Consider the following 40,600-nt stretch of genomic DNA (forward strand, 5'->3'; position numbering starts at 1 on the left):
GAAGTGTAGCTGTTGATGTTTCAGTAATCGGATATCCAAAATTCTTTACTCCAAACAATGATGGTTTTAATGATTATTGGAATGTAATTGGGGTAAACTCAAATTTTTATCCAAATTCATTAATTTACATTTACGATAGATTTGGAAAACTGATTATAAAAGTAGATCCAACAACCCAAGGTTGGGATGGTTATTTTAATGGAACACATCTTCCTTCCTCAGATTATTGGTTTACCGTTGAATTGATAGATAGCAAAGGAAGCAGGAAAATTAGAAAAGGACATTTTAGTTTAATTAGAAAATAAAATTATAAACAGAAAACTAATTCACAAAAAAAAACGAGCTAAATAGCTCGTTTTTTCGTGGTGAGAGAAGGATTCGAACCTTCGAAGCTTGCGCAGCAGATTTACAGTCTGCCCTCGTTGGCCACTTGAGTATCTCACCTTTTTAAAATAAATAGCTTCTCTATTTTTGAGAAGCTATTGTGACCTGGCTGGGGCTCGAACCCAGGACCACCTCCTTAAAAGGGAGGTGCTCTACCAACTGAGCTACCAGGTCATCTTTTCCTTTTTAGCGGGTGCAAATATAAATGTATATTTTATAAAAACAAACTTCTTTTCTATTTACTTTCGTTTAAATAAACCTGTCTAACTTTTTTAAATAAATTAGAAGAATATACAAAATCTACAATCGCTTGATTTTCAGTTTTAAAAATTTCTTTATTACTTCCTTCCCACGCTTTTACACCATCTTTTAAAAAAATAATTTTTTCTCCAATTTCCATTACTGAATTCATATCATGCGAATTTATAACGGTTATCATTTGGTATTCTTTGGTAATTTCCTGTATTAAATTATCAATTACCGTTGCTGTAATTGGGTCAAGCCCTGAGTTTGGTTCATCACAAAATAAGTATTTCGGATTCATTACAATTGCTCTAGCGATGGAAACTCGCTTTTGCATTCCGCCAGAAAGTTCAGCAGGAAATTTAGCATTTACATTTTCTAAATTAACACGTTTTAAAACCGTATTAACCCGATCTAACATTTCATCAAAAGTTTTATCTGCAAACATTTTTAAAGGAAACATTATATTTTCTTCTACAGTTAAAGAATCATATAAAGCACCTCCTTGAAACACCATTCCCATTTCTTGTCGCAATTGGCGATGTTGTTTTGTCTTTAAATCTGCATAATTTCTTCCATCAAAAGAGATTATTCCTTTTTCTGGAGTATGAAGTCCTAATAAACATTTTAAGAATACTGTTTTTCCTGAACCACTTTGACCAATAATCATATTAGTTTTTCCTTTCTCAAAAGTTGCTGAAACACCTTTTAAAACTTGAATGCCATCAAATTCTTTATATAAATTTTTTACTTCAATCATCTATCCTAAAAGCATTTGAGTTAAGAAATAATTTAATAATATAATCACAACGCTAGTCCAAACCACAGCCTGCGTACTTGCCCTACCAACTTCTAAAGAGCCTCCTTTAACATAATATCCATGATAAGCTGGTATGGTGGCTATTACAAAGGCAAAAATTAATGTTTTAATTAAAGCATATCTAATAAAATACGGATTAAAATCTAACTGAATTCCATATATATAGTCTTCACTATAAAATAATCCCGTCAAAATTCCTGCATAATATCCACCAAAAATTCCTAAAAACATGGCTAATAATATTAATAAGGGATAAAAAAATAGAGCTGCAATAATTTTGGGTAATACTAAATAATTAAGTGAATTTATTCCCATTACTTCTAAAGCATCTATTTGTTCTGTAACTCTCATAGTACCAATACTTGATGAAATATACGAACCTACCTTACCTGCTAAAATAATACTCATAAATGTTGGAGCAAACTCTAAAATCATTGATCTTTTTGTAGCAAAACCAATGGTATATTTTGGAATAAATGGATTATCAACATTTAATGCTGTTTGAATAGCTACAACTCCTCCAACAAAAAAGGAAATAAAAACAATTATTCCAAGTGATTTTAATCCTAAATCTTCAATTTCTCTAAAAAGCATTTCTTTAAAAACCGACCATTTCTGTGGTTTTTTAAATACTTGCTTTAGCATAATAAAATACTTTCCAATATGCTCTATATAGTTCATTGAGATTTCTTTTTGGCTAAAATATTAAATTAATATTAGGTAAAATGTTTTTGTAACAAAAAAAACTAAACAGGTTTAAAAAAAGCCATACTTTTGATACTTGAATTTTCAACTAAAATAGTTAAAAAATGAAAAAAATAATTTCATTATTCATTATAAGTGTAATACTTTCAAGTTGTGTTTCTATTAAATCTAATTTGACCACCACTTCTGTTAAACAACAAAATCATCAAACAAAAACAACTCAAAAAAGACCAAAATTAGTAGTCGGAATTGTTATTGACCAAATGAGATATGATTATTTAGTAAAATTTTATAATAAATTTGGAGAAGGTGGTTTTAAACGATTATTGAATAACGGCTATGATTTAAAAAATGCACATTTTAATTATATTCCTACTTATACAGCTGTTGGGCATACTTCTATTTATACTGGTACAACGCCAACAAACCACGGAATTATTTCTAATAATTGGTATGATAAGTATCAAAAAAAATCTATTTATTGTGTAGATGATGCTAATTACAAAACAGTAGGAGCAACTAAAGGAGGAAACAAATCACCTCAACGAATGTTAACTACAACCATAACTGATCAAGTTAAATTAGCACAAAATATGCATGGTAAAACTATAGGAATTGCCCTTAAAGATAGGGCCTCAATATTACCAGCAGGTCACACAGCAAATGCAGCCTACTGGTTTGAAGGTAAAGATGTTGGAAAATTTATTACTAGTACTTTTTATATGAATAAATTACCACAATGGGTAGTTGATTTTAACAATTCGGGAAAAGCCAATAATTATTTAAATGGCACTTGGAATACTTATAATGATATTTCAACATATACTGAATCATTGCCTGATAATAATAAATATGAAGGTTTATTTAGAGGAAAACACTCCCCTACTTTTCCTTATAATTTAAAAGAATTACGAAAAATTAATGGTAATTATGATTTATTAAAAGCAATACCTCAAGGAAACTCTATTACCACTGATTTTGCAGAAGCAGCTATAGTAGGCGAAAATTTAGGTAAAACTAATTATACCGATTTTTTAGCAATAAGTTACTCTAGTACAGATTATGTTGGTCATAAATTTGGTACAAATGCAATAGAATTAGAAGATACCTATATACGATTAGATAAAGAAATTCAAAAGTTATTGACTTTTTTGGACGAACATGTAGGAAAAGGAAATTATACGTTGTTTTTAACTGCTGATCACGCAGCAGTTCCAAATCCTTCTTATTTAGAAGATTTAAAAATACCAAGTGGTTATTTTAAAATAGAAGAATTTAAAAAATATGTCCGTACATTAACTTTAAAATATTTTAATTCTGATAAAATTGTTGAAAATATTTCAAACTACCAGCTTTTTTTAAATAAAGAAAAAATTAAGTCTTTAGGGCTTGATGTTAATAAAGTAGAACAAATTATAGCAGATGAAATAATAAACTTTGATAAAGTATATAAATCCGTTACAGCTCATACGTTACAAACAGCACAATTTTCTTCAGGTTTACTACAAACTATTCAAAAAGGATACAATCAAAAATTTTCTGGTGATATTTTATTTGTTCCAATGCCTGGTGTAATTAGTCATGGAATAACCGGAACCACACACGGATCTGGTTATAATTACGATACCCATGTTCCATTGATTTTCTATGGAAAAGGAATTAAAACAGGAAGTTCAAATGTGTATTACCCAATAACCAATATTGCTCCAACAATATCTTCTTTATTAAATATTGAAGAACCAGATGGCTGCACAGGAAGACCTATAATTGAAGTATTGAAATAGGATAGAATTCAAAAAAAAGACGGTCTAAAAAGTAAAATTTTTGTCAACTTGAATCAAGCCCGCCTGCTGCTGGCAGGTTCAGAATGACGATTTTCAAAACTTTTTAGACCTTCTCTTTAAATATCAACAAAAAATTTGCTTTTTAATATTTATAAACTATTGCATTAATATTCATACCTGCTCCAACTGATGCAAAAAGAACTATATCACCCTTATTTATTTCCTGATCTTTTACCAATCCTTTTTTAACCATATCAATTAATGTAGGAATAGTTGCAACAGAACTGTTTCCTAGTTTATGAATGCTCATTGGCATAATATTTTTAGGCATTGGCATTTTATATAATCTATAAAAACGTTTTACAATAGCTTCATCCATTTTTTCATTAGCTTGGTGAATAAGAATTTTTTTTACATCTTTAATATGCACGCCACTTTTATCCAACGCTTTTTTCATAGCATTTGGCACATTATTTAATGCATACTCATATATTTTTCTACCAAACATTTTTATATATCTAATATCGGATTTTTCATTTTTATCAAATGAATTTCCAAAAAATAAATAATAGCATTCATCAAAAGTATCAGTTTGTGCTGTACTACTTAATATTCCTATAGAATTTTCTTCATCAGTAGCTTCAACTACACAAGCACCAGCTCCATCAGAATAAATCATAGAATCTCTATCATGATCATCTAAAACCCTTGATAAAGTTTCAGAACCAACAACTAAACATTTTTTTGCCATTCCAGCTTTAATATAAGCTTCTGCTTGAATCACACCTTGAATCCATCCTGGACAGCCAAATAAAATGTCATAAGCAACACAATTAGGATTTTTAATTCCTAATTTATGTTTTACTCTAGATGCTAAACTTGGTAAAATATCACTTTGAATTGAAGTACTTTTAACATCTCCAAAATTATGTGCCAAAATTATATAATCTAATTCTTCTTGGTCAATGCCTGCATCTTCAATGGCTTTTTTAGCCGCTAAATATCCTAAATCAGAAGAGTTTAAATCAAGGCTAGCATATCTTCTTTCTTCAATTCCAGTAATAGCTTTAAATTTATCAATAACTTCCTCATTTGGATGCTGTATGGATGTACCATCTTCATTTAAGAATTCATTATTTAAAAAATCTTCATTCTTTTTAACTATGGTAGGAATATAGCTTCCAATTCCAGTTATTTTTGATTGTATTCTCATTTTATAATATTAAGTCGCAAATTTAGAAATTGGTTACTTATTTAAGTTCTTTATTTTAATTTCCATTACGGTGGCTATCGATAAAGCTCTGGTCTTTGCTGCGTGTGCTATTTCGCCTTCAAAAAGCTCATCAACCGTACTGTTAAATATTGATAACCAACGTTTAAAGTGATTTGAATTGAATGGTTTTGTCTGTTGTAATTTTAGGTGTGGTTCCATTGCATTTTTACGATACCCACCAGAATAAAAAAGAATATTATCCCAAAAATTTACTAACGTTTGCAAATGTGTTTCTAAAAGTTCTGGATTAGAAAAATCTTCAAAAAAATGACTTAATAATTCATCTTTCATCAACTTTACATAAAACGCTTTAACCAATAAATAAATATCTTCTCTGCTCTGAATATCAGTTTTCATAAAATTAATTTATAAAAATGATTTATCAAAAGCAATTGGAAGTAAATCTAATACCGATGATGCTTTAATAACCTTACCTTCTTCACCCATAAAAAAGATTGCTATGGGTTCTTTTTGTTTCATCTCATATTCTGATAATGTTTGCCTGCATGCACCACAAGGAGCAACAGGTTCTTTAACAATATGAGAGGAGGAACTCGCAGAAATAGCTAATTTAACTACTTTTTTATCTGGAAATTGAGAAGATGCATTCCATATTGCAACACGTTCTGCACACATACCTGAAGGATATGCTGCATTTTCTTGATTATTCCCTTTTATAATAGTTCCGTCTTCTAATAATAATGCGGCACCAACACTGAATTTAGAATATGGTGCATAAGCATTTTGCTTTGCTTTTATAGCTTCATTCATTAAACTTTTATCTTCTTTTAAAAGTTCATCAAACGAATCAAAAACAGTAATTTCTGTTTTTATTTCAACTTTTTTCATTAATATCTAATTAACGATTAATATACTTCAAATAATTCTCCAAAATCAAAAGATAGTGAAAAACGAAGTGTGTTTTCTAATGGATTATTAATATCAGAGGCATTAAATAGGTAAGAAAGATCTAACCTTGTACTTTTAAATTTAAACCCTGCACCTAGGGTAAAGTATTTTCTTGCTCCCTTTAAATCACTTTCATTAAAATAACCTGCTCTTAAGGCAAAAGAATCTTCGTACATATATTCGGCTCCTAACGCCCAAGTAAATTCTTTTAATTCTTCACTAAAGCCTCCTGGAGCATCGCCAAAAGATTTAAATATTCCACTAAAAAAACTCACATCTTCTTGTTTGTAGGGTGGCTTACCATCACCAGCTATTGAAACGCTTGGCGTTGGCACTAATAACTTATTAAATTCTAAGTTTAAACTCACTTTATTAAAGCTATCTAAAATAAAATCAAAACCTCCACCAATTTTTAGGTTTGTAGGAATATAATTATCTCCTCCTTCATCTGAATAAGATACTTTTGGTCCAATATTTGAAATGTTAAAACCTCCACGCCAAATACCATTAAAATTTCCATAATTAGTTTCATCAGACTGAAAATAACCTGATATGTCAACTGCAAAAGTATTTACAGGATTTATAGTTGAGTTTGCTGATTTAATTCCTAAATCGGAACGAATATAACGCATAGTTACACCCATTGCATAACTTTCACTCAGTTTTAAGGAATAAGAACCATCTAAAGAAAATTCATTTAAATTTTCCGTTCCTTGTGGAGCTCCATTAATATCTGTTAAATCAATTTGACCTAAATTAAAATAGCTTAAACTTGTAGCCCAAGCACTTCTATCATCAATTCTATTAGCAAATGAAAATCCGCCTAAAAATACATCGTTTGTTAACTGTCTTAACCAAGGCGTATAAACTACACCTATTGAAAATTGCGACGGCATAAAAGCAAATTTTGAAGGATTCCAATGTTGAGAATAGGAATCTGGAGATGTGGCTACACCAATATCGCCCATACCACCAGCACGTGCATCAGGTGCTATTAACAAAAAGGGTGCTGCTGTTGTTATTGGATTAGGAGTATCTTGTGCGTTACTTTTAGTATAAGTAACTAAAACTATTAAGGATAATACAATTATTTTTTTCATTTATAGGGTAATTTTGCTTAACAAATATCTTAATTATTATTGAAGTATTACTAATTTTTCTATTTTTTGTGCTGTTGTGTTAGAATTTAATGAACTAACTTTTAATTTATAGACATAAACACCTTTTCCAATTTTAGATCCAAAATCATCTAAACCATTCCAGCTAATGCTTCTAGATAAATTTCCAACGGATAAAATAGTTTTATTTATTGTTTTAACCAATTTACCTGAAATTGTAAAAATTTGAATTTGAACATTTAATTCTTCATTTGGTTTGTTATGATTAAACCAAAACTCAGTATAGTTTACAAACGGATTTGGATAATTAAGTACATTACTTAGAACTAAATCACTATCACTTACTACAAAAAAGGTAAACGAAGTTTCAGTAAGATTATTGTATGTATCCCACACTTTTAGTGTTATGGTATGTAAACCTGGTGCTAAATTTCTAAATGGATAATTAACTTGTCCTTTTTTATAGTTATTTAATTCTGTTTGATAATAATCATTAAGTACTATTGGGTTTGACTCATCGTTATCTAATATTGCTACAATATCATGATCTACTGCTGTTAAGGAAGTGTTTATTCCGTTTTCATCTTGAAGAACGGCTATAAATAAAGGAGATTCATTGGTGTTTCCACCATCTACAAAATTTAAATCGTTCATATATAATTGTACGGTTGGACCAGTATTATCTTCTGGGGCATTGGCATTTATTCCTCCAACAACTATGTCAAAATTAGCACCTGCTTTATCTTGTACTGCATCAAAAGCATACAAACTTAACTTGCCTTTTCCATAAGCTATTTTTAAATCTTTTGGAGCAACAAAATCAAAAGTAAATAATCCGTTTTCTACTTTTGATCTTCCATTAAAAATTTTGCTTTCAATGGCATCAAATTGCATAGTTATATTATGGTTATCATTATCTAAAGTTGTTTTAGAAACTGGCTTATCAAAAACTGTAACTTCAAATTCACCATTAAAATTACTCAATCTTGTTCCTGATGAATTGGTTACTTCTCCTTCAAATTTAACATGTGATAAAGCTTTAATGGTATCTAAACTTTGAGTTACAGAAACATCATTCATTTTAGTGAGTTTAACCAATGGCTTTGGAACGTTTAATTTCATTGCTGGGTCGCCTAAAGTAAATACAAAATAACGCTGATTGGTGGAAAACTTATTTTTTGTAATCATTAAACTTTCAGCTATGGAATAATTTTCATTATTAAATTGTAATAATGGTTCTATTAAAGCTTTGTTTAAAGCTTCGCCAACACTTATAAAAATTTCTCTGGTTGTTGAGATTAGTGATGCTGCTCCTCCATTTTTATTCCATAACACGTATTCACCTGCTGTTTTACGCAACGGATTATCAAACCGTGAAAATTCGCAAGTTGCAGTAACAAACAAGGGTAACCTAAATTCATTTTTCCAATTTTGTATTTCGGGAACTTCTAAAATTCGTTCTGCAGCCCAACCATCTTCGCCACCATGACCAAAATAATCTATAACCAATGTTCCTTTTTCTACTTGATTTGAAATAGCTGTATTTACCGTTGGATACCTACTTCCGCCCGCAGAAGATTGTTGTTCATATGCATCAATATATATCTTTTTTAAATTAAAAATAGGATTTCTTACTGAAATTGTATCTGCCAATCTTTCCATATTTAATTGAAGGGTTTCTTCTCCTGCTGCGTCAATATCGTCTGCTATAAGTGTAACTTGGTTTCGCCAACTACCAAATGCTTTTGTACTGTTATAATTAAGAATTTTATCAACTACTTGTTGTGCCTGTAAAACATCTGAGACTGGAATTCTTCCCGTTGCAACATCTTGCTTTTCAAACTTTTGCATTTGCCCTTCATTAGCATCCATCATCCCATAAAAATCATCAGTAACAAAGGAGGTTGCCAAATTAAAACTATTATATGCTTCAAAAACAGGTACTATATTATTATTCCCGTTTATTCTATCTTTATAATCATAAGAGGCATCACCAAATAAACAAACATATTTTACCCTGTTTGTGGTTGAATTATCATACAAATGTTTTACAAAATCTCTAATAGCAGTTATATCTGGAGATCCTGAAGAAAACTCATTATAAATTTGTTTTAGTGAAATTACTTTTGACTGCAAGTTGCTATTTTGTTGATGATAATCTACTAGCCGCTGTGCCTGATTAAACAAAAAATCTTGTGTAATTACAATATAATCAAGATTAGTTAAACTATGTAAATTTTGATTTTCAACTAAACTATTTGGTATAATTTCAGGCGTATAATAATTGGTGTCATTTAAAACAACATATTCTTTATTACTGCCTCCATTAACTTTAAAAGAAAAATCTGAAGAAGTGGCCTGGTTTTCAATATTTATTGGATTTAAATAATCAGAAACATTCCAAACCATAGCAATATTATTTGTATTTTGAATAGTGTATTCAAAAACCGCTGTTGAATTTGTGATATCAAAATTTCTAAATCTGAATTGTTTTCCATTAGCAATCAACTTTTTTTTGCCCAAAACTTCTATATAATCCAAATATGCTTTTGCCGAAGGATTACCACCATTACTATAAGTTACAGTAACATTTACTGAATTTCCACTTATATTTATATCCTTAAAGTTTTCAATGGCATACGCTTTTGTTAAACCACCATTAGCAGGAATATTTACATTAAATAAGGATTGGTTATTAACTGAAACTTGAAATTGAGAAGCTAAACCAGATTCAGCAACACCTCTAACTCTAACTAAAATATTATTTGAATTATCAATATTTTCAAAAGGAATGGTATAGGTATGCACGTTTTCTATATTAAATGAATCTCCAAACCACTGCTGACCTACAGCAAATAAATTTACTTCATCTTTTTCAAAAAAGGTGAAATCGTCATAATTATTAATTTGTTGGCTTGCAGCAAGTGTAACTTGTGGTTGATTTAAAATTCGCTTTCCATTTGTATCTCCAACCGTAATAAAATAATAGGCTTTATCAGAAAAAATATTTTTTTGATGATGTGTATTTTGTAAACTTACAGTTCCGTTTATTTTCCAAGTATCTGGACCTTTTCCATAAAATAAAATGTAATCTCCATCATCAAAACTATTATCCTCTTCTCCTTTTATATAAATAGCATTTTCTTGTAAACCATCCTGTCTAAAATCGCTATTTTTAAAAGGAAGCATTTGCCCACCGTTTCCAAATATTTGAATATTTTTAGGATTAATATTAGTAGTATTCAAACCTAATTTTTGTAAAAAAGATTTATCTATTTTATAAACTCCAGTAGTGTCAATAGCAAATTTATACCAAGCACCTGTTTCTAAAACCGAATTTTTAACAGATGAACTTTTAGCTACACTCTTTCCTCTATTTACATTTGTAACATATTCAACATCAAAAGAAACGACTTTTTTTAATTGTGAATTTTCATAAACTAAAGGATTTAACGTTAAAACAGCTAAAGTCTTATTTCTTGCATTTACAATATGAAAATTAGCATTTATTTTATTAGGGATCTTAGAAATTGAGAGCGACTTAAATTCCTCATTATTAACTAGTTGATATTTTACATTTTTTATAAAAAAAGAACTCAAAGATTCACCCTTTGAAACTTCCCAAGATGATGTATATGAAGGAATTAAATTTCCATCAATAAAATTACCTTTAACTATACTAGTAGTAATATTTTGCTGATTACTAACTTTAAAACTAACCTTATTTTGCCAGTTAAGTTGAAATGATTTTAGTGATTTTTGTTGCCCAAAAATGGGACTCACAATTAAAAAACTAATTAAAAAATAAAATTTTATTATAGGTTTCATTAATGCAGTAACGTCAAATTTTAAAGGTTATTTTTAATTTATTACAACATTACGTATAATAATAAAGAAAAACAATCGTTAAAATGTTTAGTTAAATAGTTTTACTGAAAATTTTTCTTGATTGTCCGTAATTAATCATAAAATGTTCGTCACCCTGAACCTGCCAGCAGCAGGCGGGCTTGTTTCAAGGTCTCATCAATATAAATTGGTGATTAGTAAAAACTATGAGATGCTGAAACGAGTTCAGCATGACGTATAAATATGAAATATGACACAAAACGGATATACATTAAATTTTTCTTGTGAAAATATATATTTAATGTAAATTGCAAAACATTAAAACCCTAATTACTGAAAATGAATATGAAAAATTTATTTAAAGTTTCAAAACTTATATTACTCAGCATAACCTTAGTTATGTTTGTTAGTTGCCATAACAGAACTTCCCGTAATGAGTCATCATTAACAGGGTGGAATGCAAAAGATAAAGCAGCTGGCGGTTTCACTTCTAGCAATAATTATAAAGGACAAAAAGCACCTCCAGGAATGGTTTTAATAGAAGGCGGGGCTTTTACTATGGGTGAAGTTCAAGACGATGTTATGTTTGATTGGAATACCACTCCAGTAAAAATGCAAATTAGATCCTTTTATTTAGATGAAGCAGAAGTAACTAATGCAGAATATCTATTTTATTTACAATGGATGGAAAAAGTTTTTCCTCCTAGTGATCCAAATTACAAAGATATTTATTTATCAGCTTTGCCAGATACTTTAGTTTGGCGTGATGTATTAGGTAATAATGAATTGTTAACTGAAAATTATTTAAGACATCCTGCTTATGCAGATTATCCAGTTGTTGGAGTTAGTTGGTTACAGGCAAATCAATATTGCAAATGGAGAAGTGATAGAGTTAATGAGAAAATATTAATGGATAAAGGAATTTTAAACCCATTATTTGCCATGGACTCCTTAAAAGTTGAAGGAAAAAATCACTTTACAACGGATACTTATTTAGCAAATCCATACCTTTTATTTGATGGGGATTCTTCAATTTACAAAAGAGGACTTAGAGCTAATAAAAAACGTAAAAAAGGAGATCCAAAACCTTCAAAAGGTTCATTTACTGGCAGACAAGTAAAAGTTTCTGATGGTATTTTAGCTCCTAAATTTAGGCTACCAACAGAAGCCGAATGGGAATATGCTGCAAAAGCAATTGTTGAAAACAGAGAATATAATGACATTAAAGGAAGAAAAAAATACGCTTGGAAAGGAAAATATACCCGTAACAAATCTAGAAGATATAGAGGAGATCAATTAGCAAATTTCAAACAATCCAAAGGAGATTATAGTGGTGTGCCTGGTTGGAGTAGTGATGGAGGAGATATTACCATGCCAATAAAATCATACAAACCAAATGCTTTTGGACTTTATGATATGTCTGGTAATGTTGCCGAATGGGTGGCAGATGTGTACCGACCAATTATTGATAACAATGCCAATGATTTTAATTATTTTAGAGGAAATATATTCACTAAAAAAATGATTGATGCTGAAGGTAAAGTAGTTATTGTAGATGATAATTCTGTTGAGTATGACACGTTAGATAATGGGAAATTAATTGTCAAAGCATTTCCAGGAGATGTAAAATATATTCCTATTAGTAAAAGAGATGCTTACATGAGAAACAACTATGAAAAGGCAAATAATGTAGATGCAAGAGATGGAGATTTAGGCTCTACCAAATTTTACAATAAGGATGAAGAAGAACTAGACAGTAAACCACGTATGTATAACTCACCTACTAATCCAAGAGTTATAGGTGAAAGCGGTCTAATTATACAACAATATGACACCAAGAAAAGAACTACTTTAATTAGCAATAAATCCCGTGTTTATAAAGGTGGTTCATGGAAAGATAGAGCGTATTGGTTAGATCCGTCTCAACGAAGGTATTTACCTGAATATATGGCTACAAACTATATTGGTTTTAGATGTGCAACGGATCGTTTAGGTCCTATGACTTATAAACGTAGAAAACCAACTACAACAAAAATTAGGTATTAAAAATATACCAAAAAAATAAACCTAAACCTCGCTGTAAAATCAGCGAGGTTTTTTTATATTTAAACTATGGAAATAGAGCAATTATATAATTTATATACCCAAAGTTTTAAAGTAGATACAGACACTAGAAAAATAAGAAAAGGAAGTATCTTCTTCGCTTTAAAAGGTGAAAATTTTAATGGTAATTTATTTGCTGAAGAAGCCCTTAAAAAAGGAGCTTCGTACGCCATTGTAGATGAAATAATAAAATCTAAAAACAACCATATTATAAAAGTAAACAACGGTTTACAAACACTTCAAAAATTAGCTAATTATCATAGAAAAAAATTAGCAATTCCAATAATTTCATTAACAGGAAGCAATGGAAAAACAACAACAAAAGAATTAATAAATACTGTATTATCCACAAAATATAAAACAGTTGCTACTCAAGGAAATTTAAATAACCATATTGGCGTACCCTTAACGCTACTGTCAATGACGCCTAAAACTGAAATAGGCGTGGTAGAAATGGGTGCAAATCATATCGGTGAAATTAAATTTTTATGTAGTATTGCTGAACCAAATTACGGTTATATAACTAATTTTGGAAAAGCTCATTTAGAAGGCTTTGGAAGTTTTGAAAATATTATAAAAGAAAAATCGGAGTTATATAAGTTTATAAAAAAAGCTAATGGAACCGTTTTTATTAATTCTGATGATAACATTCAAATAAAACAAGCTATTGGATTAAAAACAGTAGCATTTAACCAAAAAAAGATAACGTTAAAAAGCTTTAATCCTTATGTAAATGTTAACTTTAAAAACATTACTATAAAAAGCAATTTAATTGGAACCTATAATTTTACAAATATTGCTACTGCAATTACCATTGGAGACTATTTTAAAGTTGAACCTTTAACTATTAAAAATGCTATTGAAAACTACATTCCAACGAATAATCGTTCACAAATTATTTTAAAAAATACCAATGAAATTATTTTAGATGCCTATAATGCAAATCCCAGTAGTATGGAAGAAGCATTAACTAATTTTAGCCTCCTGAAATCAAAAAATAAAATTGCCATTTTAGGCGATATGTTTGAATTAGGAAAAACTAGCCTACAAGAACATCAAAAAATTGCAGATTTAACTACTTTATTTAATTTCAACAAAGTGTATTTAATAGGAAAAGCATTTTCTACTGTTACCGTAAAAAATGCTTCCCAATTTGAAAGTTTTGAAGCTTTCAAAAAATCACAAAATTATATAAATGTTAATAATACTTCAATTTTAATAAAAGGTTCTAGAGGAATGGCTCTGGAACGCATTTTAGACCTGCTCTAACTTTAATTTATTTCTATGAAATTTAATTAAACCATCAATAGGTCTTTGAACAAACTTACCTAATTTAATCATATGATATCTTGCAACATCTTTAATTATATCCTGTGAAAAATAAGCGATGGATCCAACAAAATGAACTGGAAGTTCTTTAGATTCATCATAAGGTAAAATTTTATTTTTAAAAAATTCTTTTATTCCTTTATGCAATACTTTATTAAAATACGCATTTCTTTCATTTTTAAGTATAAACTCTGCAAAATGAGCTAAATAGGTATTAGGATTGGCATCTTTATATAAATTATGCTTAATAACATCTGCATCTAAATTAAAAGTAGTTTCAAATTTAGTTGCAATTTCCTTAGGCATTTTATTATAATAATAATCTCGTATTAATTTTTTACCAAAATAGTTGCCACTAGCTTCATCCATTAATATATATCCTAATGATGGAATTCTAACATCTACAAATTTTCCATCAAAATAACAACTATTTGATCCTGTTCCTAAAATACAAATTATTCCAGGTTTAGTGGTTACTGCAAAAGCAGCTGCATAAGTATCTTCTTTTATATCAACTTTTGCATTTTTAAAATATTTTTCAAAAATCGATTTTAATAACAAAGTTGGTTTAACTGTGCCACATCCTGCACCATAAAAATAAACCTCAGTAACCAAATCTTTTACACTAGCCAATTCCTTATTAATCTCTAGTCGTTGATGTAAAATTTTTTCACTAAAAACTGCAGGATTTAGTCCTTTTGTTCTAGTTTTAAGCTTTTGATTACCTGACAAATCTAATAAAATCCAATCGGCTTTTGTTGATCCTCCATCTGCTATTAAAATCATTCTAATCCTTTTTTAGTAATTATTTTACTCCGTGAATATAAGTTGCTAAATCCACTAATTTAGTAGAATATCCAAACTCATTATCATACCAAGAAATTAATTTAAAAAAGTTATCATTTAAAGCAATACTTGCACCAGCATCAAAATTACTGGTATGAGCTTCAGAAACAAAATCTTGTGAAACTACATCTTCTTCTGTATAACTTAACACCCCTTTCATTTCATTTTCTGAAGCATCTTTTAATGCTTTTTTAATTTCATCCATAGAGGCACTTTTTTTAACTCTAACAGTTAAATCAACCACAGAAACATCAGCAGTTGGAACTCTAAATGCCATTCCTGTTAATTTACCAACCAAAGATGGAATTACTTTGGTAACTGCTTTTGCGGCTCCTGTTGAAGCTGGAATAATATTATTTATTGCAGAACGACCTAATCTATATGCTTTTCTTGAAGGTGCATCAACCGTTGATTGCGTTGCTGTAGCAGCATGTATAGTAGTCATTAAACCTTCAACTATTTCAAAATTATCATTAATAACTTTAGCAAGTGGTGCTAAACAGTTTGTAGTACAAGAAGCATTAGAAACAATAGTGTCTTTAGCCGTAATTTCTTTGTTATTTACACCCATTACAAACATTGGTATATCTGCAGATGGTGCAGAAATTGCTACTTTTTTGGCTCCTGCTTTAATGTGTGCTTGTGCTTTTTCAAGTGTTGTAAAAATTCCTGTACAATCTAATACAACATCTGTATTTATTGCATCCCATTTTAAATCTTCAGGATTACGTTCAGCAGTTACTCTAATTTCATTACCGTTTACCACTAGATTTCCATTTTTTACTTCAATGGTACCCTCAAACCTTCCATGAACTGAATCATATTTTAATAAATATGCTAAATGTTCTACCTCTAACAAATCATTAATTCCTACTATTTGAATATTTGGACGGCTAACTGCAACTCTAAATGCAATTCTACCAATTCTACCAAATCCGTTAATTCCTATTTTAATTGTTGACATTTTTATAATTTTTATTTGTGTTATTAAATTGATGTTATTTCTGCTACTTTAAGCAGTTCTTTATTTATTTTGTGATGCATTTTAATGGCTTTATCTAAACCAACCTTTGATATTTCATTATTAGTAGTACCAACCATAACGCCAGATTTTTTATCCAACAAGGTTTCCACAGCTGTTACTCCTAATCTACTCGCTAAAACTCTATCGTAACAACTTGGAGAGCCTCCACGTTGCATATGTCCTAAAACTGAAACTCTTATATCATAAGCAGGATAATTTTCACCAATATAGTCTGCTAATTCAAAAACATTTTTACCTATTTTATCACCTTCCGATACTACAACGATACTTGAAGTTTTTCCTTTATCTCTACCTTTTTTTAAAGAATCTACTAACTTTTCTAATCCTATATTTTCTTCTGGAATTAAAATCTCTTCTGCTCCCGATCCTATTCCTGCATTTAATGCTATAAAACCTGCATCACGCCCCATAACTTCGATAAAAAACAATCGATTATGAGAACTTGCAGTATCTCTAATTTTATCAATTGCTTCAACAACTGTATTTAAAGCAGTATCATATCCAATAGTTTTATCTGTTCCATAGATATCATTATCAATAGTACCAGGAATTCCAACTATTGGAAAATTAAATTCTTCTATAAATTTTAAACCTCCAGTAAAAGTACCATCACCACCAATTATAATTAAAGCTCCAATTTCTTCTTTTTTAAGATTTTCGAATGCTTTAACTCTTCCTTCTTTTGTTTTGAACTCTAAAGATCTAGCAGATTTTAATATAGTTCCTCCTCTATTTATAATATTACTTACATGACGAGCAGACATTTGTTCAAAATCACCTTCAATTAAACCTTGATACCCTCTATAAACACCAACACAATCCATACGATAATAGGTACAAGCTCTAACAACTGCTCTTATTGCAGCATTCATTCCTGGAGCATCTCCTCCTGAAGTTAAAACAGCTATCTTTTTTATTGGTTGATTCATAAGATTAATTAGATATCAAAATTACAATATTGTTAAAATTTATCCTATAAAACTACGAAATAATCACTAAAACGATTTCGCATCTACAAATAAAAAAAGGATGTAATAAAACACCCTTTTAAAATTCAATAAAATATTTATTATCAATACTTTAAAACTTATTTTTACAGTACTAAAATTTTATATTCCCAAGGTTTAAAAATCAGTTTTTGACCTTTAATTAAATGCATTTTTTTCTGATTAATATAATCTAAAAATTCACCTGATAAATCGGTAGTAAAAGATACTTCTTTATCACTTAAATTAGCTAAATAAAATAATTTTTTACCTTTTTTTTCACGTTTAAAAATTAAAATATTATTATTATTAGAACTGTTTATTTTTTGATAACTAGCCGCTTTTTTACCTCCGTTTAAAGCAATATTTGTATTTTTTAATTTGCCCAACTTTTCTAATAAAGACCAAACTTTTCCTTTTGTTTTACTGATAGTGTCTTTATCAAAAAAACGTAATCTTTTATTCATACCATATTCTTGTCCACTATAAATTAATGGCATTCCGGTAGTACAATAAGTTAATGCTAACATGGTATTTGATGCGTCTCCTAAACGTTCTTTTACCGTTCCATTCCAAGAATTTTCATCATGATTAGTTATAAAATTCATTAAAATATCATCTTTTTGATATAAGGTATCAATTTGTTTTCTTCTATTATCCCAAGCGTGAACATTTTTTTTACCTTGAGCTATTTCATTCATTATATGATAAGTACCCCAACCATAAACCATATCAAACCCATTTTTAAGTAATTTTGGTTCCCAAGCTTCTGCCAACATAAATACTGGTTTTGTTTGTTTTAATTGTTTTATAGCACTATTCCAAAAATCTACCGGAACTTCGGCGGCAACATCGCACCTAAACCCATCAACATTTGCATTTTTTAACCAATACTGCATTTCACCAACCATCGCTTTTCTAAGATTTTTATTTGAATAATCTAATTTAGCAACATCGGTCCAATCAAAAGGAGCAACAGGACTTCCATTTTTGTCACGAACATAATAATCTGGATGTTCCGTTATCCATTGATGATCTCTACCTGTGTGGTTTGCAACCCAATCTAAAATTACAAACATGCCGTTTTTATGAGCTGTTTTAACTAAATTTTTTAAATCATTAAGATTTCCAAACTCTGGATTAACTTTGGTATAATTTTGAACTGCATAATAACTTCCTAAAGATCCTTTTCTATCTTTTTTTGAAATAGGATATATTGGCATTAGCCAAATTATTTTAACTCCTAATTGTTTTAATTGAGGAATATCTTGAGTGAATTTAGAAAAAATTCCTTCAGGTGAATATTGACGAATATTAGCTTCATAAATCACTGCATTTTCTAAATCGGCATCAGAGATGGTTTTATTTGTGGATATTGTTTTATCTATTTTCTTTTTTTGTTGTGCTTCATTTTTACACGCAATTATTGAAATAAATGCTATTAAGGCGATTAATTTTTTCATAATACTTGAATTATATCTTAATTGTTTAATTTAATTTCTGATTGTCCGTAATCTTACATAACGTCCGTCACCCTGAACTTGTTTCAGGGTCGTATTCAATAAAACACTGGTTATCAAACGAGAATGAGATGCTGAAACGAGTTCAGCATGACGTTGTTTTTTATTATTACTAATTACGGACATACAATTTAATTTTTATCTTTTTTGAAGTTGATTTTACATTTGGAATTAAAACCGTAACTATATGTTTTTCTGAATTCCATTTAAAATGATACCTTTTAACTTTTTTAGGTTTATTGAATACATTATGAATTATTAAATTAATTTCTTTTTCTGAAGAAGAATAATTTTTACCCGTTTCAGTTTCAATTTTAATAATTAATTTACGATTTTTATAATTGCTTTCAAAATTCAGAATTTCATAGTTTCCTTTTTCAAAAGCTTTTGGAGTTTCTCCATCATCATTATATAATATTCCCTCACTTTCTTTAACAGATTTATCAAAATAGAAGTTTAAATTGAAGGATTTTAAACTATATTTTGTAGTATTTTGAATTGTTTTAATCATAGGAACAAAAGCACCTCCTCTAACATACGTTGGTATATAATTTTTATGTAAGGTTATACTTTTTGTTTGACCTCCAACAACCTTTTCATCTGTATAAAAATTATACCAATTGTTATTTGCTGGAAAATAAACTTCTTGGTCTTTAATTCCTGATTTTAAAACTGGACTTACCAAAAAACTATTCCCCCATAAATAGGTTTTATCATACGTTAAAAGTTTTTTAGAGCTAACGTCTTCAAAAAAGACAGGTCGCATTAACGGAGTTCCTTTAATATGATTTTCAAATGCCAAAGTATAATTATATGGAAGTAATTGATAGCGTAATTCTATTGATTTTTTAGCTAATTCTTTTGTTTTAAATTCTCTAAAAACTGGTTCAGAAGGAACTTCTTCTTGTGCATGTGGACGATAAATAGGTTGAAAAACACCATATTGTAACCAGCGTGTGTATAATTCATCATCTAAATTTGCACCTGCAAAACCACCTAAATCAGAATGAGAAAAAGCCAAGCCTTGCATTCCCATTTGTAAAGCGATTTCGGGTTGTGATTGTAAACCTCCCCAAGTTCTATTTACATCTCCTGACCACGGAATAAGTCCGTAACGCTGTGAACCTGCGTAACCTGCTCGCATTAAAATAAATGGACGTTGATTTGGAAAATCTTTTTGATAGCCTTCATAAATTACTTTTGCCCAATTATGTCCATAAATATCATGAACCTCATCGGCGGTTCCATTTACATGAATTAAATCGGAAGGATGTACTTCTGGTTCTCCTAAATCTCCCCACCAACCAGCAACTCCATAATCTTTTGCTAAATTTTTATAAATATTCCAAAACCATTTTTGAGCTGACGGTTTAAAAATATCTATCAAACCTGTATGCCCAAAATAAAAGTCAAAAGTATAGGGTTTCCCTTGTTTTGTTTTTCCTAAAATATCTTTATCAACTGCCTCTTTCCATCTGTTTGAGGTTGTTAAAATAAAAGGTTCTGTTACTAAAATAGTTTTAATCCCTTTCTTCTTAAACTTAGCAATCATTTTTTTAGGGTTTGGGAACGAATCTTTATAAAATTTAAGATTTCCCATGGTACCTTTTATTGTTTTTCCAAACCAGTATAAATCGATAATTACCGCATCAACTGGTATTTTTTCATCAATAAATTTTTGGACAGTATTTTCGGTTTCTTTTTGAGAATGATATCCAAATCTACTGGAAAAATTACCTAAAGCCCAACGTGGAATTAACGGCTGTTTTCCTGTTAAAGATGTGTATTGATTGATTAAATCACCCCAAGTATTACTAGCAATTACTTGATAGGTAATTCTACCACTGATAGTTTCATATTGTAAGGTATTATCTTTTTTACTATCAAAATCTAAGTATCCAATTGGAGCATTATCAAATAAAATTGCATATTTTTTAGAAGAATAAACCAATGGCATACTATAATTCATTAATTCAGAATGTGTTTCATAACCATAATGTGCTTTATTATATAACTGCAATTTGTAGCCTCGCCTATTCATCCCTAAAGCACGTTCTCCTGCTCCGTATAAAACTTCCGTTGGAGTTAAATTAAAATCAATAATCTTGTATTTATCATTTTTTTTATAGCCATTTCTTTCAGAAATTAAAAAATTATTTTTGTAATAATACTTAATTTGAAACGGGTTTTTAGTAATTATTGCTTTAATTCCGGTAGTTGAAATAGTTATATTTTGTTCATTTTCAAGAACTTTAAAATGATTTTTTTTAGGTTTTAAAACTACTGCATCAGAATGTGGGTTAAAGGTTTCGCCATTTGGTATAAATGAAGTTTCAATAATTTTATTGGAATACGGCTTTATTCTGTACCAACCATCGTTAGTTTGTAGTTTAACAACTGAATCATTTGAGATAATCTTAATAAATTTTCTATTAGAATTTTGAGAAAATATAGATATAGAAATTCCACAAAAAACAATTAAAAATAAGTTTTTGAACTTCATGATTTTATTTTTTTAATTCTATAACTAATGCAGTTTTACCACTTATTGTTAAATCAGATTTTGATAAATCTAGTTTAGTGTCCGTTAAAATATCAATTCCTGAAGTGTACTTTTTTAAATTTTCAGCAAATCTATTTAATGGTATGGTTTGTTCTTTAGGATTATTATTGATAACTATCATTACCGATTTTTTCTCGTTATATCTAAAATAAACATATACATTATTTTCAGGAATATAATGCGTTGTTTTCCCTGTATGAATTACTTCTGAAGTTTTACGCCAGTTCAGCAATTTACTGGTAAAATTAAAATACTCGTTTTGTTTAGTTGTTCTTCCTAAATTAGTAAATGCATCATTCGTATCTTTTTGCCAACCTCCTGGAAAATCCTTACGAATAGCTCCGTCACCATTATTTTTATTGCCTCGCATTCCTATTTCACTTCCGTAATACAATTGAGGAATACCACGTACAGTTGCAATTAAGGTAATGGCTAATTTATATTTATTAATATCTCCATTAAAAATTTCATTAATTCGCTGGGTGTCATGATTTTCAGCAAAAACCAACATATTGTTACTATTTGGGTACAAATAATCATTTGCAAAATTATTATACGCTTTAATCATGCCATTATCCCAACTTGTATTTTCTTGATTAAACATAGCTGTAATAGCATCATGCAACGTAAAATCCATTACGCTTGGCAAATAGGAATTATAACTTTCAATAGCTCCTATTTTACTATCTTTTTGCCAATATGATATGGCTGCCTGATTATGCATCCAAACTTCGCCCACTATATTAAAATTAGGATATTCATCCATAATGGCTTTTGTCCATTTTGCAATTCCTTCTTTGTTATTATATGAATACGTATCCACCCTAAGTCCGTCTAAATTTGCATATTCAATCCACCAAATGGCATTTTGAATTAAATATTTTAAAACTAAAGGATTGCTTTGGTTTAAATCTGGCATAGTTTTATCAAACCATCCATCCATGCAAAGTTTAGCATCAATTTTAGAAGCATGTGAATCAAACTGAGTGGACATTCTATAATTTGATCTTTGGAAATTAGGGAACTGATGAATCCACGAATAGGTTGGCAAATCTTTAATTATCCAATTGTTACTTCCCCAATGGTTAGTTACATAATCCATAATTAATTTGATGCCTTTTTTATGTGCTTTTTCGACTAGATTTTTATACAATTCATTAGTTCCATATCTTGGATCAATTTTATAAGGATTTGTAATTGCGTAACCGTGATATGAATAAACGGATTGGTTATCTTCCAGCAAAGGTGTACTCCAAATAGCCGTAGCTCCTAACTGTTTTATATAATCTAAATGATTGATAATTCCCTGAATATCACCTCCATGCCTTCCTCCTTTTAATTTTCTATTTGCTTTTTCAAAAGTATATTTAGAGGAATCATTAGTAACATCTCCATTAGCAAATCTATCTGGCATTAACAAATAAACCACATCTGAGCTATTAAATCCTTTTCTGAATTTAGAGTTTTTTGAACGCTGTTTTAATTTATAATTTACTGAAAAATTATTTTTCTTTCCTTTTTTTGAAAAGTTAATTTTAAACGTTCCAACCTGTGCCTTTGAAATATCTAAATCTAGAAATAAATAATGGCTGTTTTCTGTTTTTTTAACTCCTGTTATTATAATGTTTTTATTTTCAATCGAAGGCTTATAACTTGCAATATCATCGCCATAAATTAGCAATTCTAGCTGATTATGATTCATATTAGTCCACCAAAATGGTGGTTCTATCTTTTTTACTTTTTGAGCTTGTAAACTAAATGTGAGAAATAGAACTGCTATCAGAAGATATTTTTTCATTTAAATTGATATTAATATGAGTTGTTTTGAAGGTAATTTCACTTCTTCATTATGTACTAAAATAGTAATTTCATTTCCAGATTCATTAGAAAATTTACAATTATTTTGACTTTTATAAACATTGATAATATTTCCTCTAAAATTAATAGTAAAAGCATACGATTTCCATTCTTTTGGAATTTGTGGATTAAATGAAAGCATCCCTTTATTAGTTACTCTCATTCCTCCAAAACCTTGTACAATAGACATCCACGTCCCTGCCATACTTGTAATATGGCAACCTTCATCTACTTCGTGATTATAATCATCTAAATCTAACCGAGAAGTTCTAACATATTGTTCATAAGCCTTTGGCATTCTATCAATAGAAGCTGCCAAAATTGAGTGAACACAAGGTGAAAGTGAGGATTCATGAACGGTTAGTGGCTCATAAAAATCGAAATGACGTTCTAATTCTTGTTTTGTAAATTGTTTTTCAAAAAAGAACATACATTGTAAAACATCGGCTTGTTTAATATAACAGGAACGTAAAATACGATCCCAAGACCATTTTTGATTTATCGGACGTTGAGTATTTGGTAATTGACTAACTGGAATTAATTCTTTATCTAAAAAACCATCTTGTTGCAAATACACTTGTTTTTCTTTACTATAAGGAAAATACATATTATTGGCAACTTGTAACCATTGCTTAGTTTCAGCTTCCGTTAAATTCGCTTTTTTTAGAACTCTATCATAATCTTCAGAGTATTCATTTTTAACTTTTTGTAAAGATTCAATAGCATATTCAATACACCATTTTGCCAAATAATTAGTATAAAAATTATTATTTACATTGTTTTCATATTCATTTGGACCTGTAACTCCTAAAATTACATATTGATTTTTGGCTTCTGAAAAATTTGCACGTTGATGCCAAAAACGAGCAACACCAATCATAACTTCTAATCCAAATTTAGGAATATACTCAAAATCATTTGTGTAATTTACGTAGTTATAAATACCATAAATCATAGCTCCATTTCTATGAATTTCTTCAAAAGTAATTTCCCACTCGTTATGGCATTCTTCTCCATTCATAGTAACCATTGGATACAATGCAGCTCCATTTTTAAAGCCAAGTTTTTTAGCATTTTCTATAGCTTTATCTAACTGATTGTAGCGATACATTAATAATTTTTTTGCTATGCTAGCATCTTTAGTTGCCATATAAAATGGGATGCAATAGGCTTCTGTATCCCAATAGGTACTTCCTCCATATTTTTCTCCTGTAAATCCTTTTGGACCTATATTTAAACGAGAATCTGTACCTAAATAAGTTTGATTTAACTGAAAAATATTAAATCTAATTCCTTGTTGTGCTTTTATATCTCCTTCAATTTTAATATCTGAAGTTGACCAAATAGTATTCCAAGATTTCTTTTGTTTGGCTAATAAAGTTTTGAAACCAAGTTTATTAGCGGTTGCAACATTTTTAAAAGCAACATCAATTAATTTATCGGAATTATGATTTAAAGAGGTTGCATAACTACCATATTTATATATGGTTGCAACGTCGCCTTGGGAACAATTTACTTTGTAGCTATAAGAAATAGAATTTTCTTGAGTTAAAACTTCTTGAGGAATTTTAATTCTATTACTATTATGTTCAAAAGAAACTTCCATAGCTGTAGCAACTTCAAAACCAGTTTTAAGAGTTTTTGAAAGTATGCAAGCATTATTTTTTCCTTCTTTTATTTGAAGTGTTTTCCAAAAAAATTCGTCGTAATTAGAATCTTGATTTACAATTCCGGCATCTAAATATGGAGAAAAAGTAATTTCACCAGAAAAATTTACTGCTTTCACAGCATATTTTATAGCACCTATTTCATTATGAGTAATACTAATAAATCGTTTAGTAAAAACTTCTATCTCTTCACCCGTTTCTAAAATCGCATTAAAAGAACGGCTTAACCAGCCTTCTTTCATATTTAATTCTCGCTTAAACTTTTGAACCTTACAGGCGTTTAAATCTAAAATAGTATTGTTAATTTTTATACGAATTCCAATCCAATTTGGTGCATTTAGCACTTTAGCAAAATATTCAGGATATCCATTTTTCCACCATCCTACTCTTGTTTTATCAGGATAATAAATACCTCCAATATAACTTCCTTGAAAAGAAGAACCTGAATAGTCTTCTTCAAAATTAGCTCGTTGTCCCAAGGCTCCATTTCCAATACTAAACAAGCTTTCGGAAGATTTAACATTCTCTTTATTAAATCCTTCTTCAAGGATGGACCACTCATTAGGGATAATATAATTCTTATTCATTTTTTAATTAATTAAGCTTTTTAAAAACTCAGTGGTTATTTTTGAAGTATCTTCAAAAACATAATTAGCTTCATTTAAAACTGTTTTATCGCCAATTCCAATGCTTATCATATCTGCTGCATTAGCGGCTTTAACTCCAGCGATTGCATCTTCAACTACCACACATTTTTCAGGATTCATATCTAATTTTTTTGCTCCCAACAAAAACACTTCTGGATCTGGTTTTGCTTTTGAAACCTGATTGCCATCTACAATTGCAGTAAATTTGTTAATCAAACCTACTTTTTTAAGAATTAGAGGAGCGTTTTTACTTGCTGAACCCAATGCGAATTTTATTTTATTGTCAATTAAAAATTCCAATACCTTTGCTATACCCGGTAAAATTTCATCGGAAGTCATCTTATTAACATAAGAAAGATATTCTTCATTTTTTTGGATAAGTAATGCTTGTTTTTTCTCCTCAGACAATTTTATATTACCAATTTTTAGTAATAGTTCAAGCGAAGCTACTCTACTTACACCTTTTAATTGTTCATTTTGTTTTTTGGTAAAATCGAAACCTAGTGAATTTGCTAAATTTCTCCAAGCTAAAAAATGGTATTTTGCGGTGTCAACTATTACCCCGTCTAAATCAAAAATAAATGCTATTTTAGTATTCATCTTTATTAGTTTATTGGTTCAACATTATCATCTACATCTTTAACTTTAAACACTAATAAGGCTGCAATTAAAAAAGAAATTCCACTAACTATTAGTGCATAAATAGCATCTCCTCCATAAAAATATTTAACAATTGGACCACCTATTAAAGCATTTATTATTTGTGGAATTACAATAAAAAAGTTAAAAATTCCCATATAAACGCCCATTTTTTTCATAGGTATAGCTCCTGCTAAAATGGCATAAGGCATTGCTAAAATACTTGCCCAAGCAATTCCAACACCAACCATAGATAGAATTAACCAATATTGATTTGGCATAATATAAATAGATATTAATCCAATTCCTCCTATTATTAGAGATATAGTATGTGTTTTTTTTCTGCCTAATTTCTTCGCTATTGCTGGTAAGAAAAACGCATAAATTGCAGATACTAAATTGTAAACTCCAAATAAAACTCCAACCCAATCTCCTGCATTTTGATAAGCTTTGCTACTTGAATCTGACAAAGGTAATCCATAAATATGATGTGCAATTGCAGGTGTAGAAAAAACCCACATTCCAAACAAACCAAACCATGAAAAAAATTGAACATAACTCAATTGTTTCATAGTTTCTGGCATTTTTTTAAAATCTGTAAAAATATCTAAAATACTAGATTTATCATCTTCATTAATTTCATCATCATCAACACTTGCATGAATTTTAGCCATTTCTTCAGGAGAATATTCTTTAGTAGTTGCTACTGTAATAATTACACTAACCAACAACACAATTGCACCGATAATAAATGATAACAATAAATTTAAAGGAACTTCTCCTGATTGAGAAGTATTTGCAATACCAAACCAATTTGTTAATACATAAGGTAACCATGAGCCAATAACAGCACCAATACCAATTAATATTGTTTGAATACTAAATCCTAGGGTTCTTTGATCAGAAGGTAAAATATCTGCCACAAGAGCTCTAAATGGTTCCATGGCAATATTAAATGAGGCATCCATTATCATTAACATTCCTGCTCCAATCCATAATGCAGGTAAAAATGCCGTAAACATAGCTGCATTTGGCATAAAAATTAATCCCAAAGCTGCTAAAATTGCACCTGTTAAAAAATAAGGACGTCTTCTTCCTAATCGTGTCCAAGTTCTATCACTATAATAACCAATAATGGGTTGAACAATTAAACCTGTAAGCGGTGCAACTATCCAAAACCATGATAGTTCCTCAACATGAGCTCCAAAAATTTGTAAAATTCTACTTGCATTAGCATTTTGCAGTGCAAAACCCATTTGAATTCCTAAGAACCCGAAACTTAAATTCCAGATTTCCCAGAAACTTAGTTTCCGTTTTTCCATAAATTAAATACGTTAAAGTAAATCAACTATAAGAAAAGTCTTATAATTGTACGTGTGAAGTGTGAAAAACAGTAGTTGTAAAATTGCTTTTACAAGGCAAATATATTAAAATAATATGAATCTTCTTATTTTCTCAACCTTAAATACTTGTAAGTAATTCAGAAATAGCAAACTATAACCTTTGAGTTCTAAGAAAAAAAGTTGATAATTTTTATTTTGTAGAAAGAGTAGATTGTCTAATTTTTAAATTGGTTGAAATTACTTCTTTTTTAAATTCACTAGCATCGGTTTGTTCAATTCTTTTAATTAACAACTCAGCGGCCTGCTGTCCCATTTCAAAGCCGTGTTGTACTACTTCTGACAATGGTGGAGATGTAAATTCAGAAATTAAGCCATCTGTAAAACCAATTATTGCAATATCATTTGGAATAGAAAGCTTACGCTCTTTAGCTATTTTTAAAGCATTAGCAGCATAAATTTCATTAACAGCTAAAATAGCATCGGGTGGATTTTTTACAAAAATTACTTTTTTGATTTGTTCATATAAATCTTTATTATCATCTATTTTATAGATTAAATTCTCATCTACGGAAATTCCATTTTTATGTAATGCTTTTAAATAACCTTCTTTTCGTAAGGATCCAACGGTAATAAAATCTTGAGTAGTAAGCAACGCTATTTTTTTTGCTCCATTTTCTATTAAATGATTAGTTGCTTTAAAAGCACCACCAACATCATCAATAATTACTTTGTCGCAGGCTAATTCTTCATTTATTCTATCAAATAATACTAATGGAAAATCATCTTTTATTAATCCTTCAAAATGCGAATACTCATTTTTATGTTGGGTTTCTCTAGCAATAGATACTATTAATCCATCTACACTTCCATTAGTAAGTACACTAAAATTTGAAACTTCTTTTTCATAAGATTCATTAGACACACAAACCATTACATTATAGCCTTTTTTTGTAGCATATTGTTCAATTCCATCAATTACAGTAGAAAAGAAATGATGCACAATTTCAGGAATTATTACACCGATAACGGATGTTTTTTGATTGCGTAGTTGTAAGGCTAAAGAATTTGGTTTATAGTTGTAATAATCCGCAAATGCCTTAATTTTTTCACGAGTTTCTTCACTTATTTCATGACTATCTTTTAACGCTTTAGAAACGGTTGAAATAGACACGCCAAATTCACTAGCTATCTTTTTTAAAGTTATACGTGGTTTCATATAAAAATAAGGTAAATTTTATCCTCTTTTACAAAGATAAAATAATAACTGAAACCACATCATTTTCTTTATAATTTTGTAGAATTACATCAAAATTTTAAAATTTTAAAAAACTCCATAAAAATAGCTTGCTAACTCTAACGTTTGCGTAAAAAAGTTATAAACACGAAAACGTTTTCGGAACGTTAAAACTAGCCTAAATTATTGTTAACTATTTGTTAACTCCGTAAATTCACCCTGTGAAATGTAAAAAAACAGTAAAAACTATTAAAAACTTAATTATTAATTAACTTAAAAATAAATGAAAAATTTTAGACTTTTTTTGTTTAACGTCATTCTTCTCTTTCCTATAATTATGTTTGGTCAACAAACTATTAAAGGAACCGTTACAGAAGCAACAGGGGGCTCGGCTTTACCTGGCGTTGGCGTTATAATTAAAGGAACCACAACAGGTACCTCTACAGACTTTGATGGGAATTATTCCTTAGATAAAGTAAAAACAGGTGATGTATTGGTTTTTTCTTATGTAGGATTTAAAAATCAAGAAATTACCGTGGGCAACAACACAACAATAAATGTTGCTATGGTTGAAAGTACTGAAGCGTTAGACCAAGTTGTAGTTATTGGTTATGGTGTTACTACCGTAAAGGATGCAACAGGTTCTATAACTTCTGTGAAAACTAAAGATTTAAATAGAGGAAACATTGTATCTCCAGATCAAATGTTAACGGGTAAATTAGCTGGTGTAACTGTTACATCTGGTGGTGGTGCTCCTGGTTCCGGTTCAACTATTAGAATTAGAGGTGGTGCTTCTTTAAACGCATCTAATAATCCATTATTTATTATTGATGGTGTGCCTGTAGATAGCGAAGGTATTTCAGGTATGAGAAATCCTTTAAATACTATTAATCCTAATGATATTGCATCCTACACCGTATTAAAAGATGCCTCTGCAACTGCAATTTATGGTTCACGTGCATCAAACGGAGTAATTATTATTACAACTAAAAAAGGTAAGGGTGATGGCTTTAAAGTAAGTTATAATTCAAACGTTTCTATAAGTGATAATATCAATACTATTGATGTTTTAAGTACCTCTCAATTTAAAGCTTATGTAAACGCTCATGGCACACCAAGTGATATTGCTTTATTAGGAACTGCAAATACCAATTGGCAAAATCAAATTTTTAAAACGGGTTATGCTACTAATCAAAATGTAAGTATTTCTGGTGGAACTAAAACATTAAACTATAGAACTTCTGTTGGTTATACCAACCAAACGGGTACTTTAAGAACCTCTAAACTAGAAAGAGGTACGTATTCAATTAGTTTAGGCTCTAAATTATTTGATGATCACTTAAAAATTGATGCAAATGCTAGAGTATCTATGGTACTTAATAGATTTGCAGATACTGGTGCTATAGGTAATGCACTTTCAATGGATCCAACAAAACCAGTATATGATAGTACTTCTCCTTATGGTGGTTACTTTGAATGGTTACAATCTCCTGGTGGAGCTCCAATTGCGGTTGGTGCACCAAAAAATCCATTGGCTTTATTAACACAAAGAGATAATAGGTCTCATGCAAACAGGGGGATTGGGAATATTCAATTTGACTATAAAATGCATTTTTTACCTGAATTACGTGCTAACCTTAACTTAGGCTTTGATCAATCTAAAAGTGTAGGTGATGATATTACAAATAATTCAGCTAATTCAACACTACTAGACGGTACTAAGTTTAAAAGCACAAATCATTATGAGCAAACCAAAGATAATAAGTTAATGGACTTTTATTTGGATTATGCTAAAGATTTGAAATCTATAAACAGTACTATTGATTTTATGGCAGGTTATTCTTATCAAAATTTCAAAAATCAAGGATTTAATAATCTTGTTTCACCAACAAGTGTTGATAGTTTTGATTATTATAATGATTTAAACTTGCAATCTTATTTTAGTCGTTTAAAATATGCTTTTGCTGATAAATATTTGTTAACCTTAACGTACAGACGTGATGGTTCTTCAAGATTTAGTAAAAACAACCGTTGGGGTGATTTCCCTTCTGCAGCATTTGCTTGGAAAGTGTATGAAGAACCTTTTATGAAAGATTCTAAAACGTTTTCTAATTTAAAATTGCGTTTAAGTTGGGGTATTACGGGGCAACAAGACATAGGTACAGGTAATTATTACCCTGCAATTGCTACTTATTTAGCAAGTACTAACACAGCACAATACCAATTGGGTAATACTTTTTATACTACTTTTAGAGCACAACCATTTAATACTACCTTAAAATGGGAGCAAACAGAAACTTACAATGTTGGTGTAGATTTTGGGCTATTTAATGGGAAAATTAATGGAGCTGTAGATACTTATTATAGAAAAACAAAAGATTTATTAAACTTTATTCCTTTCCCTGCTGGTTCATCTTTATCAAACGCAGATAATGCCAATATTGGTAAAATGGAAAATAAAGGAATTGAAGTTACTTTAAATTCAAAATTAGTGAATACTGATGATTTACAATTAAATGTAAGTGGTAACTTTACTTGGGCTCATACAAAAATTACTCAATTAACAACCAATGATGATCCAAATTACGAAGGTGTTGAAGTTGGTGGATTTAATGGTGGTGTTGGTAATACCATTCAACGTCATACCGTAGGTTATGCACCTTATGCATTCTTTGTTTATCAACAAGTATATGATACTGCAGGAAAACCAATTGAAGGTGTTTATGTAGATAGAAACCATGATGGTCAAATTAACGATGCAGATAAATACCGATATAAAAAACCAGCGGCTGATTATAACTTTGGTTTTACCACAAATTTAAATTATAAAAAATGGAACTTCAATATGGCTTGGAGAGGAAGTGTTGGTAACTATGTATATAATAACGTAGATTCTAGCTTAGGTTTCCAAGATCATTTACTAAATCCAGGATTTCCAAACGTTATAGGAAATGGAGTTACAAATGTTTTAGAAACTGGCTTTGTTAATGGAGGAACTAAAAGATACTTATCTGACTACTATATCCAAGAAGCTTCTTTTGTAAAATTAGACAATGTTAGTATTGGCTATAACTTTGGAAATGTTATGGGAGAAAATACTAACTTTACTCTTTCAGGAACAGTACAAAACGTACTTACTATTACCAATTATAAAGGTTTAGATCCTGAAGTTAGTGGAGGTATTGATTATAATATTTATCCAAGACCAATAGTGTATATGGTTGGTGTTAATTTAAACTTTTAATATTAAAAAAAATGAAAAAATATTCTTTTAAAATATTCTTTTTAGGAGCTTTTGTGCTACTTTTCACAATGAATTCTTGTGTTAAAGATTTAGACCAACTTCCAAAAGATAAAGATGTTGTTTTGGCTAGTGATTTATTTAACAATCCAGCAGCATACAAACAAGTACTCGCTAAACTATACGCTGGTTTAGCAGTAAGTGGACAACAAGGTCCTGCTGGAAATAGTGATATTACAGGTATAGACGAAGGTTTTGGTCAGTACTTAAGAGGTTATTGGTATTTTCAGGAATTTTCAACCGATGAAGCTGTTACTGGTTGGAGCGATAGTGGATTATCTAATATTCATGCTCAAGATTGGACAGCTAGTAATCAGTTTGTAAAAGCATTGTACAACAGAATAATGTATCAAATAACTTCATGTAATGCATTTTTACGTGAAACCACCGATGCTAAATTAAGTTCAAGAGGAGTTACAGGACAATTATTAACTGATGTTAAAGAGTACCGAAATGAAGCTCGTTTTTTAAGGGCTTTAAGTTATTATCATGCAGTTGATTTATTTGGTAGTTTCCCATTTGTAACGGAAGCTGATGAAGTAGGGTTCTTTTTCCCTCCTCAAAAAAGCAGAGTTGATTTATTCAACTTTGTTGAAAGTGAACTTTTAGATATTGAAAGCAGTATGCCTGCACCAAAATCTAATGAATATGCAAGAGCTGACCAAGCTGCCGTTTGGACTTTATTAGCTAAATTATATTTAAATGCTGAAGTTTATACAGGTACTGCTAGATATAGTGATTGTGTTACTTACGCAACTAAAGTTATTAATGCAGGTTACACTTTAGAACCTGCTTATAAAAATTTATTTTTAGCTGATAATAATACTGCAAGTGGCGTAATTTTCCCTATTGCATTTGATGGTACTCACACACAAACTTGGGGTGGAACTACTTTCTTAGTTCACGCTGGTGTAGGTGGTAGTATGGATCCTGCCGATTTTGGAATCAACGGTGGTTGGGGTGGTAGCAGAACTACCAAAAATTTAGTAAACTTATTTGGCGATGATGTTTCATCTTCTGATATTACTGCGGCAAACGCAGCTATAGGTGCTGCTTCTAATTGGGGTATTGTAGGCGATGCCACACCAAATGGTTGGAATGGACCAGATTTAACTCTATATCAAACAGGAACCGCAAACGTTTATCAAGGTTATGTAAATTTAATTGATGGTCAAATTAAATTTAGACCAGATAACTCATGGGGAAGTGATTTTGGAGATAATGGTAGTAATATTGATGTTACTGCGGGTTTATATAAAATAACAATAAATACTTTAGATAAAACTTATACCATTGAAAAAGACCAAAGAGCTATGTTTTATACTGATGGTCAAGAATTAGAAATTGCATCTGTATCAACTTTTACTGATGGTTATGCTATTACTAAATTTAAAAACGTTGATAAAAACGGAAATCCTGGTTCTGATGCTGGAGGTCAATTTGTAGATACTGATTTCCCTTTATTTAGAATTGCAGATGTATATTTAATGTATGCTGAAGGTGTATTAAGAGGTGGTGGAGGTGATGAAGCTACTGCTATTTCTTATGTAAATTTACTAAGAACAAGAGCCGGTGCAGTTCCTGTTTCCTCAATTAATTTAGATTTAATTCTAAACGAAAGAGCAAGAGAATTATATTGGGAAGGAACCAGAAGGACTGACTTAATTAGATATGGAAGATTTACCGATGGTAATTATGTTTGGCCTTGGAAAGGTGGTGTAGCTGAAGGTACGTCAACACCAAGTTACCGTAATATATTACCTATTCCATCTTCTGATTTAAATGCAAATCCAAATCTAACTCAAAACCCTGGGTATTAATCTTTTAAATTAGACACAATGAAAAAAATATTTAAAAATATAATGATGTTATTCACAGCTACTACTTTGTTAGTAGCTTGTGATAACCAAGATTTAACTGTTCTAGATTCAACTGCTTCTACAACAGTTAGCCTTTCAACTGATCAATTAGTGTTAGATATACTTAATACTGGACAAGATGTATTAACAGTAAACTGGACTGCACCTGATTTCGGTTATAGTGCTACACCCGATTATAATATTGTTTTTACCGCTGGTGACAAATCAACTTCTATTCCCGTTGGAACAGAATTGTCTAAAATTTTTGAAACATCTGAACTTAATAAAGTGCTTTTAAATAAATTAGGTTTATCTCCTGGAGAGATAGCCGATGTTACTATTCAAATTAAAACGGATTTAAGCAATTACTATAGTATAAGTTCAAATGTAGCATCTATTACAATTACCCCTTATTCAACAGTAATTGAACCAATTTATATGATTGGGGGTGCCCTTTTAGGATGGGATACAGCAAAAGCTGTTGAAGTTAATGGAACTGGTATTGGTCAATATGAAGTTATTGCTAAATTTAATAATGGAGGTGCTTTTAGATTTTTTAGTGCTCCAGATTGGAACGCAACTTCCTATAATTGGACCTATTTTGAAGGTGGCAATGTAGATGCAAATTTTGAAAATGCTCAAGATGGAGATACTAACATTAGATTTATTGGTATCACAGGATTTTATAAAATAAATGTAAATTTAATTGATAAAACCATTACAATGACTGCTGTTGATGAACCAAAACATTATATGGTTGGTGCTGGTATTCCTGATGCAGGTTGGAATTGGAACACTCCTGTAGAAATGACTTGGGTAAAAGATGGATTGTTTGAAGCTACAACAACTTTTAGCAATGACACTTTTAGATTCTTTACTAATTTTGGAGATTGGGGTTCTGGTAGAAACTATCCTTACTATGTAGCAGCAGATTTTACAATTGATCCTAATTTTGAAGATGCAATGGATGGAGATAATAATTTTAGATTTATTGGAATTCCTGGCATCTATACAGTTACGGTAGATTACAATAATAAGAAAATTACTTTATCGCAAAATTAATATTTGCTCATATAAAAAATGCTGTAGTAATAACCATTCTACAGCATTTTTTTTAATCAATAAATCAATTATCATGAAAAAACTACTACTTTTAATTCTATCATTAATAAGCACTATTACTTTTTCACAGGTAACAACTTCACCATCAATACCTACAGTCAATGATGCTATTACTGTTACTTTTGACGCTACAGGCTCAGGCTTAGCTGGATATACAGGTACAGTTTATGCTCATACAGCAGTAACCATAAATGGTACTAGATGGCAAAATATTATTGGTTCTTGGGGTAATAACACAACACAACCTTCACTTACCAGAATTGGGACTGATTTATACCAACTTAACATAACACCTGATGTAACAACCTACTACAATGTAACTTCTGGCACTGTTTCAGAGCTTGATTTTGTATTTCGTTCTGCAGATGGAACTAAACAAACAAGTCCCGATATTTTTGTAACTATTTATACTGCTGGATTAAATGTATTAATAACCAGCCAAAATAATAATGATGCCTTTGATTTAAATACAACCCAAACTATTTCTGCCGATGCTTCTTTAGCATCTACCCTAAAATTATATGTTGATAATGTACTTCAAACCACAGCAACATCTGCTAAAACAACAAGTGTATCTTACACTTTTTCTACCACAGGAAGTCATACAATAAAAGCAACTGCAACTATAAATAGTACTACTGTTACAGATGAAGTTTCTGTTTTTGTAAAATCAACTACACAAACTGCTAGTATTCCTGTTGGCATGAAAAATGGTATTAATAAAAATAATGATGGTAGCGTTACTTTTGTTTTAACCGCTCCAAATAAAACAGATGTTTTTGTTTTAGGTGAATTTAATAGTTGGCTATTAAATGAAACCTATCATATGAAAAAAGACACCACAACAAATCAGTTTTGGGTAACTATATCTGGACTAAATCCAGATACAGAATACGCTTATCAATTTGATGTAGATTATGGCTTAATAGTTGCCGATCCTTTTGGACATAAAATACTTGACCCCGCAAACGATAAATTTATACCAGCCACTACATATCCTAATATAAAACCTTATCCAACCGATTCTACAACAGGTATTGTTTCAACTTTTAAAATAACTAATCCTACATTTTCTTGGGATACATTTACACCTCCTGCTAAAAATAATTTAATTATATATGAGTTACTTTTACGCGATTTTGACGTTGTTGGCACAAGTGATATTGGCGATTATAACAAAGCTATAACCCATTTAGATTATTTAAAAAACTTAGGTGTTAACGCCATAGAATTAATGCCCGTGTCAGAATTTGAAGGTAATGACAGTTGGGGATATAATCCATCATTTCATGGAGCTTTAGATAAAGCTTATGGTACACCTACTGATTTTAAAACCTTTATAAATGAATGTCATAAACGAGGTATGGCAGTAATAATGGATGTTGTTTATAATCATGTTATGGGCTCAAGTCCTTTAGCTCAAATGTGGTGGGATAGTGCCAATAATCGTCCAAGTGCAACAAATCCTTACTTAAATCCTATTCCAAAACACGATTTTAATGTGGGTAACGATTTTAATCACGAAAGTGCTTACACCAAAACCTATGTAAAAGAAACCCTTCAATATTGGCTACAAGAATATAAAATAGATGGTTTCAGATTTGATTTAGCTAAAGGGTTTACACAAAATAATACACTTGGAAACATCAGTGCTTGGGGAAATTATGATGCCTCAAGAATTACCATTTTAGAAGATTATGCAAATTTTATATGGAGTGTAAATAACAACGCTTATGATATTTTAGAAGAGTTTGCCGACAACTCAGAAGAAACAGTTCTTGCTAATTATGGCATGTTGCTTTGGGGAAACCTAAATAACAATTATGCACAAAATACCATGGGTTTTTCAAGTAGTTCAGATATTTCTTGGATTTCTTACAAAGCTAGAGGTTGGAACAACCCTAATGTTGTTGGTTATATGGAAAGTCATGATGAAGAGCGTTTAATGTACAAAAACTTACAATTTGGCAATAGTAATGGCACTTATAATATTAAAGATTTAGCAACAGCACTTAAACGCGAAGAGTTAGCTGCTAATTTCTTTTTTACCATTCCTGGTCCAAAAATGATATGGCAATTTGGCGAATTGGGATATGATATTAGTATTAATCAAGGAGGAAGAACAAGTAGAAAACCCATACATTGGGATTATTTTAATGATGCAAATAGAAAAAATGTTTACGATATATGGCGAACACTAACAGCATTTAAACAACAACAACCTGTTTTTAATACTACAAATTTCACCTTAAATGTATCTAATTTGGTTAAAAATATTGTACTGCGTGATGCTTCTATGGATGTAGTACTTGTAGGTAATTTTGATGTTATTTCCCAAAATGTTTCTCCAAATTTTACTAAAACAGGCACTTGGTATGAGTATTATACTGGTAGTTCATTAAATGTTACAAATACCTCTATGACATTGAATTTGCAACCTGGAGAATATCGTTTATACTCATCTGTTCCGTTAAGCAATCCTTTAGGAATAGTGAAAGTAAATAATCCTTTAAATCAGACTTTAAAAATTTATCCAAATCCTGTACAAACTTCTTTTAGAATAAACCAAGGTGTAGAATCTGTAAAAATATACGATTTAACAGGGCGTTTGATTAAACAATTTAATGGGCAATTTATCAAAAATAAATCTTTTGATATACAAGCATTAGCTCCATCAATTTATTTGCTACAGATTAAAACAACCAATGACAAAATTTATGCTAAAAAATTGGTGAAATACTAGCTAATATACTTGAACTAAATTATAATAGAAAATACAGAAAAAGCTATTTATATGTCCGTAATTCATAATAATAAGGAACAACGTCATGCTGAACTCGTTTCAGCATCTCATTTCCATTTGATAACCCGTATTTTATTGAATACGACCCTGAAACAAGTTCAGGGTGACGAATCTTATGTAAAATTACGAACAATCAGAAAAAACTGTTACTAAAGTAATGGTTTTTTGATAAGTTTAAAAAATAAATTATTGAATAGCGGTAAATTATTACTAAATTGTATAATAAACTTTTCATCAAAAGATAAATGAGTTCTTGTCTTTTGATGAAAATAGAAAGAATCAATTTTTAGAACTCAACTAAAAATCAAAAATTATGAAACAACTTTACTCAATTTTAATTTTAACTGTTTTAACACTATACAGTTTAAGTGCACAAACAACAGTAACCTATACACAACAAGCGGCAAATTATGCTACTTTTTTTAGTGATGGCGGTGGTAATTTTGATAATGGAGCTACAGAATTAGGTATGTGGGCAAACGGAGGAAACAAACAATCTGTCGGTTGGAGAAACTTTACACAAGATGGCACTACAACAGGTACACTTTCTACAATGGCAGTTGGTGATAGCTTTACTATTACATTAAATGCCACTAGATCTTATGGTCAAATTGGACTTGCCTTACTATCAAGTCCTACAGCTACAGCAAGTTGGGCTGACAGAATAAATAATTATGCTGTGCAAGTTAATTTAAATGGAAATGGTGGTGCTTTTGACCCTTGGGAAGTTGTATCAGTAGGTGGAACTATAAACGCATCAACAATTAGCGGATCTACTACTGCAACAGACTTTGTTTTTAAGTTTACCCTTAATTCTGCAACTTCAATGACTGTAGATATAAATAATGGAACCCAAACCTTTAATGTAACCATTAATAACCAAAATATAACGGGTTATGCTGTATATATAAATGATGATTGGAATGGAAGTGCCAATAGTAATATCATTTGGAAACCTACTACTGAATACACGTATGCAACTACCTTAGGTATTAATGATGTTACTAAAAACACAATGTCTCTTAATTTAATTGATAATGTAATACATATTGAAGGATTAAATTATAATCAGAAATTCAAATTAAATGTTTTTGATTTAAACGGAAGATTGGTGAAGAAATTAAATGAAAAATCTACACTTAACCTAAATGGATTATCACCATCAGTTTATATTTTAAAACTAAAAACGGATGATGAAAAAATTATTACAAAAAAGGTAATCAAATCCTAGCTATACTACCCGTTGTTCATTTTGATAAAATTTCGTCAATTCGAGTGGTTTTATTAAGAATGGAATTCTTAGTAAAATTGTATCGAGAACTCGTGTAAAAAGACTTCTCGATACAATTTTCTATCGAAAATCACTCGAAGTGACGTAACAGTAGGTTTAAAAAGTTAAAATGCACAACGAGTTATAATAAATTAGGTTATTGAAATGAGGCTGTCTGAAAAGTGATATTTTTGTCAACCTGAACTTGTTTCAGGTTCTAATAATAATTGGTAATCAGCACAAGATGAGATTCTGAAACAAGTTCAGAATGGCACTTTTCAAAACTTTTTCAGACAGCCTCATTTTTTTGCAAAAAATTAGTGAAAGCTTTCCAATAATTTTCATTTCCAACAGTAGTTTTCCAAAGAGCTTTTGAGCCATGAATTCCAGCTTCTTCTGGGATATATTGAGTTACATATTTAGGATTTATTTCTGAAATTAATTCTGTAAGTGCTTTTGATTCTTTTTTAGAAGAAGTTACAAAAACAGGCTTTTCAATATCCTTTATACTATTTTTTACATCTATAGTTTTATAATATTCTCCAGGACTAAATGCAACTATCGCTTTTACTTTATCAGAATTATCTCCAATTAACAACACTAAAGTAGCTGAGTATGAACTTCCTATTAAAATTATTGGTTTATTATTGTTTTTATGATATAAAAAATCGATTGCAGCTTCAATATCTTGCCGTGCATCTAAATAGTTTGTTGGTAAATTTCCTTTTTTAGCCGCTAAAACAGTTTCATTAATTACGCCATTTGCTTTATTTCCAGAACGTTGATCTATTGCCAAACAAGAGTATCCTAATTTATTAAGTTTTATTGCAGTATCTCTATATTCACCTCGGCTAAAACCAGCTTGATGGCACAATAAAATCATTGGTTTATTAGATTCAACTTCATAAAAGTCTGCTGTTATTAGCAAACCATCTTTTGAAGGAAATGTAATTTTTGTAAACAATTTCTTCTGAATAACCTCTACTGTTTTAGAAATAGTTTTTTTATTGTTTAGTTGATTCGGTTTTTTTGAGTAATTACAAGAAATAAAGATTAAACTAAAAAGTATTATTAAGTATCTCATTTTAAAAAATTTGGACTAAAATAGTGAAATTTATTTAAGAGTAGCATTTAAAGAATAACAAGCTCAGGGCAAACTCACACTTTTTCTTTGATAAAAGCTAGATAATCAGTTGATTTATAGTTGTCAAAGTTATTAATTATTTGTATATTATACTGATAATCAATAATTTACACCAATGACATCAAGTAGTAAAATAGTAAGTATTTTTACGCAAGTAGAAGATCCTAGGAGCCATATAAACCAACTTCATAACTTAATTGACATCCTTCTAATCGGAATAATTTCGGTTATTTGTGGTGC

27 protein-coding genes and 2 tRNA genes are annotated in these 40,600 nt (G+C 30.0%); 9 read left to right on the top strand and 20 right to left on the bottom strand.

Annotation, left to right across the window (positions count from 1 at the left end; all coding sequences use genetic code 11):
- A partial coding sequence (locus tag L3J60_RS08235) for a T9SS type B sorting domain-containing protein (protein WP_291975022.1) occupies positions 1–305 on the top strand: 305 nt, incomplete at its 5' end.
- Between the two features lie 58 nt (positions 306–363).
- Here L3J60_RS08235 and L3J60_RS08240 read toward each other — a convergent pair.
- From L3J60_RS08240 to L3J60_RS08255, 4 genes are all read right to left on the bottom strand, one after another.
- A tRNA-Tyr gene (locus tag L3J60_RS08240) sits at positions 364–444 on the bottom strand.
- 41 nt (positions 445–485) lie between these two features.
- Positions 486–558 (bottom strand) — tRNA-Lys (locus tag L3J60_RS08245).
- A 61-nt stretch (positions 559–619) separates the two neighbouring features.
- Positions 620–1,387: an ATP-binding cassette domain-containing protein gene (locus tag L3J60_RS08250; protein ID WP_291975023.1), complete on the bottom strand. Its 768-nt coding sequence runs from the start codon at positions 1,385–1,387 to the stop codon at positions 620–622.
- Positions 1,388–2,128 (bottom strand): ABC transporter permease, encoded by a 741-nt coding sequence (locus tag L3J60_RS08255; protein WP_291975024.1) that lies wholly within the window; start codon positions 2,126–2,128, stop codon positions 1,388–1,390. It lies immediately after the preceding gene.
- A 128-nt stretch (positions 2,129–2,256) separates the two neighbouring features.
- Here L3J60_RS08255 and pafA point away from each other — a divergent pair, with 128 nt between their 5' ends.
- Positions 2,257–3,936, top strand: a complete 1,680-nt coding sequence (gene pafA, locus L3J60_RS08260; protein ID WP_291975025.1) for an alkaline phosphatase PafA — start codon at positions 2,257–2,259, stop codon at positions 3,934–3,936.
- Between the two features lie 142 nt (positions 3,937–4,078).
- On the opposite strand, the gene L3J60_RS08265 is transcribed toward pafA, so the two are convergent.
- From L3J60_RS08265 to porU, 5 genes are read right to left on the bottom strand one after another with little or no spacing between them, the layout of a single operon-like run.
- Complete coding sequence (locus L3J60_RS08265; RefSeq protein ID WP_291975048.1) at positions 4,079–5,143, bottom strand: 3-oxoacyl-ACP synthase III family protein; 1,065 nt, start codon at positions 5,141–5,143, stop codon at positions 4,079–4,081.
- 39 nt (positions 5,144–5,182) lie between these two features.
- Entirely contained in the window at positions 5,183–5,566 is a 384-nt protein-coding gene (locus tag L3J60_RS08270; RefSeq protein WP_291975026.1) for a group III truncated hemoglobin, read from the bottom strand.
- 9 nt (positions 5,567–5,575) lie between these two features.
- Positions 5,576–6,058, bottom strand: coding sequence for a cytidine deaminase (gene cdd / locus L3J60_RS08275; protein ID WP_291975027.1), 483 nt, complete (start codon positions 6,056–6,058; stop codon positions 5,576–5,578).
- A gap of 17 nt (positions 6,059–6,075) precedes the next feature.
- On the bottom strand, positions 6,076–7,218 hold the full coding sequence (gene porV / locus L3J60_RS08280; protein ID WP_291975028.1) for a type IX secretion system outer membrane channel protein PorV: 1,143 nt from the start codon (positions 7,216–7,218) through the stop codon (positions 6,076–6,078).
- Positions 7,219–7,254: 36 nt separating this feature from the next.
- The gene (gene porU / locus L3J60_RS08285; protein WP_291975029.1) at positions 7,255–11,019 is read right to left on the bottom strand and encodes a type IX secretion system sortase PorU; all 3,765 of its coding nucleotides are present in this window, start codon (positions 11,017–11,019) and stop codon (positions 7,255–7,257) included.
- Between the two features lie 408 nt (positions 11,020–11,427).
- Here porU and gldJ point away from each other — a divergent pair, with 408 nt between their 5' ends.
- The gene (gene gldJ, locus L3J60_RS08290; RefSeq protein WP_291975030.1) at positions 11,428–13,128 is read left to right on the top strand and encodes a gliding motility lipoprotein GldJ; all 1,701 of its coding nucleotides are present in this window, start codon (positions 11,428–11,430) and stop codon (positions 13,126–13,128) included.
- A 66-nt stretch (positions 13,129–13,194) separates the two neighbouring features.
- On the top strand, positions 13,195–14,454 hold the full coding sequence (gene murF / locus L3J60_RS08295) for a UDP-N-acetylmuramoyl-tripeptide--D-alanyl-D-alanine ligase (protein ID WP_291975031.1): 1,260 nt from the start codon (positions 13,195–13,197) through the stop codon (positions 14,452–14,454).
- Here the strand turns inward: murF and L3J60_RS08300 are convergent.
- The 10 genes from L3J60_RS08300 to L3J60_RS08345 form a co-directional block, all read right to left on the bottom strand.
- Positions 14,440–15,300 (bottom strand): N-acetylglucosamine kinase, encoded by an 861-nt coding sequence (locus tag L3J60_RS08300; RefSeq protein WP_291975032.1) that lies wholly within the window; start codon positions 15,298–15,300, stop codon positions 14,440–14,442. The genes murF and L3J60_RS08300 overlap by 15 nt on opposite strands.
- Before the next feature lie 19 nt (positions 15,301–15,319).
- Positions 15,320–16,324 (bottom strand): type I glyceraldehyde-3-phosphate dehydrogenase, encoded by a 1,005-nt coding sequence (gene gap, locus L3J60_RS08305; RefSeq protein ID WP_291975033.1) that lies wholly within the window; start codon positions 16,322–16,324, stop codon positions 15,320–15,322.
- A gap of 23 nt (positions 16,325–16,347) precedes the next feature.
- Entirely contained in the window at positions 16,348–17,334 is a 987-nt protein-coding gene (gene pfkA / locus L3J60_RS08310) for a 6-phosphofructokinase (protein ID WP_291975034.1), read from the bottom strand.
- A gap of 164 nt (positions 17,335–17,498) precedes the next feature.
- Positions 17,499–18,854 (bottom strand): alpha-amylase family glycosyl hydrolase, encoded by a 1,356-nt coding sequence (locus L3J60_RS08315; RefSeq protein ID WP_291975035.1) that lies wholly within the window; start codon positions 18,852–18,854, stop codon positions 17,499–17,501.
- Positions 18,855–19,023: 169 nt separating this feature from the next.
- Positions 19,024–21,414, bottom strand: a complete 2,391-nt coding sequence (locus L3J60_RS08320; RefSeq protein ID WP_291975036.1) for a TIM-barrel domain-containing protein — start codon at positions 21,412–21,414, stop codon at positions 19,024–19,026.
- A 4-nt stretch (positions 21,415–21,418) separates the two neighbouring features.
- Complete coding sequence (locus L3J60_RS08325) at positions 21,419–23,272, bottom strand: glycoside hydrolase family 13 protein (RefSeq protein WP_291975037.1); 1,854 nt, start codon at positions 23,270–23,272, stop codon at positions 21,419–21,421.
- Positions 23,273–25,585 (bottom strand): glycoside hydrolase family 65 protein, encoded by a 2,313-nt coding sequence (locus tag L3J60_RS08330; RefSeq protein ID WP_291975038.1) that lies wholly within the window; start codon positions 25,583–25,585, stop codon positions 23,273–23,275.
- A 3-nt stretch (positions 25,586–25,588) separates the two neighbouring features.
- On the bottom strand, positions 25,589–26,245 hold the full coding sequence (pgmB, locus tag L3J60_RS08335) for a beta-phosphoglucomutase (protein ID WP_291975039.1): 657 nt from the start codon (positions 26,243–26,245) through the stop codon (positions 25,589–25,591).
- A 5-nt stretch (positions 26,246–26,250) separates the two neighbouring features.
- Positions 26,251–27,606 carry an MFS transporter gene (locus L3J60_RS08340; RefSeq protein WP_291975040.1) on the bottom strand — a complete coding sequence of 452 codons (1,356 nt, stop codon included), beginning with the start codon at positions 27,604–27,606 and terminating at the stop codon, positions 26,251–26,253.
- A 211-nt stretch (positions 27,607–27,817) separates the two neighbouring features.
- Entirely contained in the window at positions 27,818–28,843 is a 1,026-nt protein-coding gene (locus L3J60_RS08345) for a LacI family DNA-binding transcriptional regulator (RefSeq protein ID WP_291975041.1), read from the bottom strand.
- Positions 28,844–29,198: 355 nt separating this feature from the next.
- Here L3J60_RS08345 and L3J60_RS08350 point away from each other — a divergent pair, with 355 nt between their 5' ends.
- The 5 genes from L3J60_RS08350 (at position 29,199) to L3J60_RS08370 (ending at position 39,177) form a co-directional block, all read left to right on the top strand.
- Positions 29,199–32,105, top strand: coding sequence for a SusC/RagA family TonB-linked outer membrane protein (locus L3J60_RS08350; RefSeq protein WP_291975042.1), 2,907 nt, complete (start codon positions 29,199–29,201; stop codon positions 32,103–32,105).
- An 11-nt stretch (positions 32,106–32,116) separates the two neighbouring features.
- Entirely contained in the window at positions 32,117–33,982 is a 1,866-nt protein-coding gene (locus L3J60_RS08355; protein WP_291975043.1) for a RagB/SusD family nutrient uptake outer membrane protein, read from the top strand.
- A gap of 18 nt (positions 33,983–34,000) precedes the next feature.
- Entirely contained in the window at positions 34,001–35,083 is a 1,083-nt protein-coding gene (locus tag L3J60_RS08360) for a SusE domain-containing protein (RefSeq protein ID WP_291975044.1), read from the top strand.
- Between the two features lie 73 nt (positions 35,084–35,156).
- On the top strand, positions 35,157–37,886 hold the full coding sequence (locus L3J60_RS08365) for an alpha-amylase family glycosyl hydrolase (RefSeq protein ID WP_291975045.1): 2,730 nt from the start codon (positions 35,157–35,159) through the stop codon (positions 37,884–37,886).
- A 373-nt stretch (positions 37,887–38,259) separates the two neighbouring features.
- On the top strand, positions 38,260–39,177 hold the full coding sequence (locus L3J60_RS08370) for a T9SS type A sorting domain-containing protein (protein WP_291975046.1): 918 nt from the start codon (positions 38,260–38,262) through the stop codon (positions 39,175–39,177).
- A gap of 328 nt (positions 39,178–39,505) precedes the next feature.
- Here L3J60_RS08370 and L3J60_RS08375 read toward each other — a convergent pair whose 3' ends face one another.
- Positions 39,506–40,300: an alpha/beta hydrolase gene (locus tag L3J60_RS08375; protein WP_291975047.1), complete on the bottom strand. Its 795-nt coding sequence runs from the start codon at positions 40,298–40,300 to the stop codon at positions 39,506–39,508.
- Between the last annotated feature and the right edge of the window lie 300 nt (positions 40,301–40,600).

This window comes from Lutibacter sp. (assembly GCF_021647475.1).
Lineage (GTDB): Bacteria > Bacteroidota > Bacteroidia > Flavobacteriales > Flavobacteriaceae > Lutibacter.

What these genes read in the sequence shown, in the direction of transcription:
- cdd (WP_291975027.1), bottom strand. Translation starts at nt 6,058, where the DNA reads ATGAAAAAAGTTGAAATAAAAACAGAAATTACTGTTTTTGATTCGTTT.
- porV (WP_291975028.1), bottom strand. Translation starts at nt 7,218, where the DNA reads ATGAAAAAAATAATTGTATTATCCTTAATAGTTTTAGTTACTTATACT.
- L3J60_RS08370 (WP_291975046.1), top strand. Translation starts at nt 38,260, where the DNA reads ATGAAACAACTTTACTCAATTTTAATTTTAACTGTTTTAACACTATAC.
- gap (WP_291975033.1), bottom strand. Translation starts at nt 16,324, where the DNA reads ATGTCAACAATTAAAATAGGAATTAACGGATTTGGTAGAATTGGTAGA.
- L3J60_RS08325 (WP_291975037.1), bottom strand. Translation starts at nt 23,272, where the DNA reads ATGAAAAAATATCTTCTGATAGCAGTTCTATTTCTCACATTTAGTTTA.
- L3J60_RS08270 (WP_291975026.1), bottom strand. Translation starts at nt 5,566, where the DNA reads ATGAAAACTGATATTCAGAGCAGAGAAGATATTTATTTATTGGTTAAA.
- L3J60_RS08345 (WP_291975041.1), bottom strand. Translation starts at nt 28,843, where the DNA reads ATGAAACCACGTATAACTTTAAAAAAGATAGCTAGTGAATTTGGCGTG.
- L3J60_RS08300 (WP_291975032.1), bottom strand. Translation starts at nt 15,300, where the DNA reads ATGATTTTAATAGCAGATGGAGGATCAACAAAAGCCGATTGGATTTTA.
- pgmB (WP_291975039.1), bottom strand. Translation starts at nt 26,245, where the DNA reads ATGAATACTAAAATAGCATTTATTTTTGATTTAGACGGGGTAATAGTT.
- L3J60_RS08255 (WP_291975024.1), bottom strand. Translation starts at nt 2,128, where the DNA reads ATGAACTATATAGAGCATATTGGAAAGTATTTTATTATGCTAAAGCAA.
- L3J60_RS08360 (WP_291975044.1), top strand. Translation starts at nt 34,001, where the DNA reads ATGAAAAAAATATTTAAAAATATAATGATGTTATTCACAGCTACTACT.
- L3J60_RS08375 (WP_291975047.1), bottom strand. Translation starts at nt 40,300, where the DNA reads ATGAGATACTTAATAATACTTTTTAGTTTAATCTTTATTTCTTGTAAT.
- L3J60_RS08355 (WP_291975043.1), top strand. Translation starts at nt 32,117, where the DNA reads ATGAAAAAATATTCTTTTAAAATATTCTTTTTAGGAGCTTTTGTGCTA.
- murF (WP_291975031.1), top strand. Translation starts at nt 13,195, where the DNA reads ATGGAAATAGAGCAATTATATAATTTATATACCCAAAGTTTTAAAGTA.
- L3J60_RS08340 (WP_291975040.1), bottom strand. Translation starts at nt 27,606, where the DNA reads ATGGAAAAACGGAAACTAAGTTTCTGGGAAATCTGGAATTTAAGTTTC.
- L3J60_RS08315 (WP_291975035.1), bottom strand. Translation starts at nt 18,854, where the DNA reads ATGAAAAAATTAATCGCCTTAATAGCATTTATTTCAATAATTGCGTGT.
- L3J60_RS08350 (WP_291975042.1), top strand. Translation starts at nt 29,199, where the DNA reads ATGTTTGGTCAACAAACTATTAAAGGAACCGTTACAGAAGCAACAGGG.
- L3J60_RS08250 (WP_291975023.1), bottom strand. Translation starts at nt 1,387, where the DNA reads ATGATTGAAGTAAAAAATTTATATAAAGAATTTGATGGCATTCAAGTT.
- L3J60_RS08330 (WP_291975038.1), bottom strand. Translation starts at nt 25,585, where the DNA reads ATGAATAAGAATTATATTATCCCTAATGAGTGGTCCATCCTTGAAGAA.
- L3J60_RS08365 (WP_291975045.1), top strand. Translation starts at nt 35,157, where the DNA reads ATGAAAAAACTACTACTTTTAATTCTATCATTAATAAGCACTATTACT.
- pfkA (WP_291975034.1), bottom strand. Translation starts at nt 17,334, where the DNA reads ATGAATCAACCAATAAAAAAGATAGCTGTTTTAACTTCAGGAGGAGAT.
- L3J60_RS08320 (WP_291975036.1), bottom strand. Translation starts at nt 21,414, where the DNA reads ATGAAGTTCAAAAACTTATTTTTAATTGTTTTTTGTGGAATTTCTATA.
- gldJ (WP_291975030.1), top strand. Translation starts at nt 11,428, where the DNA reads ATGAAAAATTTATTTAAAGTTTCAAAACTTATATTACTCAGCATAACC.
- pafA (WP_291975025.1), top strand. Translation starts at nt 2,257, where the DNA reads ATGAAAAAAATAATTTCATTATTCATTATAAGTGTAATACTTTCAAGT.